Origin of the sequence: Pseudomonas sp. SWRI18, from assembly GCF_014268345.1 — a bacterium.
GTDB classification, from domain to species: domain Bacteria; phylum Pseudomonadota; class Gammaproteobacteria; order Pseudomonadales; family Pseudomonadaceae; genus Aquipseudomonas; species Aquipseudomonas cedrina.
On record NZ_JACCQQ010000002.1, the window covers coordinates 1 to 57671 of the forward strand.

Genomic DNA, 57671 nt, shown 5'->3' on the forward strand with positions numbered 1-57671 from the left:
ACCTGATCCCATCCCGAACTCAGCAGTGAAACGATGCATCGCCGATGGTAGTGTGGGGTTTCCCCATGTGAGAGTAGGTCATCGTCAAGATCAAATTCCAGAACCCCTGTCTGCTAACGCAGACAGGGGTTTTGTCGTTTAGATCGGCGAAATCGCCGGTAATGCGCCTCTCGGTTAGGACCTTACTGTTAACCCGTTAGCGCAATGCTCCACAAGGCATTTGCCCCTTGCAAAGCGGGTGCTTGTACGACAACCACCGGTCGGTTTCCTACGTAAAAGCACCATATGTCCTACAAATCTCTAAGTTTCGCCAACCTTTGGCCGAAAGCCTGAAGAGCCATGCGTGCACCGAAATAGAGCGGCCAAAGAAGCTGCCTATAACCCTTACATGGAATGTTCCTCTCGGCACGCTCACCCCTTTGGCAAAAAGAAGTCGATGATATGAATCTCAAGTTCAGCCATAAAATCCTGTTGGCCGCGTCAGGCGTCGTGGTGTTGGCCTTCGCGTTATTTACCCTTTACAACGATTACCTGCAGCGCAGCACCATCAAGCAGAACCTGGAGTCGTCCATCCAGCAATCCGGTGAACTCACCGCCAGCAGTGTCCAGAACTGGCTCAGTGGTCGGATACTGGTGCTCGAAAGCCTTACCCAAAACATTGCTCACCAAGGCAGTGATGCTGATCTCCCAGGGCTGGTTGACCAATCCGCGTTCACCTCGAACTTTCAGTTCACCTATGTGGGCCAGACCAACGGTGTGTTCACGCAACGGCCGGACGCAAAGATGCCCGACGGCTATGACCCCCGTCAGCGCCCCTGGTACAAGCAAGCGGTAGCTGCAGACAAGCCCATGCTTACGCCACCTTATATGGCCGCAGTGGGTGGGCAGATCGTGACCATCGCGATGCCGGTGAAAAAGAACGGTGAGCTGCTCGGCGTAGTTGGCGGTGACCTGAGCCTGCAGACCTTGGTGAAGATCATCAATTCGGTGGACTTCGGCGGCATCGGCCATGCGTTCCTGGTCAGCGGCGACGGCCAGGTCATCGTCAGTCCTGATGAAGACCAGGTGATGAAAAACCTCAAGGACATCTACCCCGGCACCCAGTTAAAAATCGAAAGGGTCAATCAGGACGTCGTTCTCAATGGTCAGGACCGCATCCTGTCATTCACGCCTATCAGCGGCTTGCCTGGCGCAGATTGGTATATCGGTCTTTCAATTGATAAAGACAAAGCCTACGCACCGCTGGGCAAGTTTCGCACTTCCGCATTGATCGCCATGTTAATCGCCGTGGTCGCGATTGCCGTACTCCTAAGCCTGCTGATCCAAGTCTTGCTGCGCCCCCTGACCACCATGGGCGTGGCCATGCAGGATATCGCCCAGGGCGAGGGCGACCTGACCCGCCGTCTGGCTGTCACCAGCAAGGACGAGTTCGGTGAAGTTGGCAGCGCGTTCAATCAATTCGTTGAGCGCATCCACGCTTCGATTTCCGAGGTGTCCTCGGCTACACGCCAAGTGCATGATTTGTCCCAGCGTGTGATGGCCTCGTCCAATGCTTCTATCATTGGTTCGGACGAGCAGAGCGCGCGCACCAACAGCGTGGCTGCAGCGATCAACGAACTGGGCGCCGCTACTCAGGAGATCGCTCGTAACGCTGCCGATGCTTCACAGCACGCCAGTGGTGCCAGCGAGCAGGCCGACGATGGACGCAAAGTGGTGGAGCAGACCATCCTCGCAATGTCGGCGCTGTCGCAGAAAATCAGCCTGTCCTGCACCCAGATCGAGACCCTGAACGCCAGTACTGACAATATTGGTCACATCCTTGATGTGATCAAAGGTATCTCCCAGCAAACCAACCTGCTGGCGCTCAACGCAGCCATCGAAGCTGCACGCGCGGGTGAGGCCGGTCGCGGTTTTGCGGTGGTTGCCGACGAGGTGCGCAACCTGGCTCACCGTACCCAGGAGTCTGCCGAAGAGATCCACAAAATGATCACGTCGCTGCAAGTGGGCTCGCGTGAAGCGGTCACTACCATGAATGCCAGCCAGGCCTCCAGCGAAGAAAGCGTAGAGGTCGCAAACCAGGCCGGTGAGCGCCTGGTCAGCGTGACGCAGCGGATCGTGGAGATCGATGGCATGAACCAGTCCGTCGCAGCAGCGACCGAAGAACAGACCGCCGTGGTGGAAACCCTCAACGTGGATATCAACCAGATAAACCTGCTGAACCAGCAGGGCGTGGCCAATCTCAACGAAACCCTGAAAGATTGCGATGCGCTGTCTCAACAGGCCAATCGGTTGAAGCAACTGGTCGATAGTTTCAAGATCTGACCCGCTGACTGATCAGGCAGGAGCGATTCACGTTGTTCCTGCCCGCTCAGCCAAGCATCCGGCGAACGTTGTACAACGCGCTATCGACGAAGCCTTGCACAAACTGTCTAAACCCTGTGTTCGCCTCATCTGTAGGTTCCGCGATAATCGTCCATGTCACCCGGGAACACTGCGCTCCAAGCGATTGCACCTGGATTGCCGCCCATAACCTGGCCACGCCCAGCGTGTTATAGATAGTGGTCCAGGTCATGTGCATGGCTTGCTCGTCCCGGCTATTGAGCTGCTCCACCACGCGGTTGCCATCGCGGAAAAACTTTGTACGCAAGGCGCCCACACCTGTGCCCGTCATCTCGATGTGCGTCAGGTCAGGAATGAACACATCGAAGCTTGCAAATTGCCCCACGATGTTCCACAGCCGCGTCGCATGACAGCCGACCACGACAGACGCCACTATTGGCAGACCGTTCGGGTTGCGAATTAACGTATCGGGTTGCAGCGGTTTCATGAAGTTGTCCTGAGGCATTCAAAAAAAGCCAATGGTCTTGAGGTAGTCGCAGCCTTTGCTCAACAGCGCCGGATCTTTTTCAGGATAACGTGCGCCCATCTGCCGGACCCCCTGTCGCGCGTTTTCGTGGCGAATCTTCGACGTGTCACCAATATCTTCATCCAGGCGGCCGAGATAAAAGCCCAACACGCCAAACAGGGCGTTGTCCTGGCCGACCGTTCGTAGCGCCTGTTGCCACCGCGCGATACTTACCCGCTTGAAGCGGTGGCCGGCTCGGCTGAAAGCATCCAGATAGCGGGCCCAGCTCAAAGGTTGTGGGTTGTGCAGGTTGAATACACTGTTGTCGGCTTGAAAGCGGGCGCAGTGGAACGCAATGAACCGAGCCAGAAAGTCCACCGGCATCAGGTCGAAGTTTAGTGCCAGTCGTGGCAGCTGACCCAGTTGCAATGATCCCTTGAGCATCAGCATCAAGCGATTTCTTTGCGGTTGGCACACACCCGTAACGCTGTTGAAGCTGACATTGCCTGGGCGAAAGATGTTCACCCAGGCCCCGCGCTCCACCGCACGGCCCAATTGCCGTTCGGCGACCCACTTGGACAGGTTGTAGCCATTCTTGATGTACAGCGGCAGCGTGGCGGCGGCGGGTGCTTCGAGGACATAGCCCTGTTTGTCGATACTGCTTGCAGCGGACAGCGTCGAGATAAAGTTGAAGACCTTTTTGCAGTGAGTCTCGCACAGGCGCAGGCACTCAAGCATGGGGTCGACGTTGTCCCTGGCCAGTGACGCGTAGTCCATCACGTGATTGACCTGAGCGGCGTTGTGTATCAGCACGCCGAAGTCTTTGGCGAGCGTGTCATAAGCGTCGCAGGCCAAACCCAATCGATGCAGGCTGATATCGGCGCTGAATACCTGCACCCGGCTCAGGTCCAGATGCTCCAGGCGATACTCGCGCAGCGCCTGTGTAAAGCGTGCCGTCGCCGAATATCCTGGTTCCGCGCGTACCAGGCAGGCCACCTGGGTTGCGCCACCGGCGAGCAACGCCTCGACGATATGGACACCGACAAAACTATTGGCCCCCGTCACGATCACCCGGTGCGGATCGCCCGCGCGGTCATCCGCCAGCGTGTTGTACACCCACTCTCTTTGAGCATCGCGAGCGGCCTGGCTGAAGCGCGCATCGGGTCGTTCGCCGTCCTCCACCAAGGTTGCCAGGGTACGAATCGTCGGCACCTCAATGAAGTGGCTAAGCGCGAAGCTACGGCCGAATTGCTCGCGAACGCGCAGCAAAAGGCTGGACAGCAAAATCGAATGGCCGCCGAGATCGAAGAAGCTTTCGTCGATAGATATTTTTGCCGCAGGCAATGCCAGCAGTTCGCTCCACAAGCGGGTCAGCCGCAAGTGAAGCGGGGTTTGTGCCGCGCAGCAGTCAGCCTGCGCAGTAGGCGAGAGCGGCAGTGCCAGCAACGCCCCGCGATCGACTTTGCCGTTGCCGGAACACGGCATGCAGGGCAGTAAATTCCAGAATCCGGGTCTCATGTAGTCCGGCAGCCACTGCCGCGCGTGTTGCTGCAGGGCCGCCACAGTGGCCCCCGGTTCAGGTTGGGCGACATAGCCTCGGATCCTGAATTCTCGGTCGATTACCACCGCCACCTGGCGATACAGCCGACTGTTACGCAAACACTGTTCAATCTCTTGCGGCTCAACCCGAAACCCTCGGATCTTCACTTGATCATCTCGCCGCCCCCCCAGTACGATCCCGTCGGCGGTCCACTTTGCCAAATCGCCGCTGCGGTAAGCCCGCAAACCCCGGCCGCCTGGCACGGCCAGCTCCACGAACGCAGGGGCGGACTGTTGCGCAACGTTTACATACCCCAGGCTCACCCCCGGCCCGACGATATAAACCTCACCCATCACTTCTTCATCCACCGGCTGCAGGTCGTCGTCCAGAATCAGCACTTGGCTGTTGGCGATGGGGTAGCCGAGGTTGCGGTTGCTATCTGCGGGGTTCAACGTCCGATGGGTAACCAGCACAGTCGCCTCCGTGGGCCCATAGAGGTTATGAAACCGACACTGCTTCGCCAGGCGTTCGATCACATGGGGTTCGCACACATCACCGCCGGTCATCAGATGCTTCAGGCCCAGTGGTTGTCCTGGTGGCAGAATGCTCAGCAGGGCTGGCGGTAGAAAGGCATGGGTGACGCGCTGCCGGTGGAGCAGACCCAGTAGCTGCCGAGGGTTTTGTCGTTGCTCCGCATCAGGAACGATCAATTCGGCGCCTACTATCAGCGCGGGGAAAATGTCGATCAGCGACGAGTCAAAGCTCAACGGCGAAAATTGCAGGACACGGCTCTGCTCATCCAGCTCCATACAGGACCTGAACCACGCCGCAAAATGTGCAAGGTTAGCCTGGCTGAGCAACACACCCTTGGGTTGACCTGTGGTCCCCGAGGTGTAGAACGTCATGCAGGGAGCATCAGCCGCGGGATGGTGACGCATCAGGGGTCGCGTCAAGTCGGCGCCGCGCAGTTCGACACTGCTGACATCCAAGGCAATGAACCGCCCCCGCAAGGGATGCTGGCCGGCGTCAAGCAACACCCTTGCATCCGCGCTTTCAAGCATGGCCTGATGGCGCTGAGGCGGATGATCCGGCCCTAGCGGCAGATACACCGCTGCGCAGCCCAGTACCGCAAGAATACTGGCGTACAACTCGGTGGATTTTTCCAGGCATACGCCGACCACTGCTGACGTCTGCGCAGTCTCCAGCAATGGTTGCAGCCGCTGCTGGATCGCCATGGCGTGAAGCTGCAATTGACGATAAAGCACTTGGTTGCCGGCGATGTTCAGCGCCGGCCGGTCAGCGAAGGTTTGAAGGCTGGCCTGCAACCGTTCGATTACAGGCACCTGGGCTTCCTGCATGGCAGCAGGGTCTTCAGTGCGGTTGAAGCGATGCACAAAAGCCAGCGCGTCAAGCTCGCCCAAACCCTGCTCGGGCCATTCATTGGCGGTGGCGCTCATGCAGAAATATTCAGGATCCCGCGAAAACCCACTGACGTGCAGCGCGACCCACTCCACCAACGCATGCGTGACCTGCAGGCGCAGGCGCTGGCCATTGCCGTTGCGCTCGTCCGCGACGTCCAGTACCGCTGACAGCTGCCGTCCAGGCCCATATGCGCGTAGTTGCAGCGCGGGCAGCCCGCAGTCGGCTACCGGGCCGACACCCAGGCGCAGGCTTAGTCGTGGAATTGGGCCGGTGTGATCCAGCGCTCCGTGGCTGCCGTCATCGAGACAAAGGTCGATGCCCTCGTCAGCCGAGGCATGACCATACTGTTCCAGTTCATGCCTGATGGCGCCCAAGGCGCTGCTGGCGCCAGCAAAGCCGATGGTCAGTCGCCGCATGTCGCCCTCCGGGACACTGGCAGGTAAGCGTCCAGCGCTTGCACCACGCTCGGCGTTTGCAGCAAACCGCTGTGTTGCAGGAAGCTGAGGATATTGCCCATCAACGGATGCTGCCGGGTGATGGGAAAGGCCAGCGCCGCGGCTTCATCGCGTAATGCACCGCGCAGGCTGGCGCTGATGTCGAGGTGTTCGATCAAGTGCAGGTCGAAGCTTTTTTGCAGATCGTTCGTCAGGTAATGGGCGAGGAAAATGGGCAGCACCTGGGCGATGCTATCGCGGTCTTCGTTGCTCGCAGCTTGCCAATACAAACGTACCAGCCGTGTCCAGAACCGGGCGTGGCGGCCTTCATCAAACAGGTGGTCGGCCATCAAGCCACGGATGGAGGCCTTGACGCTGGCGTCCTTGGAAAATGCCGCTACATCGTGGGTCACGGTGTTTTCGGCGATGGCCACGCCAATCAGTGCTATTGCATCATGCAAGCGGGCTGGCGCCTGTGCCTGCGCCGCCGGCAGCGCGCGGCTCAATTCGATTTCCCGCGGCGGCTCCAACGGTTGTATGCCGGTCATGGCGACGGTTTGCTGCAGGAAATCCAGCGCAACCAGTGCGTGGTAGTCCTCGTCCACGACGACGGTCATCGCGTCAATGCGACAGGCAAGCGGGAAGGGTACCGAGAACTGATTCTTGGCAATGCTGCGCGCGGTCTTGTCGACGATCTCGGTCTCGAATATTACGACGTCATTGATGAATTTGTAGAAGCTTTGCACCAGCACGAAATCGCGCCATTGCGGGCAGTGTTCCAGGAATGTCCCACAGAGCACCAAGGGTTGGCGGCACAACGGATAGATCAGCTTGTCATCGTCCTCCAGTAAGCGACGAGGACGTGTGCGGATGGTTGCGCGGCGCTCCCAGTCATCGGCGATGGCTTTGTAGTCGGCGGCGTTCATGGGTGCACCGCTTGCAACGAGGCCCGAACCTCGTCCCAGAAAGCGATACGCCCCTCCACAGCCGCCAGGGCGGCGTCGTTGGCCTGTTGCGGGTACGCCGGGTCCGCACTGGCGAGGCGCTGCAGCAACTGTTCGGCTGCCGGCCCATGGTCCTGGGCGTCCAATTCGATGTGCCGCTTGAGGTAGGCACACAAGGTAGGTGCCTGGCGACGGACCCCTTCATCAGCGTTCAGGAGGCGCGTGAACATCGTCGGGATGACATGCTCGCGACTGTGCAGAAAGGCTGCCGCCACGCAATGGGGCGGCGCGTTCAGCGCAAGGTGCAAGGTGCCGCTGACGAAGCAGGCTACGCCGGGAAGCACCTCGATCTCCTGTAAGGCGGCAGTTGCTTCCACGCCCTGGCGTTGTAGCGCGACAAAGCGGTTGATAGGCAAGGTGCTGGCGCCCACTTCAGTCATGGCCTCCAAGTAAAGTTCGAAGTGGCTGCAATAGCCTTCCCCCGGATGCAGGTCTGACTCCTCAGCCAGCACGATCTCGTTGATCAGGCGTGCGGCTTGCGGGTCGGCAGGTGGCAGCCAGGGCAGGCGAGTGCAGGTCAAGTCCTGCTGCAGGCGTTTGGCGAGGGTCATGAAGTCCCAGACGGCAAATATGTGGCTCTCCATAAAAAGTTGTAACTTGCGCAGGGAAGTTATTTCTGAAAATAACGGATGATTGCATAACTGCAGTTTTGCTGTTTCAAGTAACGGTTGATGCATGGTTGGTGCCTTAATTGTTGCGTCTGCTGTGAACACAGCGATAAGTGTTTTGTTGGCAAGAAGTGAGTGAGTATCAACCAGCCGCCGGCGCGCAGGGTCGCTCCATGAAAGGGCTGCAACGTCTAGTGAAGTGTCTGGTTCAGGAGTAAAAGATGATAAGCGGGTTAAACAAGTTGGCGAGCATACAAATGTGTTAGAAGTTTTTCTAAATAATATGTGCTGTAAGTTACTTTCTTGGTTGTCGGTGGGAAGTTTCCACGGGGCGGCGCGCTAATAGTTAGCCAGGCAGCCCCGCAACAGTGAAGTTCGAAATAGCAGCGGTGTGTTTATTGCGTGCGTTTAATGTTGTCGACATCCAAGCCGTTGAGGTACGCCGTGATCACCTCCATGCCTCGCATCAAATGATTGCGCAGCGTCAGGATGCTTTGCGCGGTTTTCTTTTGCGCCACCAGGCTCAGCAGTTCACGGTGATCTTCCTGGGAAGTCTCACCCAGGCCCATGGCTTCGAGGTTGTAACGCAGGAAACGTTCTTCCTCGTTCAAACCGTGTTCCACCAATTTGAGCAGCCGCTGGTTCGGCGCCTTGCCATACAGCGTCATGTGGAACAGCCGGTTGAGGCGACCGATCTCGCGGTAGTCTTTTTCCTGCTCCAGAGCGTCGATGATGGCGTTCGCCTCGACGATATCTGCCTCGGTTAGCAAAGGAATCGACAGGCGCAGCGCCTCAGATTCCAGCAGCATCCGCAGTTCATAGGTTTCGGCCGAGTTATCCTCGATCAACGGTGCAACGACGGCACCCTTGTGGGTCACCACATGCAACAGTGACTGGGCTTCCAGCTGGCGTAAGGCTTCACGCACCGGCATCCGACTGACCCCGAACAAGCTGGCCAATTCCTGTTGGCGCATGGCGGTACCGCAGGGCAACCGACCATCCAGGATGGCGTTGCGCAAGGTTTCTTCAATCACGGAGCGAGCGAGATGCGCGGGAATAGGTCCGCTGATCTTGATGCTGTTCAAAGGGGTCGGCTTATGCGTCACGGTTACGCTACGCTCCTTATTATAATGGGGTGGTTAATTGGATCCAAAGGCACACTAGGGGCTGCCCATAAGCTTGTCAAACCCGCACGGTTTCGGCTTGTAAGCGGCTCAACATAGCGCTCCGAGCACCCACAGCCAGGTTTTATCGAGTCTTACGCAGCCACGTTCAACTTGCCTGCCTTCGAGCCGGCGATGGCGATGACACCCGGATATCAGGCCAGCGCAGTATGACCCTGGGCGCCCAGCCGCGGGGGATCGCGCCAGAACACTTTCTGTCTATCGTTATTCTCTAACGGTATTTAAATTGATGTTCTTATATCTATAAAGTCAACATCCTGTCTGACCGGGAGTGACCTTATGTCCGCCATCTCTACTGTTCCAACAGCGACCGCCACCACCCAAACCTTTGATATCCGTCCGTTGCCCGGCAGTGTCGGCGCCGAGATCATTGGTCTGAATTTGTCGCAACCGGTCAACGAGCAGGATTTCGCACGCATCCATCGCGCGCATCTGGAGCATCACGTCGTGGTGTTCCGAGACCAACGTATCACCCCTGAGCAACAGATCGCCTTCAGCCGCCGCTTCGGCGTGCTGCAGATCCACGTGCTCAAACAGTTCTTGCTGGCCCACCACCCGGAAATCCTGATCGTTTCTAACATCATTGAAAATGGCCAATCCATTGGGCTGGGTGACGCGGGCAAGTTCTGGCATTCGGACCTGTCCTATAAGGAGCTGCCAAGCCTGGGCTCGATGCTGCACGCGCAGGAGCTGCCCAGCGAAGGCGGCGACACCTTGTTCGCCGATATGCACAAAGCCTGGGACCAACTACCCGAGCACCTGCGCAAAGCTGTTGAGGGGCGCAGCGCCGCGCATTCCTACACTGCGCGTTACAGCGAAACCAAATTCGAAGGCAACTGGCGACCCACGTTGACGCCCGAGCAGCTTGCCCAGGTCGCTGAAGTGGTGCACCCCATTGTGCGCACCCACCCGGAAAGCGGCCGCAAGGCGCTGTTCGTCAGTGAGGGCTTCACCACCCGCATCGTCGGCCTGCCGGAGGACGAAAGCCGCGATCTATTGGCCCAGCTCTACGCCCACAGCGTGTTGCCACACAACATCTACCGACACCACTGGCAGCCCCGCGACCTGGTGTTCTGGGACAACCGCTCGCTGATCCACCTGGCTGCCGGTTGCCCGAGCCATCTGCGCCGCAAGCTGTACCGCACCACCATCCAGGGCGACGGACCTTTCTGATTCGGAGCATGACCATGTCCAGGAAAATTCCATTTGCACGCCTGGCCGCGACCGTCGGCCTGGGTCTGAGCCTGCTGGCCGGCAGCCTTGTTGCGCCAGCGGCCGCGCAGGCAGAAGGCGAGATTCGCATCGCCGAACAGTTCGGCATCGTCTACCTGCTCCTCAATGTCGTGCGCGACCAGCACCTGATCGAAAAGTACGGCAAGCAGGCGGGCATCGACATCAAGGTCGACTGGACCCAGCTGTCTGGCGGTGCCGCGGTCAATGATGCACTGCTTTCAGGCTCCATCGACATCGCCGGTGCCGGCGTCGGCCCGCTGTTGACCATCTGGGACCGCACTTATGGCAAGCAGAACGTCAAGGCCGTGGCATCACTGGGCAACTTCCCGTACTACCTGGTGAGCAACAATCCCAAGGTCAAGACTATCGCCGATTTCACCGAGAACGATCGCATCGCGGTACCGGCGGTGGGCGTGTCTGTGCAGTCGCGCTTCCTGCAATATGCCGCGGCCAAGCAGTGGGGCGACAACGCATTCAATCGCCTCGACAAATACACCATTGCCGTCCCGCATCCGGATGCCACCGCCGCCCTGATTGCCGGCGGCACCGAGCTGACCGGGCACTTTTCCAACCCGCCGTTCCAGGATCAGGCCCTGGAGAATCCCAACGTGCATGTGGTGCTCAACACCTACGACCTGCTCGGTCCGAACTCACCCACGGTGCTGTTCGCCACCGAAAAATTCCGCAATGACAACCCGAAAACCTACAAGGCGTTCGTTGACGCATTGACCGAAGCGGCGCAGTTCGCCCAGAACGATAAAGGCGCCGCGGCCGACACTTACCTGCGCGTGACCAAGGCCAGGATCGACCGCGCCGCACTGTTGAAAATCATCGATAACCCGCAGTTCGAATTCAGCGTCACGCCCAAGAACACCTACCCGCTGGCGCAATTCCTCTACCGCGTCGGCGCCATCAAGCACAAGCCTGAATCCTGGAAGGACTACTTCTTCCAGGACGCCAAGCCCCTGCAAGGAAGTTGAGATGAACGCACCCTTGCAAGGCCACACGGCCAGCAACCTGCACACCGCCGCGCCGTTGCTGGCGATGGATAACGTCAGCCTGGAATACCGCACCCCCGAGCGCGTGGTGCGGGCCACGCACCAGGTGAGTTTCGAGATCGACCCGGCCGACCGCTACGTACTGCTCGGCCCGTCGGGCTGCGGCAAGTCCACGTTGCTCAAATCCATCGCCGGGTTTATCAAACCCTGCGAAGGCGAGATCCGCTTGCTGGGGCAGAAGGTCGAACAACCGGGGGCGGACCGCATCGTGGTGTTCCAGGAATTCGACCAATTGCCGCCGTGGAAAACCGTCAAACAGAACGTGATGTTCCCGCTGCTGGCCTCGAAGACCTTAAAGCGTGTCGACGCCGAAGAACGCGCGCTGCATTACCTCGACAAAGTCGGCCTCAGCGCTTTCGCCGACGCCTACCCGCACACGCTTTCCGGCGGCATGAAAGCCCGCGTGGCGATTGCGCGGGCGCTGGCCATGCAGCCGAAAATCCTGTTGATGGACGAACCCTTCGCCGCCCTCGACGCGCTGACCCGGCGCAAGATGCAGGAAGAACTGCTGCTGCTCTGGGAAGAGGTGCGTTTTACCCTGTTGTTCGTCACCCACTCCATCGAAGAGGCGCTGGTGGTCGGCAATCGTATCCTGCTGTTGTCGCCCCATCCCGGACGGGTGCGCGCGGAAATCCACAGCCATCAATATGACCTGCACAGCCTCGGTGGCGTGGCGTTCCAGGCGTCGGCGCGGCGGATTCATCGCCTGCTGTTCGATGAAGCACCCCAGGCCGAACGTGAGTTGGGTTTTGCCGACATCCGCATCGCTTATTGAAAGGGTGACTCTATGCGCCAGGAATACGAAATCACCCTCGAGCCGCTGCTCAGCGTCCCTGTGGAACGCGAGCTGCCCCTGCGCCAGCGCCTGTGGCAACAAGGCTGGCTGCGCAAGGGCCTGATCCTGATCGTGCTCGCGATCCTCTGGGAAGCCGTCGCGCGCTACCAGAACAATGACTTGTTGCTGCCCAGTTTTCTCCAGACCGCTCACGCCCTTTACGACGGCTTGCTCAGCGGCGAGCTGTTGAGCAAGGTGAGTATCTCGCTGGTCGTGCTGATCAAGGGCTACCTGATCGGCATCGTGCTGGCGTTTGCCCTGACCACCTTGGCGGTCTCGACCCAGCTGGGCCGCGACCTGCTGAGCACCCTGACGTCCATGTTCAACCCGCTGCCGGCCATCGCGCTGTTGCCGCTGGCGCTGTTGTGGTTTGGTCTGGGGCAGAACAGCCTGATCTTCGTGCTGGTGCATTCTGTGCTCTGGGCACTGGCACTCAACACCTACTCGGGGTTTCTGGGGGTGTCCGAAACCCTGCGCATGGCTGGCCGCAACTATGGCCTCAAGGGCATGCGTTTCGTGCTGTTCATCCTGATTCCGGCGGCGCTGCCGTCGATCCTTGCCGGCCTCAAGATCGGCTGGGCATTTGCCTGGCGCACGCTGATCGCCGCCGAGCTGGTGTTCGGCGCCACCAGCGGCAAGGGTGGCCTGGGGTGGTACATCTTCCAGAACCGCAACGAGCTGTATACCGACAAAGTGTTCGCCGGGCTGGCCGTGGTGATCCTGATCGGCCTGCTGGTGGAGAACCTGGTCTTTGACACGTTCGAGCGGCTCACAGTGAAACGCTGGGGCATGCAGCGCTGAATACGCTACGATTGCGCCGAGTTCACTCCCCACCGAACACGAGTGCCTGGCATGCAACTACCGGACATGAACCTGCTGGTCGCCCTCGACGCCTTGCTGGATGAGGGCAGCGTAGTCGGCGCGGCGCGCCGCATGAACCTCAGCCCGGCGGCCATGAGCCGCACCCTCACGCGCATCCGCGAAGCCGTAGGCGATCCGATCCTGGTGCGCGCCGGTCGCGGCCTGGTGCCGACGCCCAAGGCGCTGCAGTTGCAGGGCCAGGTGCGCAACGTGGTTGAGCAGGCAGCGTTGCTGTTTCGCTCGGCGGATCAGGTGGACCTGAGCACGTTGCGCCGCCGCTTCAGCGTGCGCGCCAATGACTTTTTCATTGGCGTGTATGGCGGTCGCCTGTTCGACACCATGGAGCGCATGGCGCCGCTGTGCGAGCTGTGCTTCGTGCCCGAAGGCGACACCGACGACGAAGCCCTGCGCGAAGGGCGGCTGGATTTGCGGGTGAGCAACACCCTGCCGGCAAGCCCTGAGGTGAAGGTGCAGAACCTGTTTTCCACTACCTTCGTCGGCCTGGCGCGGGAAGACCATCCGTTGTTCGACGAAGAAATCACCGCCGCCCGTTTTGCCAGCTATTCCCATATCAGCATCTCGCGGCGCGGCATTGCCCGTGGGCCGATCGACACCGCGCTGAACGCCCAGGGCCTGGAGCGCCGCGTGGCGATGATCGCCCCGGGCTTTCACGGCGCCATGTTCATGCTGCCCGATTCCGACCTGCTCCTGCCGGTGCCCAAGGAAGCGCTCCTGAGCGCCAACCGCCTCAAACTGCCGCTGCGCGCGTTTGCCTTGCCGATCTCCCTGCCGACGCTGGTATTGGCCCAGTTCTGGCACCCGCGTTTCGACAAAGACCCCGCCCATAAATGGCTGCGTGAAACCATGCGCGAGAGCTGTCATGCCACATGGCTGGAAGCACAACCGGCTTGAAGTGGATGCGGTCTATGTGGGAGCTGGCTTGCCTGCGATAGCGGTGGGCCAAATAACCAATCTGTATCAGACAGTCCGCCATCGCAGGCAAGCCAGCTCCCACAGGCATCAACACTGGATTTTAGAATTGCGTCTGACGCACTTATAACCTGCCAACAAGTAACTTTTTGTCATGGATTTACCTGATTAAACTGCTCGGGTATTGACCATTCCGAGTTACCTGTTCATGACTTCCCTCGCTGCACCCGCCCTTGAGGCCGCAGCCAAACCCACCGCCATCACTCCTCCCGTCTTCGGCCCGCGCATTATCATCGGCCTGGTCGGCGTGTTGCTGGCGGTGCTGATTTCTGGCCTCAACGAGATGGTCACCAAGGTCGCGCTCGCGGATATTCGCGGTGCGCTGTCCATCGGTTTTGACGAAGGCACCTGGCTGGTTGCGGCCTACACCGCCACTTCGGTGTCCGCCATGGCCTTCGCACCCTGGTGCTCGGTGACGTTCTCTCTGCGCCGCTTCACCCTGTGCGCCATCGGCCTGTTCACGCTGCTTGGCATCCTGTGCCCGTTCGCGCCGAACTACGAAAGCCTGCTGGTGCTGCGCACCGTGCAAGGCCTGGCCGGTGGCGCGTTGCCGCCGATGCTGATGACTGTCGCGCTGCGCTTCCTGCCGGCCAGCGTCAAGCTCTACGGCCTGGCCGGCTATGCACTTACCGCCACGTTTGGCCCGAGCCTGGGCACGCCGCTGGCGGCGCTGTGGACCGAGTACGTCGGTTGGCAGTGGGCGTTCTGGCAAATCGTCGCGCCATGCCTGCTGGCGATGGCCGCCGTGGCCTACGGACTGCCCCAGGATCCGCTGCGCCTGGAGCGCTTCAAGCAGTTCAACTGGCGTGGCCTGCTGCTGGGCTTTCCGGCGATCTGCATGCTGGTGATCGGCATCTTGCAAGGCAATCGCCTGGACTGGTTCGAATCGGGGCTGATCACCTTTCTGCTGTGGGGCGGCAGCGCGTTGCTGGTGCTGTTCATGCTCAATGAGTGGTCGCACCCCATGCCGTTTTTCAAGCTGCAGATGCTCGGCCTGCGCAACCTCTCGTTTGCCTTGATTGTGCTGGCGGGCGTGCTGATGGTGCTGACTTCGGTGATCATCATCCCGTCCAGTTTCCTCGCCCAGGTCCAGGGTTATCGGCCGCTGCAAACCGCGCCAGTGATGTTGCTGATGGCGCTGCCGCAATTGATCGCGTTGCCGCTGGTGGCGGCGCTGTGCAACCTGCGCTGGGTCGATTGCCGCTGGGTGCTGGGGATCGGGCTGGGCATGCTGGTGCTGTGCTGCGTGGGCAGTTCGCAGCTGACCTCGGCGTGGATTCGCGACGACTTCTACGGGCTGTACCTGCTGCAGATTCTGGGGCAACCGATGGCCGTGCTGCCGCTGCTGATGCTGTCCACCGGCAGCATCCAGCCAACGGACGGCCCGTTCGCTTCGGCCTGGTTCAACACCATTAAGGGCTTGGCCGCCGTGATCGCCACGGGCGTGCTCGATACCTTGACCACCCAGCGCCTGCACTTTCATTCGACCCGGTTGGTGGACCGCCTGGGCAACTCGCCCCTGGTCGAGGGCGAAGCGCCGGGCTTGGCGCACCGTCTGCACGAGCAGGCCGTGGTACTGACCTCTTCGGATCTCTACTGGGTCATGGCCGCGGTCGCGGCCGCGTTGATCCTGCTGATTTTCTGGATGCCCACGCGGATCTTCCCGCCTCGCGCACCGACTTGATTGAAGGACTGTTCATGAAACGCAAAGATAAAATTGCCGTCTCCGTTATCGCCATATTGGCGGTTGGCGTAATCGTGTACCTGGCCGCGCCGGGTCTGCTGGGCAGCAAGCGCCAGACCACCAACGACGCGTTCGTCGCCGCAGACTTCACCCTGGTGGCGCCGCGTGTGGCGGGCTTCATCAAGGAAGTACTGGTGGAGGACAACCAGCGTGTCAAGGCCGGCCAGTTGCTGGCGCTGATCGACGACCGCGATTTCCGTGCCGCCGCTCAGGCAGCCGACGCCGATACCTTGGTTGCCCGGGCCCAGCTGAAAAACGCTGCCGCGACCCTTGAACGCCAGAGCTCGGTGATCGCCCAGGCGCAGGCCACTGTGGCGGCGGATCGTGCCGAAGTGGCCTTCGCCGAACACGAATTGAACCGCTACAACCACCTCGCCGGAGTGGGCGCGGGCACCGTGCAGAACGCCCAGCAAGCCAAGACCCGCATCGACCAGGCCACTGCGCGCCTGGCCAACGCCACGGCGGTGCTGGCGGCCGAACGCAAGCAAGTGGAGATCCTCACCGCCCAGCGCGATGCCGCCGAAGGTGGGCTCAAGCGCGCCCAGGCCGCGCTGGAGCTGGCCAGTTATCAGCTGTCGTACACGCGCATCGTCGCCCCGGTGGACGGCATGGTCGGCGAGCGTGCGGTGCGGGTTGGCGCTTATGTGACGCCAGGCAGCAAGATCCTCGCCGTAGTGCCATTGGAACAGGCCTACGTGGTGGCCAACTTCCAGGAAACCCAGCTCTCCCATATGCATGCCGGCCAGGCTGTGCAGGTGCGCGTCGATAGCCTGGACGGTGAGCTGCTCAACGGGCATCTGGAAAGCCTGGCGCCCGCCACCGGGGTGACCTTCGCTTCGATCAAGCCGGATAACGCCACCGGCAACTTCACCAAGGTCGTGCAGCGCATTCCGGTGAAAATCGTCCTCGAACCCAACCAGGCGCTGACCGAACGCCTGCGGGTCGGCATGTCGGTGGAAGCCACCGTCGACACCCAGCCGACCGCGCAGCAGCATGAGGTGGCCCAGCAATGAAACAGATTGCCTGGCTTACCTTGAGCCTCATCAGCCTGAGCGCCTGCACCGTTGGCCCGGATTTCCACAAACCCGACAGCCCACAACTGACGCAATGGAGCCAACCCCAGGGGCGCCAGGCGGCCAGCCGTGCCGTCAGCGACCCGTTGCAGGAGCGCTGGTGGGACGTGTTCCACGACCAGCAGCTCTCGGCGCTCACGCGTCGTGCGCTCACCGGCAACCTCGACTTGAAACTGGCCAGCAGCCGCTTGGAACAGAGCCGCGCCGTACGCCAGGTAACCACCGCCGAGCGCTACCCCGATGTCGACGCCACGGGGGCCTACCAGCGCAAGCGCAACAGCGGCAAAGGCTTGAATGATCCGTCCGGTGAAAACGGCCGTTCGGCGTTCAACCAGTGGGACATGGGCTTCTCCGCATCCTGGGAGCTGGACTTCTGGGGTCGCGTCAAGCGCGAAACCGAAGCCGCCGACGCCACCCTGCACGTCGCCGAAAACGACCGCCGCGCGGTGCTGCTGTCAGTCCTGGCCGAGACCGCCCAGGACTACATCCAACTGCGCGGCGTACAGAACACTCGCGCCGTCACCGAGCAAAACCTCGACGTTGCCCGCCATAGCCTCAAACTTTCGCAATTGCGTTTGGCCGACGGCGTGGCGACGGATCTGGATGTCGCTGAAGCAGCAGCGCAAGTCGCCGCCATCGAAGCACGCCTGCCGGATCTTCAGCAGCGCCAGGACCAACTGATCAACGCCCTCAGCCTGTTGATGGGCGAGCCGCCCCAGGCCTTGAATGCGCAGTTGTCCAAGGACGCCGCCGTGCCGCAAACCCAGCGCCAGGTTGCCATCGGCCTGCCGTCGGAACTGGCCGAGCGTCGCCCGGATATCCGCCAGGCCGAAGCCCGGCTGCATGCTGCCACTGCGAACATTGGCGTGGCCAAAGGTGACTTCTACCCACGCATTACCCTGTCGGGCAATCTTGGCTCCCAGGCCATGCAACTGTCGGATTTCGGTTCCTGGGGCTCGCGCGCCTTTGCCTTCGGCCCGCAGTTCAGCGTGCCGCTGTTCAACGGCGGACGACTGCAGGGCATGTTGAATCTGCGTGAAGCCCAGCAACAGGAAGCGGCGCTGGCGTACCAGCAAACGGTGCTGCGGGCCTGGCATGAAATCGACGACCAACTGACCCGCTACAACGCCAGCCAACTGCGCCGCGACAGCCTCGCCGAAGCCGTGCGCCAGAACCGGATCGCCCTGCGCACCGCGCAGCAGCAGTACGTGGAAGGCGTGGTGGATTTCGTCAACGTACTCACCGTGCAAAGCGCGCTGCTGGCCACGCAGGAGCAGTGGGTGGAAAGCTCGACGGGTGTGTCCCTGGCGATGGTTGGGTTATACAAAGCGCTGGGCGGAGGGTGGGAATCGGTGTATCCGCTGCAAACCGCCAGTGATCTGGGTGCCATTACGGCGAAGGACGCACGGTAGTGTCGAGCCAGACCTACGACTGGTAGGCACTCGGTTGTAGGACACGTCCTGATTGAGTCGTGGGTGAACCCTAAACGTCTCGCGAGCGTTAGCTTTCCATTGGCTAACCTCGCGAGAACTGCCTATGTCCATCGCCGAAAATCCTTACGCCACGCCGCAGTCCCGTCTGAGCTGGATGCCGGTTCGCCAACCCATGTTTTTGGTCGTGGCTCCGCGCAAATTTCTCTCCATGGTGTTGCTGACGCTGGGTGGCTACTTTGCCTATTGGCTCTACCGGCAATGGACGCTTTATCAGCAAGCTACCGGCAAGCGGCTGTGGCCCTGGGTTCGGGTGCTGTTCCCGGCGTGCTATTTTTGCTCGCTCATTCTTCGCGTGATGCAGGAACTGGAACAGGGTGAATCCGCCTATCACTGGTGGCCGCGTTGCCTGGCGGTGATGATCTTTGTGTGTGGGTGTTTGCCCCTCACGGTGTTGTGGCTGCTCTCACCGTTTGCGGCACTTGCTGTAGCGGCCTGCATTGCCGTGTTGCAAGTGGCGCTCGCGTTGCAGCTGCAGTGTGCGATCAATCACTTGGAACGCGATCCGGAGGGAGAGGGAAACGCATGCCTGACGCGTGCCAATTGGCTTGGAATAGCGGCTGGGCTATTGGGGTGGGGGCTGCTTGTTACAGCAGGTGTCTGGGGCGCCGGATGAGGGGCCCGCGTTTCAAGGGTTTTGTAAAAACACCACATACCCTCGAAACCACTCACTCCCTTGCAGATACTTCGGTTCCTCCCACGCCCCGCCCTGAATCAAGCCGACCTTGAACGCCAGCCCCAGGCGATTCATGCGTGGCAGGTACGCCGCGTAATCCGGGATGCTGTGGCGGCCCTGATAGGTCTGCACCACCACTTCATCCACCACGCCCTTGAGCTGGGCGATGGCGGCGGGGTCGGCGTTGCTGCTCCAGTCCATCAGGCCGGTGATGCTCAGGCGCAGGTCGCTGGGCAGGCGCTGGCGCAGGTCGCGCAGGAAGTGGGCGTATTCGTGCAGGTACTGGGTGCGGGCGTCGAAATCGATCTGAATGCCGACCACCGGGTTGCCTGCGTCGCGCCAGCGTTGCACCTGGCCGAACAATTGGCGGTAGACCTGCTCGGGCCAGTGCAGGGTGTGGGCGCGGTAGACGATCCAGATGTCGCCCTGGGTCAGGCGCGGCACGCTGATGCCTTGGGCGATCATCTGCACCCCACGCTGCGGGGCGCGGCGGGTGGAGTTGATCTGGCCCTGGAGGATATACAGCGTTTTGGCCTGCTTGAGCACCGGTTGTGGCGTGACGCCGCTCCACAGCCAGAAGGCATCATAGTCGCGGGCGTCGACGGCGCCGAAAGCCGGGCTTGCCAGCAACAGCAAGCCTAGCCACAGGTGCTTCACCAGTAGTACTGCAGCGATTTGCCCCACTGGGTGTCGGCGTGGTTGCTTTTGAGCTGACGGAACCAGGCTTTGCGCACTGCCGGCGTGACATCCTGGCCGCCACAGCTGTTGTAGCCCGACGGCGCATAGCAGTTGATGGCGCGGAACAGCGCGTAGGCCCTGTCATTCTTCGGCGCCTTGGCGTTACCGATCACCTGTTTGTAGCCGTCCAGGCGCGAGAACGTTTCACCCTTGAAGTCCGACGCGCTGCTGCCCAGGCTGCCAGCGGCGCGTGCCTGTTCCAACGGCATGCCGTCCAGGCCGTTGCGCAGGATGAACTCACCCATGCAATTGAGGCCTTGTGGGTTTTTGGCATCGCCCTGCAAGGTTGCGGCGATTTGCGCGATGCTTGGGCAGGCATAACCGGACTCGGCCTTGTCGCCGTTCCACTGGAACAGCTTCAAGGTCTGGCTGGCGCCGTAGACGTAGCCCAGGCTGGTGCCCAGTTTGTCTTCCGGAGCAGCGGCCGGCAGTTGCTTGAGGTCGTCGGCGAAGGTGGCGTACTGGCCGCGCAGCAGGTCTTTGTAGAGCAGCACGAACTGCGCCGTCTGGCGCTCCACCGGATCGCTCGCCTGGGCGATCTGCTGGCGCAGCAGCTCGGGGCCCGCCACGTTGCGCAACAGGATATAGCGCACTTGCCTGGCGCTGATCGGTGAGTCGGCGGCGAAGACCTTGGCCAGTTGACCACTGCGCTCATAATTCATGGCCAGGGCCAGCTCCAACTGGTCGCGTTGCAACGGCAGTTTCGCCAGGGGCAGCAGTTGCAGCCAGAGCGCTTCGGCGCCTTTCCAGTCTTGCTTGGCTTCCAGGGCCAGAGCGCGCAGGGTCTGCTGGCTGAAGGCGAAGTAATCCAGGCTCGTCGGCACGCTCTGCGGCAAGTGTTTCAACGCGGCGTCCGGCTGATGTTCGGTGTACAACGCATGCGTCGCCAGCAGGTAGTCGTACAGTTGCGGCGCGCCGGCGAACGCGGCTTTTTGCTTCTCCAGGTCGGCGCGGGAAAGGGCGGGTTGGTTGCCACCGCGCATCACCATCAGGTCGCTGACGAGTTGGATCATTGGCGTAGTGACGGTCTGGCTATTGACCATCAACAGCTTGAGATCAGCTTCTTCCACCAGTTCATCCACGGACACATTGCGCTGCGCGTTCGTTGCCTCGGTCATCGCCCAGGCGTAGGCCTCGGCGAGCTTGGCGTTGTCCCCGGCCAGCCAATACACGCGGCGCAACAGGCCACGGGCAGAGGCCACGTAGTCGCCTTGTGGATATTGTTTCAGGTAATTGAGAAAGCCCTGTTCGGCATCGCTCAGCGCCGACTTGTCCACCTGCTCCAGGCGCGGCATGCCGTACTCGTCGAAGGCTTCAGCCTGGGCCTGGTTCAAGGAAGTGCGCGCGGTCATGTACAGCGCAGTCTGCTGCAGCCAAGGCAGATTGCTCGTGCTGGCGGCGGCAAAACCGCGTTCGGCGTAACCAAAGCGACCGCTGTAGAAGTCGGCGGCGGCTTGCAGGTAAGTGCGCAACCGTTGGCCTTCGCTGGACTGGAACTGTTGGGCGTCGGCCACCTGGCCGTCCCAGGAACAGGCGGTAAGCAGCTTCAGGCGTGCCTTTACCAGCAACTCGCGTTCGGTCGCCGGTATATCGGCCTTGATCACCTGGCTGATAAACGCAGTGGCGCTGTCATCGTCGTTGCTGCGGCAGCGGCTGCCTTCGCCGTTAAGGAACGCTTCGCCTGCGGTTTTGTAGTCGTCGCGCTTGATGCCCAACGGTTGGAGCAACGTGTCGAGTTCAGCGGTGCGCGAATCATCCGGCGCGCTGTCGGGTTCGTCGTTCGTTGCGGGCACGGGCGCCAGGCGATAGACCGGGAAGGGCACCGGGCCAAAGCCCTGGGCCAGGTCATCTTCGCTCAAGGCGTTGGGCGTCAGGGGCGCAGCATTTTTGTCCGCCAGCAACAGGCGCAGGTTGACGCGGCTGTCGTTGCCCGGGCTGAGGAAGGGTTGGTTGCTGCACGAGTCGAGACTGTCACGCGCGACCCGCCAATCGGGGTAGCACGAGTCATCGGAACTGGCCTGGGCCTGTTGGGAAATTCCGGCGAGCAGTGCCAGTGCCAGGGGTGACAGGAAACCGATGCGCATGACGTGTCCTTGAGCCTGAGTCCGTGGAGGAGCGCAATAGTAGCGTGTTCCTACCACCGCTTCGGAGAAGCCCTGCACAAATTGTCGAATTGTCGGTCTATGAAGGCGAATCAAGGGCTTTTGCCCTAGAGTGGCGGTGTTTGCATTCAGGCAATCAAGGGTTGGGGAATCAAGGTGCGTCGGTCTGTGGTAGAGCGAAACGAAAAGGTCGGGGCATTACCCGCACTCAACCGCCTCACTTGGGAAGGTGCCGGCTGGATCAGCCGACTCTGGTGGGTGCCGATCCTGGCACTGGCTATCGCCCTGCGTTTTTACAACCTGACGGCAGCGGCCATTTGGGGCGATGAAGGCTCCAGCCTGTTGCTCAGCGAATACGCGTTGGCCGATTTGTGGTTCCACGCGGCGCACGACGTGCACCCTCCGCTGTACTTTGTCCTGTTGCGCAGCTGGATCGAGCTGTTCGGCGACAGTATCTGGTCGATTCGCGGCATGAGCGCCATTCCCGGTGTGATTGCCGTAGGGCTGGGCGTCTGGCTGACACGGCAATTGTCCACTCGGCGTGCGGCGGTGCTGGCGGGGATCCTGCTGGCGCTGCTGCCGACGGCGGTGCGCTACAGCCAGGAAGTGCGCATGTATTCGCTGCTGGCCGTGTGGTTGCTGGGCGCCACGCTGGCGCTGGTGTACTGGGTGCGGCAACCCGAGCGCACACGCTATCTGGCGGCGTATGTCGTATTGATGAGCGCTGGTTTCTATACCCATTACTTCACCGCCCTGTGCGTGCTGGTGCATTGGAGCTACCTAAGCGTGCTGGGTGTCACAACGGCGCGTGAACAGCGCCTGATCACGCGCCCGGCATGGTGGGTGGCCAACGCCACGATTGTGCTGTTGTTCCTGCCGTGGCTACCGAACCTGCTGGATCTGGTGCAGCACGTCGAACAACTCAAGGTGGGTGGCGACATCGGCTGGGAAGAGCCGGTCAACCTGCTCTCGCTGCCGTCGATGATCTGGCAGTTCATGCTGCAGGATGAAGGCATTGGGTTCTGGGCACCGTTGTTCTGGCTGTTTCCATTGCTGCTGGTGACGGTCGTCATGATCACCGCTTGGCGTGACCGCGAACGCTACCGTCCGGCCAGCCTGTTGGCGCTGTTTTTCCTGTTGCCGCTGTTGTTGGTGTACGGGGCGTCTTTTATTTCCCCGGTATTTATCGAGCGTTACCTGACGGTGTATGCCTTGGGCTTGCCGATCCTTTTCGCGATCGCAATCGACCGCTTGCCTTCACGCTTTTCTCTGCTGGGGGCGGCACTGTTTGTGCTGTTCGTAGGCGTGGAACTGGTCGGGTTGAAAAATAATTTTGCGGTGGATGAGCATGACCAATTCAACGTGCCGGTGGAGTTCGTCAACCGCAATTACCAGGAAGGCGACCGCATCGTCCTCAGCGACATGATGTGGTACTTGAGCTACGTGTATTACGACCAGACCGACGCTCAATTGCAGCTGTATACCCCGCCCAAACCCGACGGCACGCCAACCCGGCCCAACGCTTACGGTTTCGGCACCCTGGTGGACCAGGACGGCGGCCGCATCTACCTCGACCACCTGTCGGCGCTGCCCGCTGACACCCGCCGCGTGTGGCTGATCAGCAGCGTTGAGGCGCCAGATGAATTCGCCCCATTGCCCCCTGGCTGGCGCGAACTCAGTCGCCAGGAGGGCGGCGGCGCCAGGGCGCGATTGTTTGTGTTGTGCAATGTTGCGTCGGCGCAACCCGAAGGCTGCCGCTAGACTGAAATAATTCTTTGCGCTCAGGAGTCCCATTATGGAATCAAGCATGCATAGCCTGCCGTCACTGTTCAAACAGCTTGGGCTACCGGATGACCCGGTGAGCATCGAGAAATTCGTGACGGTTCACTCGCCGCTCAAGCCTGAGCTGAAACTGGCGGATGCGTTCTTCTGGACAGACAGCCAGAGAGCGTTTTTGCGCGAGGAGATTCTGGACGATGCGGATTGGGCGGTGGTGGTGGATGAGTTGAATTTGATGTTGCGGGGCGGGCGAGGGGTTTGAAGATGAATGGCGCCCATGGTGGACCGGTTGCCGTGCTCAGTCACAATCGTGTGATGAGCTATAGGGTTCCTGCCCACGTATTTGAAGCGATGATGGAGCGTCTGGATGACTTGGAATTGGCGGAACTTGTCCGCTCTCGCAGCCATGAGACGCCTGTACCGGTAAGTCTGGATGACCTTTGAAGCACTGCTGAGCTAAATGTGGGAGAGCCCTCCGAATCTCTGATTTGGCGCTGTCGCGCAGCAAACTGAGGTCTCTGTGGCGAGCGGGCTTGCCCCGCGTTGGGCTGCGCAGCAGCCCCAGTCAGCAGAATGCGGTGTATTAGATATTCCGCAGAGTCTGATTTTAGGGCTGCTGCGCAGCCCAACGCGGGGCAAGCCCGCTCCCACACTGGATTCTGTGGTGTTGCGGCTATCGCTGAAAATGCAACACCCGCACTCAAATGCGCTTTACTTATCACACCTTCCACCACCCATCCGCTAAATTGTTTCAAAACTTGACGCGTTTTGATCATTCCACCATATTGATAGTTAGCAAACTAACTGTATGCGAACGATCCAGTGCCTCAATCCCTCGAACAACTCCAGATGAACCTCAGCAGCAGCATGGTGGTGGGCGCCCGTAACTGGCGCAAAATCTGCCAGAGCACGCTGGTGAGCTATGGCATCTCCGAAGCCTGCGCCGTGCCGTTGTTGATGATCGGCCGCTTGGGCGACGGTGTGCACCAGGTAAAAGTCGCCCAGGCCTCGGGGATGGAAAGCCCGTCGCTGGTGCGCCTGCTCGACCGGCTGTGTACCGACGGCTACGTGTGCCGCACCGAAGACATCCATGATCGTCGCGCCAAGTCATTGAGCCTTACCGAGCGTGGCCGCGAACTGGTACACGCGGTGGAAGCGCAACTGGTGCGCCTGCGCAAGGACGTCCTGGCGAATATCGCGCCCGACGATCTGGAGGCCGCGCTGCGTGTGTTGCGCGCCTTCGAGGCGGCGACGCCGTGAATGGTTTTTTCACCGGCATGCCGCCTGCCAAAGACTGGTTCTACGGGGTTCGTACCTTTGCCGCGTCGATGATTGCCTTGTACATCGCCATGCTCATGCAAATGCCGCGTCCGTACTGGGCGATGGCCACGGTGTATATCGTGTCGAGCCCGTTTGTCGGCCCTACCAGTTCCAAGGCGCTGTACCGCGCCATCGGCACCTTCATGGGCGCGGCGGCGGCGGTGGTTTTCGTGCCGATGTTTGTGCAGTCGCCGTACCTGTTGGTGGTGGTGATTGCGCTGTGGACGGGCACGCTGTTGTTTCTGTCGATGCACCTGCGTACCGCCAACAATTACGCCCTGATGCTCGCCGGCTACACCTTGCCGCTGATCGCCCTGCCGGTGGTGGATAACCCGCTGGCGGTGTGGGACGTGGCCGAGGCGCGCACCGAAGAGATCTTCCTCGGCATCGCCGTGGCGGCGGTGGTGGGCGCGATGTTCTGGCCGCGCCGGCTGATGCCGGTGTTCGATGGCTCGGTGGCCAAGTGGTTTGCCGACGCGCAGGTCTACAGCCAGCGCTTCCTCACGCGCACGGTTGAGCCTGAAGAAATCAGCACCCTGCGCGGCGGTATGGTCGCCACCTTCAACACCCTCGAATTGATGATCGGCCAGTTGCCCCACGAAGGCGCCCGGCCGCAGACGGTGCGTAATACCAAGGAGCTGCGCGGGCGGATGATCCACCTGCTGCCGGTGATCGACGCCCTGGACGACGCGATCTATGCCATCGAACACCGTGCACCGGAGTTTCTCGATCAGTTCACGCCGCTGCTGGAAGCCGCCAGTGCCTGGCTGGAAAGCACAACAGAAAATGCCCCCTTGGAACGTTGGCGCGTGCTGCGCGACAAGATCGACGCCGCCCAACCCCAGGGCGAAGCGCTGGACGACCGCCACACGCTGCTCTTCTCCAACGCCCTTTACCGTCTGGCCGAATGGATCGACCTGTGGCAGGACTGCCGCAGCCTGCAAGCCGCCATCCAGTGCGAAAGCCAGGACACCTGGCGCGCCGTCTATCGCCACTGGCGGCTGGGCCGGCTCACGCCGTTCCTCGACCGTGGGCTGATGTTCTACTCGGCATTTTCCACCGTCACCGCGATCATCGTCGCCTCGGTGCTGTGGATTTTGCTGGGCTGGACCGACGGCGGCAGCGCAGTGATCCTGGCCGCCGTCGCCTGCAGTTTCTTCGCCTCGATGGACGACCCGGCGCCGCAGATCTACCGGTTCTTTTTCTGGACGGCCATGTCGGTGCTGTTCGCCAGCCTCTATCTGTTCCTGGTGCTGCCCAACCTGCATGATTTCCCGATGCTGGTGCTGGCGTTTGCCGTGCCGTTTATCTGCATCGGCACGCTCACCGTGCAGCCGCGTTTTTACCTGGGCATGTTGCTGACGCTGGTGAACACCTCGTCATTCATCAGCATCCAGGGCGCCTATGACGCCGACTTCCTCAACTTCGCCAACGTCAACCTGGCCGGTCCCGTGGGCCTGCTGTTCGCCTTTGTGTGGACGCTGATCGCGCGGCCCTTCGGTGCCGAGCTGGCGGCCAAGCGCCTGACCCGTTTCAGCTGGCGCGACATCGTCAGCCTCACGGAGCCGGCGACCCTCGCCGAACACCGGCACATGGCCGCGCAAATGCTCGACCGCCTGATGCAGCACCTGCCGCGCCTGGCGCTGATCAACCAGGACACCGGCACCGCCCTGCGCGATTTGCGCGTGGCGCTGAACCTGCTCGACCTGTTGGCCTATTCGCCGCGCGTGCTCGGTGTGCCACGGGTGCTGCTCAACCAGGTGGTGGAAGGCGTGGGCGGCTATTTCAAGGCCTGCCTCAAGGCCGGTGAACGCCTGCCGGCGCCCAGCGGTCTGCTGATGACGCTGGACCGCACGCGTCGCGCCCTCAACGGGCAAGGCCTGCAAGACGAAGACGACACCCGCCTGCACTTGCTGCATGCGCTGGCCGGTTTGCGCCTGGCGCTGTTGCCGGGCGTGGAGTTCATTGGCGGCGCCGAGCTGCAAGCGCCGCTGCCTGATGGAGCGCCTTTATGATCGGTGATCTGGATATCAGTGGGGTGTTCCTGCCCACGCTGCTGGTGCTGATGGGCATTACGTACGTGTTGTTCCTGGTGGTGCACGGGCTGTTGACCCGCGTCCACTTCTATCGCCTGGTCTGGCACCGGGCATTGTTCAATGTGGGGCTATACGCGCTGTTGCTGGGCGCGGTGGACTCACTCAGTCGATACCTGATGACATGAAAAAACCTTTTTTGACCATCGGCCGTGTGGTCCTCACGCTGTTGATCGTGACGTTTGCGGTCGTCGTTGTGTGGCGCATGGTCATGTACTACATGTTCGCGCCCTGGACCCGTGACGGCCACATCCGCGCCGACATCGTGCAGATCGCCCCGGACGTGTCCGGGCTGATCCAGCGCGTCGACGTGCGCGACAACCAGTTGGTGACCAAAGGCCAGGTGCTGTTCGCCGTCGACCAGGACCGTTTCAAGCTGGCCCTGCGCCAGGCCCAGGCCGCCGTCGCCGACCGCCAGGAAACCCTGGCCCAGGCCCAGCGCGAGTACAAGCGTAACCGTGGCCTGGGCAACCTGGTGCCCAGCGAGCAGTTGGAAGAAAGCCAGTCGCGCGTCGCCCGTGCCCAATCGGCCCTGGCCGAGGCCCAGGTAACGGTGGATTCGGCCCAGCTCAACCTCGACCGCTCGGTAATCCGCAGCCCCGTCGACGGCTACGTCAACGACCGGGCGCCGCGCACCCAGGAGTTCGTCACCGCCGGGCGCCCGGTGTTGTCGGTGGTCGACAGCAACTCGTTCCATATCGACGGCTATTTCGAAGAAACCAAGCTCGACGGCATCCATGTCGGCATGGACGTGGACATCCGCGTGATCGGCGACAACGCCCGCCTGCGCGGCCATGTGCAGAGCATCGTCGCCGGTATCGAAGACCGCGACCGCAGCAGCGGCTCCAACCTGTTGCCCAACGTCAACCCGGCGTTCAGCTGGGTGCGCCTGGCCCAGCGGATTCCGGTGCGCATCGCATTTGACGAGGTGCCGCCGGACTTCCGCATGATCGCCGGGCGAACCGCGACCGTCTCGATCATCGGCGATAAGGTTAAAGACGGAGGCACGCCATGAAGCAGCTGTGGGCAAGCGCCGCGCTGGGTTTGCTGCTGTCGGCCTGCCAGGCGGTGGGCCCGGACTACCAATTGCCGGACAAGGCCGCCATCAACCGGAGTGACCTGCAAGGCGAGTTGGCAGGCAAGGGCGGCAATGTGGTGTCGGCGCCGGTGCCGGCGGACTGGTGGAAGCTGTACAAAGACCCGCGCCTGGATGAGCTGGTGCGCCAGGCCATGGCGTCCAACACCGACCTGCGCGTGGCCGCCGCCAACCTGCAGCGGGCGCGCTTTCAAACCCAGCAAGCGCAATCGGCGGGTGGTTGGAGTGCTGGCGCCAAGGCAGAAGCCCAGCGCCTGCAGGAATCCGGCGAAGCGTTTTTGCTGGCTGACAAAGTCCCGGTGGATAACATCGGCAGCGTTGGTATCACCACGTCGTATCAATTCGACCTGTTTGGCACCTTGCAACGTGGCATCGAAAGCGCCCAGGCCAGCGCCGATGCCGCGCAAGCCGCCGCCGATATCGCGCGTATCACGCTAGTGGCGGACGTTGTGCGGTCCTACACCCAAGTGTGCGCGGCGAACGAAGAGCTGGCGATCGCTAACGAATCCCTTGAGCTGCAAGCCCAGAGCACGAAACTGACCCAGCGCCTGCGGGACGCCGGGCGGGGTGATGAAACCCAGGTGACGCGCTCGCAAACCCAATACAAATCCCTGCGCGCCGATATGCCGCGCTACCAGGCGTTGCGCCAGGCCGGGCTGTTCCGCCTGTCGATGCTGCTGGCCAAGCCGGTGGACCAATTGCCAGCGGGCACCAACACCTGCGCCGAACTGCCCCACATCGCCCAGCTGCTGCCGGTAGGTGACGGCGCGACCCTGCTCAAGCGCCGCCCGGATGTGCGCCAGGCCGAACGCCAACTCGCCGCGGCCACCGCGCGCATCGGCGTGGCCACCGGCGCGCTTTACCCGGATATCAGCATCGGCGCCACGGTGGGCACCGTGGGTCTGCTCGACAACCTTGGCCAACCGGCGACCAACCGCTGGGGTTTTGGCCCGATGATCAGCTGGACGGTGCCGACCAATGGCGCCCGCGCGCGCATCCACGAAGCCGAGGCCGCGACCCAGGGCGCCCTGGCGCACTTTGACGGCGTGGTGCTCAACGCCATCCGTGAAACCCAGACGGGCCTTGCGCAATACACCGCGCAACTGCAACGTCGCGACGCCCTCAGCGACGCTGGCGAGTCGGCCAAGGAAGCGGCGGCCCAGACCCATCGCTTCTTCCAGGCCGGCCGCGCATCGTTCCTGGCCGACCTGCAAGCCACCCGCACCTACACCGATGTGCGCGCGCAACTGGCAGCGGCCAACACCCAGGTTGCCATGAGCCAGATCGATCTGTTCCTGGCCCTGGGCGGCGGTTGGGAAAGCGGACGAACGCAAGCCTCACAGCCCGGCAAACCCTGAGCAGGTAGCTATGCTTTGTCAGGTGGAGCGTCCCCTTGTTTTCAGGGCGCTTCGCCTGATATCGCTTGCGTTGCTCATGGGGATCGCGAAATGAAAAACCCTTATGCTCCCGCGTTCTGGTGCGTGCTGTTCGCACTGGTGTTGTTATCGGCCGCTTATTTTTACGGCGTCATGCTCGCCCATCAACTCGACAAGGCCATGGTGTTTCTCGACAGCGCCTGCCTGGTCATCGGCACCCTGTCCATCGGCGTAGTGGCCTGGGCCTCCTACCAGAACCAGCGGGTCAAGAAAAAACTTCTCGAACAAGGCAAGACCCGGGTGGTGATCTGGGACACCAAGGTCGCGCTGCGCCGGGTCGAAACCGTGTTCGACCGCTATTTCTGGGGCAGCTATTGGCAGCCGGGGCGGACCTTCCAGGAAGTCATGGGTGACCTCACCGGCACGCCGCTGGAAAAAAGCCTCGAAGTCCTGAAAAAACAGTGCGTGGCCCTCGACCGGCAAGTCGCCGAAGGTAGGCACTGGCTGAATAACGCGCGGGAATTGTCCGACGTTGCAACGCAAATGGCCCGCGAGCGCTACCAGCTGGACTTCTGCGACCCCAAGTCCGACACCCCCGCAAACGCCGTGATACACCGCGAGTTTGAGGTGCTGGTATACACCTGGACGGCGCGCCTGAAGAGCTTCGACCACCAGCTCGATGAAATTGAGCTGGAGTACTCCTGAACTCCTGCTGAACCGATCCCTCTGAAAAGCTGGGCCGTTCGCGGCCGCCAGTGCTAATCTTCCCCCGTTTTCGGCGGGCTTGAGCCAACCCCCTCAGGGTTCAAGGAAGACAGCCCACTTCTCACAGGATTTGATCAGGTCACTTCATGAATAAGCCAGCCGTTGTTCTTTTGGGTTTCGTTGTCGCCGTGGGCGTCGTCAGTGCAGGCGGTGCCTGGTATACCGGCAAGCAGTTGGAGCCGGTGCTGCAAACGGCCGTGCAGGACGCCAACAAGGAACTGCAACGTTCCATGGCCGGCGTCGACGGCACCGTTGCCCTGGAGCTGGTGTCCCTGGACCGTGGCCTGTTCAGCAGCACCGCCCACTATCGCCTCACGGGCCAGGGCTCGTTTTTCGGCGAGCAGAACCCGAACCCCGAGCTGCTGATCGTCGACCATATCGAACACGGCCCGCTGCCATTCTCGCGCCTGGTCTCGCTCAAATGGCTGCCGGTCATGGCCACCAGTCACTATGAACTGGAAAAGAACGCCACCACCGAGAAATGGTTCGCCGCCGCCAAAGACAAATCGCCGCTCAAAGGCGTGGCCAATATCGGCTACAGCCGTTCGGTGAGCGGTAACCTCGAATTGCTGCCCCTGGACTTCAAGGACCCGACGTCCTCGGTGAGCTTCTCCGGCCTGAACCTGGATTTCGACAGCACCGCCGAAGGCAAGAAGGTCAAGGTTGATGGCTACATCAATAGCCTCAAGCTGGCGGTGGTTGACGCCAATGGCGCGCCGTTCGATGCCGAGTTCGCCGGCCTGACCGTGGCCAGCAACCTGGAGAAATCCACCTTTGGTTTCTACACCGGCCAGAACACCATCGAACTGACCGATACCAAGCTCACCTTCGGCCCGCAAAAAGCCGTACTGACCCTCAAGGGCTTCGAGCAGAAAGACAGCAGCGAAGTCAACGACAACATCATGGCCGGCCGCGTCGACTACAAGATCGACGAGATCGGTTATCAGGGCAAACCCGTCGGCTCCGCCGCCATGGCCCTGAGCCTGAAGAACATCGATGTGCCATCGAGCCTGCTGCTGACCAAGCTGTATCAGGACAAGATGCAGCCGGTGCAAGCCGCCGCCGCCGCGGGCCAGCCAGTGCCGGAGTTGCAACTGACCGAGGCCGAGCAAGCCCTGGCCGAAGCCAACGTCAACCAATTGCTGGCCGCCAAGCCGCACCTGGCGCTGGAAAACCTGTCGCTGAAAACCACCCACGGGGAGAGCAAATTCAACCTGGTGCTGGACCTGGCCAAGCCGGCCTCCATGGAACTGCCGCCGGTTGAACTGGGCAAGCAGATCGTTGCGCTGCTGGACGCCAACCTGACCCTGTCCAAGCCGATGATCGCCGACGTTGCCGCCTTGCAGGCGCAGGTGGGCGGTGTGACCGACCCTAAAGCCATCGAGCAGCAATCCCAGATGGCCAGCGAAATGGTCAGCGGCATGGCCGTTGGCACGCAACTGGCGACCCTGGTGGGCAGCGACGTGGTGTCCAAGCTGCATTACGCCAACAATGAAGTGACCTTCAACGGCCAGAAGATGACCGTCGAGCAGTTCATTGGCTTCGTGATGTCCAAGGTCGGCTCGGTGAGCGGCGCTCAGTAAGACTTCATAAATCGGGCCGCCCAAAGCGGTTCGATTGAAATGCAGTAAACAATGTGGGAGCGGGCTTGCTCGCGAAAGCGGTGTACCAGTCACCTGAGAGGTTGGCTGACACACCGCTTTCGCGAGCAAGCCCGCTCCCACATTTGGTTTGTGGCACTGGCCAGCAATTCTGAACAATTGTTCTGAATCTCCCTCCCCCTTTCTCCGCTAAGGGATAGTTCCCCCAGGAAAGCTAGGTCGGGTCCCGAGACGCCGACACCCTGATGCGCACCGCTCAGGCTCACCCATCGTTACAGCTTTCCTTGTAAGGAAGCCGACGATATGTTGCCAAACCCACCACTCAGTGCATCAGGCCGGTTGCGACTGCTCATCGGAGCAGCCTTGTGCAGCCAGTTGCTGATGCCCACCTTTGCGATGGCCGACCCGGCCTATGACGCCCTGATCATCCAGGCGCGCAATGGCAACTTCACGCCCGCCCTTACTCAACTGCGCCAACTGCCCGCCGAGCGCCAGACGCCAGGCCAGATCAGCGACCACCTGGTGATCGCCGGCTGGGCCGGCCAGGATGCCGAAGTGCTGAAGGTGTACGAAGCGCAAGGCCAGAATCGCAATTTGAACGCCCAGGCGCTGGCCACCGTCGCGCGTGCCTACCGCGACCAAAAAAAGTGGGCGCAGGCCGAAACGGTCTACCGCAAGGCGCTGCTGCGTGAACCGAACAATCTCGACCTGCAATTGGGCCTGGCCCTTACCCAGGCCGATTCAGGCAAAGCCACTGAAGCCGTGCAGCGCACCCGCGCGCTGGTCGCCGCCAAGCCCGATGACCCGAACCGGCGCATGGCCCTGGGCTACGCCCTGACCCGCGCGGGTTCGAACTACGACGCCCTGTTTGAATTCGACCAGGCCTTTATCCGCGCCGGCGACAAGCCCGAAGTCGCCCGCGAATACCTCGTGGCCCTGCAAAAGGCCCGCCTGCCGGAAGCCGCCTTGCGCCTGTCGGCCCAGCGCCCGGGGCTGATCGATGCCGTCACCCAGCGTCGCCTCGAAGGCGACCTGGCCGCCGAGCGCGTGCGCATGGCCGAGTTCGCCACGCGTACCGAGAAAGAACGCTTTGTGATCGCCGATCGCGCGCTTGCGGACTACGACCGACTGCTCGCCCGCTGGACCCCGGACGCCAGCGCCCAGGGCGACGTGATGATCTGGCGCATCGACCGCCTCGGCGCGCTCAAGGCGCGGGCGCGCACCGCCGAGGTGATTCGCGAGTACGAAGCCCTCAAGGCTCAAGGCGTGCAATTGCCGACCTACGCCGTCCGCTGGGTCGCTGCCGCCTACCTCGACCAGCGCCTGCCGGAAAAAGCCGCCCCGCTGTATCGCCAGGCGGTGACCGCTGCGGATGCCGACCCGGGCGATCATGTCAAAGACAGCTCCGCCCTGTTCTACGCCTTGCTGGAAAACGACCAGGTGGCAGAGGCGCGCGCGGTCGCCGATAACCTGGCCCGCACCGAGAAGCCCCGGGTTGAGCTCAAGGGCCTGCCCATCGGCAACCCCAACGATGAGTGGATGGACGCCCAGCAGTTGGCGGCCCAGGCCGGAACCTATGGCGATGACCTGGAGACCAGCGAAGAAAGCCTGGAAACCCTGGGCAACAAAGCCCCAGGCAGCATCGGCGTGCGTTTGGCGCAGGCCGAGATGTACCGTGCCCGCGAATGGCCAAGACGCGCCGAAGCGTCACTCAAGGAAACCGAAAACCAGAGCCCGCGCGACATCGGCGTGGAAATGTCCCAGGGCTTCACCGCTTTGGACCTGCAGGAGTGGCGTCAACTCGACCTGCTCGCCGATGACGTGGTCGCCCGCGCCCCTGAAAACCGCCAGGTCCAGCGCCTCGATCGCCTGCGCAAAGTGCACGACATGGCTGAAGTCCGCGTCGAGGCCTACACCGGCAAAAGCTTCGGCGGCAGCAATAACGAGGAGAGCGGCGCAATAACCGGCAGCCGTGACTGGGGCATTGAAAGCGTGATCTACACGCCGCCCATCGACGAAGACTGGCGGCTGTTCGCCGGCGCGGGCTACGGCACCGCCGAGTTTGCCGAAGGCACCGGCCATCACCGTTGGCAGCGCGTGGGCGTGGAACGGCGAACCCGTGACATGACCCTTGAAGCCGAGGTCTCCAACCATTCCTACGGCTTTGGCGCCAAGCAAGGCGCGCGCGTGTCGATTGCCCGCGACATCAACGACCACTGGCAATACGGCGGCAGCCTCGACTACCTCGCGGCGACCACCCCGTTGCGCGCGCTGAATGCTGACGTCACGGCCAACGGCGGCAGCGGTTTTATCCGCTGGCGCGCCAATGAAAGCCGTGAGTGGAGACTGGCCGTGAGCCCGTCCCATTTCAGCGACGGCAACGACCGCGTCGAAGCCTTGCTCACCGGCCGCGAGGGCATCTACAGCTCGCCCAAGGTGCAAGTGGAACTGGGCCTGGAGGTCAGCGCCAGCCGCAACAGCAAAGAAGACACGGCTTATTTCAACCCGAAGTCGGACTTCGGCGTGATGCCCACCGTCAACGTCAATCATGTGCTTTATCACCGCTACGAGACCCAGTGGAGTCAGCAGTTCCAGGTCGGCGCGGGCACTTATCGCCAGCAGGATTACTCCAGCGGCGGTGTCGGCTTGATCGGCTACGGCCAGCGTATTCGCTGGAACGACGTACTGGAAGCCGGCGCCAACCTGAGCCTGGTCAGCCGCACGTATGACGGCGATCGCGAACGCGATCTGCGCCTGCTCGTCGACCTCACTTACCGTTTTTAAAAGAGCCTGATCATGACCCTTCTCAGCCGTTGTCTGCTGGTCCTGGGCGTATTGCTGGCCAGCGCTTGCGCCCAGCAACCCGCGCCATTCACGCCACCCGCCGAGCGCCCGATACAGGCCAACGAAGCGCCGTGGCCGAAAAATCATTTTCTGGGCATTGCCTACCACGATGTCAGCGATAACGACCCCGACCAGGCGGTGGTGGCGGTACGCACCGAGCGTTTGATCGAACAGTTGGCCTGGCTGCGAGAGAACGGCTACCAGGCGGTCAGCGTGGACCAGATCCTCGCCGCGCGCCGGGGTGGGCCGACACTGCCGCCCAAGGCTGTGATGCTCAGCTTCGACGACGGTTACTCAAGTTTTTACACCCGCGTGATGCCGATTCTGCGCGCCTATAACTGGCCGGCGGTGCTCGCGCCGGTCGGTTCCTGGATCGACACGCCGCTGAACCAGCCGGTGGACTTCGCCGGCATGCCGCGGCCACGGGGCGAGTTCCTCACCTGGCAGCAGATCCGTGAAGTGTCGCGCTCCGGCCTGGTGGAAATTGCCGCCCACACCGACGCCAATCACAAGGGCATCCTGGCCAACCCCCAGGGCAACCTGGAGCCGGCCGCCACCACGCGCCGCTTCGATCCGGCGACCAATAGCTATGAAACCGAGGCGCAGTTCCAGGCGCGGATGCGCGCTGACGTGGTCGCGATCTCAAACAAGATCCGCGCCGTCACCGGCAAGGCGCCCCGCGTGTGGGTATGGCCGTATGGCGCGGCCGACGGCACTTCCCTGGCCGTGGTGGGTGAACAGGGCTATGAAATGGCGCTGACCCTGGACGACGGCCTCGACGACTCGAACAAGTTGATGAACAGCCCGCGCTTCCTGGTGGACTCCGACCCGGACGGCGAGCACTTCGCCAGCAGCATCGTCTCGGTGCAGGCCAAGGCGCCGATGCGCGTCATCCATGTGGACCTGGACCACGTCTACGACCCCGACCCGGCGCAACAGGCGCGCAACCTCGACGTGCTGGTGCAGCGTGTGGTGGACATGGGCTCGCCGACGGTGTTCCTGCAAGCCTACGCCGACCCCACGGGTGATGGCCTGGTGCGTTCGCTGTACTTCCCCAACCGTCACCTGCCGATGCGCGCCGACCTGTTCAACCGAGTCGCCTGGCAATTGCATACCCGGGCCCGCGCCAGCGTATTTGCGTGGATGCCGGTACTGAGTTTCGACCTTGATTCCAAGTTGCCGCGCGTGACACGTTGGGACCCGAAAACCGGCAAGGTGGGCACCGATCCGGATGATTACAAGCGCCTGTCGCCGTTCGACCCGAAAGTGCGGCAGATGATTGGCGAGATCTACCAGGACCTGGCGAGCTCCGGTAACAGTGGTGTCGACGGCGTGCTGTACCACGACGATGCCAAGCTGAGCGACTTTGAAGACGCCAGCCCCGCTGCGCTCAAGGCCTACGCCGCCCAGGGCCTGCCGGACAACATCGCCGCCCTGCGTGCCGACCCCGCCGTGATGCAGCGCTGGACCCGCTTCAAGAGCCGCTACCTGATCGACTTCACCAACGAGTTGACCGCCAAGTTCCGCGCCATCCGTGGGCCGCAGATACTGACGGCACGCAATCTCTTCGCCGAGCCGATGCTCAACCCCGGCAGCGAGGCCTGGTTCGCGCAGAACCTTGACGATTTCCTCCAGACCTACGACTGGACCGCGCCAATGGCCATGCCGTTGATGGAGGGTCAGGCATTGGCCAACTCCGACGCCTGGCTGGAAAAACTCGTGGCCACGGTCAAACAGCGCCCCGGCGCGCTGGAACGCACGGTGTTCGAACTGCAAGCCAAAGACTGGCGCACCAAGGCCGCGCCCGATATCAGCGGTGCGCAGTTGGCGCAATGGATGAACGTGCTCAAGCGCCAGGGGGTTACGAGTTTTGGTTATTACCCGGACAACTTCCTGGAAAACTCCCCGGACTTGAAGACTGTGCGTCCGGCCCTTTCCAACCAATGGAACCCTTGACCATGTTCGACAGAATCCTGGCTATATGCGTGCTGGCACTGGTATTGGGCGTGCCCCTGGGCCTGATCTTCCTGGTCACCGGGCAGTTCCTGATGGACTTCGTCTTCTTCTACCCGCTGTTCATGTCGGGGTTGTGGATCGCAGGCGGCTTGTACTTCTGGCTGCACTGGGAGCGCCACTGGCCCTGGGAAGAAGACACGCCGGCGCCGACCCTGGCCGGCAACCCGCTGATCTCGATCATCATCCCTTGCTACAACGAAGGGGATAACGTCGCCGACACCATGGAGGCCGCGCTGGCCCAGGTGTACCCGAACATCGAAGTGATCGCTGTCAACGACGGCTCCTCCGATAACACGGCGGCCGTCCTCGATGCCCTGGCCTTGCAGCACCCGCGCCTGCGCGTGCTGCACCTGGCGCAGAACCAGGGCAAGGCAGTGGCCTTGCGCATGGGCGCCGTGGCCGCGCGCAGCGAATACCTGGTGTGCATCGACGGTGATGCGCTGCTGGATAAAAACGCCGCAGCCTATATGGTCGCGCCGATGCTCGACAACCCGCGCCTGGGCGCCGTCACCGGCAACCCACGCATTCGCACGCGCTCGACCCTGATCGGTCGGGTGCAGGTCGGCGAGTTCTCGTCGATCATCGGCCTGATCAAGCGCACTCAGCGGGTTGTCGGTCGGATCTTCACGGTGTCCGGTGTGGTGGTGGCGTTCCGTAAAAAGGCGCTGGACCGCATCGACTACTGGAGCACCGACATGATCACCGAAGACATCGATGTCAGTTGGAAGCTGCAGCTCGATCACTGGAGCATCTTCTACGAGCCGCGCGCGCTGTGCTGGATCCTCATGCCCGAAACCGTCGCAGGCTTGTGGCGCCAGCGTTTGCGCTGGGCCCAGGGCGGCGCCGAAGTGCTGTTCAAGAACATCCGCGGGATCTGGCAATGGCGTCATCGCTACCTGTGGCCGCTCTTGTTCGAATACTGCCTGTCCACCGGCTGGGCCTTCACCTTCATGCTGTCGGTGATCTTCTGGGGCGTGGGCAAATTCGTCCCGCTGCCACAAGCGATTGCCGTCGACTCGTTGATGCCGCCGGCGTTTACCGGGCTGGTATTGGCGATGGTCTGCCTGTTGCAGTTTGCGGTGAGCATCCTGATCGACCGCCGTTACGAGAAAGACCTGTGGAAAACCCTGTTCTGGACGGTGTGGTACCCCATGGTGTTCTGGCTGGTCAGCCTGTTTACCACCCTGGTCAGCTTTCCCAAGGTGTTGTTCAACCAACACCAGAAGCGCGCGCGCTGGGTCAGCCCGGATCGCGGAATCAAACCGCTCAGTGAGGAGGCGTGATCATGAAACTGGTCAGAACCCGCCAACGTTCCGTGATGTGGGTCATCGATGTGCTGTTGACCCTGATGGCCTGGGCCGGCTTGATCTGGTTGCTGGCGCGCGGGATCAACTCGATATTGCAGACCCACGGTGGCCCTCGATTCGAGGCGCCTATTTTCGCCGCGCTCAACACCCTGCAGATCTACCTGTGGATCGCGGTGTTCAACGCCATCATCCTGATCAGTTGGGCGCGCTACCAGCAACGTCGTGGCCGCAAGTTTGCCCAGCGCCGCGCCGAGGCCAAGGCGCTCAGCGACCAGCACCTGAGCGAGAGCTTCAGCCTCGCTGAAGGCGACCTTGAGCAGTTGCGCCGGCCGGGTGTGCTGGTGATCCATAACGACGATGAGGGCGGTGTGGCGCAAGTGACGTCCCATGTCTCGCGCGATGTGGAAAAACCGGGGCTCACCCTGGTGCCGGGCAACGTCCAGAACAAAGACGCCAGCTAAGGAACAGCACTGGAAGATCATTCCCATGCAATGTGGGAATGATCGTGTTCAATCCGGTAAATGCGACCCAAATCACAAAACCCTCGCGAACTTTTCTGCTTTTTTCGGTACTAACTTATCTCAGCAAGAACTTGATGGCCAAATAATGGCAAATTATAAGTTCTATGATGAATACCGATCAACAGTGCTGCCGCTTGTCGGAAGAATACTTCCAGTGACAGGCCGAGTATCTTCTTGGTTGTTTTTATTCATTATTAATCAATGGGTTACACGAGTATTTAGTGCGAGCACCCAACTAACTCCGTTTTTTGAGTTATCGGAAGTTCGATGCTAGTTTGCCGGCCCCTGATCTTCGATGGATCGAATATGTCTTTTTTATTGCCACGGACCCGGTATCTGCTGTGCACTTTCATGCTCGCTTATATGAGCCTGAACAGCGCCACGGCCGCCCCTACGCCAGGGGATCAGGACCTGATTCGCGACCGCCAGAACCGCCTCCTGGAAGAGCAGCGGCGGCGCCTGGACGAACTCCAAGACTTGCCCGGCAAAGGCGATCAGTCCCAGGCCCCGGCCACACCCGCCGACACCCGTTGCTTCCCGATCAAAGACATCGAACTCAAGGGCGCCGACAGTCTGTCAGCCGGCGACCGCACCCTTCTGCTCAAGCCCTATATCGGCCAGTGCCTGGGCGTTCCACAGCTCAATGAGCTGCTCAAGGTCATCACCGACTATTACATCGCCAAGGGCCATGTCACCAGTCGTGCCTATTTGCCGCAGCAAGACCTTTCCAGCGGCCACCTGCAGGTGCTGGTGGTGGAAGGCAAGCTCGAAGGCTTGAAGGGCGCGCAGGGCAGCAACCTGACCGACCGCGAGCTGGCCATGGCGTTTCCCGGCGACATCGGCGGAGCGCTTAACCTGCGGGAAATCGAGCAACTGGTCGACCAGCTCAGCCGTTTGCCCTCCAAACAGGCGCAGATGGAACTGACCCCTGGCAGCCAGATCGGCGGCAGTGAAGTATTGGTCAAGAACGTGCCGCAAAAGCCCTGGCGCGCCAGCCTGTCGCGCAACAACGACGGCCAGAAGAGCACCGGCGAACAACAATGGGGCGCGGGCCTGGAGTGGGACAGCCCGCTGGGCCTGGCCGATCAGCTGATTTTGCGCGGTGGCCACGACGCCATCAGCGACCATCAGAAAACCTCCAACAGCAGCATGTTCTATTACAACCTGCCGTGGGGCTGGTGGAACTTCAGTTACACCTACAGCGAGAGCGAATACCGCACCTTCCTCATGCTGGACGACCTGAAGGTCAAGCAGAATGGTGACAGCCAGAACCATCAACTGCGGGCCGAGCGGGTGATCCATCGCGACGAGGTGAGCAAGACGTCGGTCAACGTCGGCCTGACTCACCTGCGCACCAACAACTACCTGCTCGACTCGCGCCTGGCGACCAGCAGCAACCGGCTCAGTGAATTTCAGGTCGGCATCACCCACGGGCGACGCATCGGCAATGCCTTCGTCAACCTGGACGTGGGCATGCAAAACGGCATTGGCGCCTTTGACGCGCAAAGCGACCAGCAGGTGCGGGATGCCAACGGCAACCTTACGGCGACCCCGCGCTATCGCAAATACACCGCCACGATGAGCTACCTGCAGCCCTTCACGTTGTGGGGCGAGTCGCTGAGTTTTTCCAGCCTCGCCACCGGACAGCGCAGTGAAGACGTGCTGTACCCCGCGCAACGCATGAGCCTGGGAGGCTCTTACTCGGTGCGCGGCTTCAAGGACCAGCAACTGAACGGCGACAGCGGTGGTTACTGGCGCAACGAAGTGCGCTGGGCGCGCCCGGTAACCCTCGACTGGATGCGCCCGGCCTTCGCCGAATACGGCGCCAGCGTCGGTTACGACCAGGGCGTGATCAGCAACGATCGCTACAACGATGACGAGCATGGTCGCGTGTCGAGTAACTCCCTGGAGTTGTTCGCGCGCGGTAAAAACGTCAGCACCAGCGTGACCTTTGCCCATTCCCTGGAGCGACCTGGCGTGGTGACCGAGCGCGAAGCGCCGATCTATTTCCGCCTGGATTTCTTCCTGTAATCAACACCGCTGCCTTGAGATTTTGAATATGGACGCTCGCCCTGCAACCGCCCTGAAAAGCCTGACCCAACGCGGCCTCGCCCTGATCCTGGCCAACGCGCTGTTCTGGCAGCCGCTGCTGGCCCAGGCCGACGGCATTGCGGTCAGCGGCCCGGGCACCACGCTCGGCCAGGCAGGCAACGGCGTGCCGGTGGTGAACATCGCCACGCCCAATGGCAGCGGCCTGTCCCATAACCAGTTCAAGGACTACAACGTCGGCCCCAATGGCGTGATCCTCAACAACGCCACGGGCGCGGTGCAGAGCACCCAACTGGGTGGGATCATCGTCGGCAACCCGAACCTCAAGGGCGGCGCGGCGAACGTCATCCTCAACGAAGTCAACGGCGGCAGCCCCAGCCAGTTGCGCGGCTACACCGAAGTGGCGGGGCAGTCGGCCAAAGTCATCGTGGCCAACCCCTACGGCATCAGTTGCAACGGCTGCGGGTTCATCAACACGCCTAACGTCACCCTGACCACCGGTAAACCGGTGATCGACAAAGTCGGTCGCCTCGACCATTACCAAGTGGATGGCGGCGCGGTGACCATCGACGGCCAGGGCTTGAACGCCAGCAACGTCGACCGTTTCGAAATCATCACGCGCACCGCCAAGATCAACGCCAAGATCAACGCGCGTCAGCTCACCGTGATTGCCGGGCGCAATGACGTCGATGCCCAAAGCCTGAAGACCACCGTGCGCACCGACGACGGCAGCGCCAAGCCGGAACTGGCGATCGACTCCTCGGCCCTGGGCGGCATGTACGCCGGCGCGATCAAACTGGTGGGCACCGAGGCCGGCGTGGGCGTGAAGCTCGACGGTACGTTGGCGGCCAGTGGCGGCGATATCCAGCTCGACGCCAACGGCCACTTGAGCATGGCCCAGGCCGCCGCCAGCGGCGCGGTGGATATCAAGGCCGCGAGCTTGGAAACCAAGGGCGCGATCTACGCCGGCACCCGCCTCAAGGCGCAGACGACCAAGGGCACGCTGAAAAACAGCAAGACCCTCGCCGCGCGCGACAGCATCACCCTGGCCAGCAACGGCCAACTGACCAACACCGGCATCATCGAAGCCGGGGTCAACGCCGACAACACCCGCAACGCCGTGGGCGACGTCACGCTCGACAGCCAGAACATCAACAACACCGGCACCGTGATCGCCAATCGCACCCTCACCGCCACCGCCACCCAAGTGGATAACCAGGGCGGCACACTGAGCGCCAGGCAGGCGCTGAACATCACCGCCGACAACGTCGACAACCGCAACAAAGGCCAACTGCTCAGCGACGGTGCGCAAACCCTCACGGTCAGCGGCCTGCTGGACAACAGCCAGGGCGGCATCATCGACAGCACCGGCGCGTTTACCCTGCACGGCAACCGCCTCGACAACAGCGCCGGCAACCTCACCGGCGGCGGTTCGATCACCCTGGACCTGCTCGGCGACCTGATCAACCGCAACGGCAAGCTGGCGAGTGTCGGGCCGCTGCTGGTGCAACGCGCCGCCCACATCGACAACCAGGGCGGCAAGCTCGCCAGCCAGGGCCTGCTGACACTGTTCGCCAACAGCATCGATAACCAGAACAAAGGCACCCTGGCCGCCAACGGTGGGCTGGCAATCACCACGACGGGCCTGCTGCAAAACGGCGCCGACGGCTTGATCCACAGCGAGCAGGGCGGCCTGAACATCAGCGCCGGTACCCTCGATAACAACGGTGGGCGCATCGCCGCCAAAGCCGGTAATGCAGTGGTTGACGCGATCAACTTCAATAACGGCAACGGCACCCTGTTCGCCGGCAGCGGTGTGAGCCTTACCGGGGTCAATGTCGACAACGGCGGCGAGATCGCCGGCAACCGGATCGACGTCAACCTGCGCGGCACCCTGACCAACCGTGGCCTGATCGAAAGCGCCTCGACCCTCGATGTCGAGAGCGCCGGCCTGACCAACAGCGGCCAGATGCGCGCCCTGGGCACCACAGGCAAAACCCGCTACGCCATCGGCGGCCTGCTGAACAACAGCGGCAGCCTGGACACCGCCAACGACCAGCTGAGCCTCGCCGCAGACACCTTCCAGAACACCGGCGGCAAGGTCTTGCACGTGGGCACCGGTGTGCTCGACCTGAGCGGTATCAGCCTGGATGACGTGGGCGGCAGCCTGGTCACCAACGGCGACCTGACCCTCGACAAAACCAACTGGACCAACAGCACCGCGATCCAGGCCGGGCGCCTGACTGTCAACGTCGACAACCTGAAACAGACCGCCACCGGCCAATTGCTCGGCACCCGGGCGCTGGTCGGCAAAGGCCTGGACTGGAGCGTTGGCGGTGCTGTCGCCAGCCAGGGCAGCCTCGACCTGACCGTGGACAACCTGCTCAACGACCACGGCCTGATCTTCAGCGGCGGCGACATGAACCTGCGCGTCGACCGCCTGAAAAACCTCGGCGCCACGCTCTACGCCATGGGCAACCTGCGCGTCGACCGCGACGGGCAGGGCACGGCGGCCACCAGCATCATCAACAGCTCGGGCACGATCGAAAGCGAGCGCAACCTGATCCTGGCCGCCAGCACGATCCAGAATATCCGTACTGTGCTCAACACCGAGTCCGGGATCTACAGCGCGTCCATCACCCCCACGGCCTGTATCAAGTACGTGACCGGTGGCGACTGCGACGGCGGCAAGCAGAACCATCCGTTCCAGATCACCGTGCGTGATCACTTTATCGTCAGCGACGCCACGCCCGCTTCCAGCATCACCTCGGGCGGCAACATGCTGCTGAGCGGCGGTGATCTGCTCAACAGCAGCAGTAGCATTGCCGCCGGCGGCGCCATGACCGTGCGCGTCAACCAACTGAGCAACGTCGGCCTGGTGACCCACGACACCCAGTACGACCGTATCTTTACCTCGGCGCGTGAGCGCAAGCCGGGCGGCTGGTACCGCGAGGCGGCGGCGTTCACCCAGCGCTATGCGGCGGGCCAGAACATGGACGGTGTCGAAGCCGGCCTGGCTTCGTTCATCGGCAAGATGGAAAGCGAAAAGACTGACCTGAGCAAAACCACTCAACTGATGGTGCCGGACCAGAGCTACGCCGCCGTGATTCAGGCCGGCGGCGCCGTGGACGTACACGCCCAGAACGGCATCGATAACAGCGTCGTGAACCGTGGCTACACCTACGTCGGCAGTGGCGCCAACACCACCAAGCCGGGCTTCTCGACCGAGGTCAAACTCAACTCGCAATTGCCACCCGACCTCACCCAGCAACAGGTCAACCCACTGAGCCTGCCTGGCTTCGACCTGCCTACCGGGCCAAACGGCCTGTTCCACCTCAACGACGGCAAGGGTGCCACTGGCCTGCCCACCAGCCAGTTCGCGGCCAGCCCGCACAAGTACCTGATCGAAACCAACCCGCTGTTCACCGACATGCGCCAGTTCCTCGGCTCGGACTACATGCTGACCCGGCTCGGCTACGACCCCGAGACCGCACAACGTCGCCTCGGCGATGGTTTCTACGAACAGCGCTTGATCCAGCAAGCCGTGCTCGCCCGCACCGGCCAGCGCTTCATCGATGGCCAGACCAGCGACGCCGACCTGTTCAAACACCTGATGGACAACGCCATCAGCAGCAAAACCGCGCTCAACTTGTCGGTGGGCGTCAGCCTCACCGCCGAACAGGTCGCGGCCCTGACCCACGACATCGTGTGGCTGGAAAACGCCACCGTCGCCGGGCAGGAGGTGCTGGTACCGGTGCTGTACCTGGCCCAGGCGAACAACCGTCTGGCACCCAACGGTGCACTGATTACCGGCAGTGACGTCAACCTGATCACCGGCAGCAACCTCAATAACGCCGGCACCTTGCGCGCCACCGGCAGCCTGTTGGCTAACGTCGGCGGCAACCTGGCCAACAGCGGTTTGATGCAAGCCGGCGGCCGCCTCGATGTGCTGGCCGGCGACAACCTCAGCAACCGCGCGGGCGGTGTCATCAGCGCGGGCAATGTAAACCTCGCCGCCGGCGCCGACCTGCTCAACGAACGCAGCGTCACCACCCACGAAAGCGCCAGCAGCTACCGCACCGAGCGCAGCGACTTCGTCGACAGCGCCGCGCGCATCGAATCGGCCAACGACCTGGCGCTGAAAGCCGGCGGCAACCTCAACAACGTCGGCGGCGTGCTCAAGAGCGGCGCCGACATGGCCGTCCAAGCCAAAGGCGACGTCAACATCACCGCCTCAAAAAGCCTCGACAGCGGCGCCATCGGCAACCGTTCCAACTTCAGCACCATCGCCCAGCAGGGCTCCGTGGTCGAGGCCGGCCGCGACCTGCACGTGGTTGGCGGGCGCGACATCAGCGCCGTGGCCAGCCAGGTCAATGCCAAGCGCAACGTCAACCTGATTGCCACCCGCGACCTCAACGCCATCGCGGCAGCCAACGAGCAGCATTCGACGTCCAACTCGAAAAAGATCAAAAGCATCGAAGACCACGTGCAGCAAGTCTCCAGCGTGATCAAGGCCGGCGGCGACGCCACCCTGAGCGCCGGGCAGAACCTGCAACTGGTGGCCAGCCAGGTCAACGCTGGCAACGAGGCGTACCTGGTCTCCGGCAAAAACCTCGAGCTTAAGGCCGCTGCAAACCAGGACTACAGCTTCTACAGCAAGACCAAGAAAACCTCCCAAGGCAAGAAATTCCGCCTCGACGAAACCAGCGCCGTGAACAACGTCGGCAGCCTCGTCAGCGCCGGCACAAACAGCACCGTCGTGGCCGGTGAAAACCTGCTGCTGGCCGGCAGCGCCGTCACCGCCGAAAAAGGCGCCACGCAACTGGCGGCCGGCCAGGACGTGAGCATCCTCGCCGTCACTAACTCAGACAGCGCCCGCCACGAACGCAAGGAAAGCAAAAGCAGCTGGGGCGGCCTCAAGTCGAGCAAAGTCCAGGACAAGGTCGACGAAAAACGCACCACCGCCCTGGGCAGCATGGTCTCCGGCGAAACCGTCACCGTCGCCGCCAAGCGCGACGCCACGGTCACCGGTTCCAACCTGGTCAGCACCGGCGACCTCGCCGTACAAGCCGGCCGCGACCTGACCATCGACGCGGCGCAAAACACCTTCGCCCGCACCGACATGCACAAGGAGAAGAACCGCGACCTCACCGGCGTGTTGACCGGCAACAAGCTCGGTCTGGACGACATGACCGGCAACCAGAAGCTCTACATCAACAGCTCCAAACACAACGGCACGGCCAATGAAATGACCTTGACCGGCAGCACGATTGGCTCAAGCGCGGGCAACGTGTCGCTGACGGCAGGGCGTGAGTTGAAGGTGGTGGCCAGTGATCTGGTGAGCACCAAGAACATGGAGTTGAGCGGGGCTGATGTCACCGTTACTTCGGGGATGGAGACGGCCAGTCAGACGAGTAAGGACAGTTCAAAAAGCTTGGCGGTTGGGCGCGTGATTGCAGGCTCTGTGGTAGACACCGCCACCAGCATGCGCGATGCCGTCAAAGCGGCCCGTAGTGCTGATGACCCACGCCTCAAGGCAGTCAAAATCGCCCAGGCAGCCCTCGCCGCCTACAACCTCAACGGCCAGGCGTCGGACGCCAATGCACAAAGCTCCGGCTTCAAAAACAAAACCGGCGGCACGCCCGGCAACGGTTCGCTGATCAAGATCGGCACTGAACTGGCCAATAACCGCAGCAAGAACAGCAGCGAATACAACAGCGCCACCGCCAAGCAGAGCACGCTCAACGCCGGGCAAGACTTGTCGATCATCGCCACGGGTGCGGCGGCGGGATCTCAGGGTGATATCCAGATCACCGGCAGCCGCTTGAAAGCCGCCAACACCCTGTTGTTGGCCAAAAACGATGTGCTGATGCAAAGCGCACAAAACACCACCGACCGTAAAAACGAAGGGTCGAAAACCAAAACCGCCATCGGCGCCAGCTTCAATATTGGCGAGCAAAACGGCTTCACCCTCGACCTCGGTGCGCAGGGTGCCAAGAACAACGGTAACGGCAATTCGGTCACCCAAGTCAACAGCACTCTGGATACCGGTTCGCTGCTATTGCAAAGCGGTGGTGATGCAACGCTCAAAGGCGCCCAGGTTCGCGCGGACAGGATCAAGGCCGATATCGGCGGCAACCTCAATATCATCTCCCTCCAGGACACCGAGTCGTCGCGCAGCAAACAAAACAGCGCAGGCTTCGGCGCGAGCATCTGCGTGCCGCCGTTCTGCTTCGGCTCCACCGTCGCGGCCTCGGCGAACCTTGCCGCTTCCAAGATGAACAGCGACTACAAGGGCGTGACCGACCAGAGTGGCTTGTATGCGGGCACGGGCGGCTACGACATCAATGTCGGCAAGACCACCACCCTGCAAGGCGCCGTGATTGCCAGCGAAGCCAGCGCTGACAAGAACCGCCTCAGCACGGATCGCCTGATCGTCAGCGATATCAAGAATGTCAGCGAGATCAAGAGCCAGTCGGCGAGCATCTCGGTCTCCACCAGCAGCGGTGGCGGCACCTCGCCGGGCGGCGCCATTCCGATAGCCCTCAAGGATAAAGACCACAGTTACACCCGCAGCGCAGTCAGCGAAGGCACGATTGTGGTTCGCAATGCCGAAGGCGCCAACGATTTGGTGGGGCTGAACCGCGACACTGCCAATGCCAATCAGAAGCTCGACCGGCCTGATGAAAAGGCCATGCAGGAACGTATCGACCTGATCCAGAGCTCGGCGCAGTTGGCCAGTGGGGTGATCAGTGCGGTGGGCAAGGCGAAGGCGGACGAAGCGAAAGCACTGGCCGATAAAGCCAAAAACCAGACCGAAACCGGTTCGCCGGACGCCGCTGGAACGGTACTCGCAGCAAATGCCGCTTATGCGGAAGCCAAGCGCTGGCAGGTCGGTGGCGACAAAAAGTTAATGGCTGACATTGCTACCGGTTTGATAGCGGCAGGGCTGGGTGGTGCACCTGTCGGAACGACGGTTGGCATCGTTGCCAACACGGCCTCCAGCGATATCTTCAACAAAATTGGTGATTACGCCCACTCACGTGCGACTGATCCGAAGGCAGATGCGGCCACTCGGGCAGCTTGGGCTGAAGGCGGTGCGGCGCGTGTGATGTTGCATGCGCTGGCAGGCGCGGCTATGGGGTTGTCCAGTGGCAGTGTGCAGAGCGGCGCATTGGGCGCGGGGGCTTCTGCGGCCTTGACGCCTATCGTCACGGATGCGCTGAAAAACACCATTGTTGAGCGACAAAACCGAGACGCCATCTCCGTGCTGATCGCTACAGGCATCGGCGCTGGTGCTGGCTCGGGTGCTGGCCTGTCCGGGGCTGCAGTCGGAGGGAACAGTGCGGCGAAAGTCGAGATGTTCAACCGCCAGATGCACCCTGCGGAAGTTATGGCGCTGAAGACACAAGTCAATGCGTTGGCGGCTGAGGCCCGGATCACTACGGCCGAGGCTGAGCAGCGCTTGGCCAGAGGGCTTGTGTACTACGTTGATGCGACTTGGAACAAAGTCGTTGGCGCTCATCAGGATCAGCCGGATCCACTCACACTCAAATATCTGGGGATCGCGCTAGCGCCCTTAGGGGATAGCTACAGCAAGCGTGTTGATATGGGTGACGTACCGGTTATTGCCGGTGCGAAAAAGACTTACACGCCTGATGAAACTGTTCGTTTACTTCAGGACTATCGCGTCAATAATTCCGGCAGTTACAACAAATCGGAGATCAATGAAGAGTACCTAGTCGGCAAGTTGGATCCCGTCGTGAACCAGCAGCACGACTTTTATCAGAAAAACCTTGGTTATAACTCGTCGCTTGGCGCTCTGCTGGAGGGCGCAGGAACGGGAATTCCCCAGGGATTGGGTGAGGGGGCAGCGAATACGGCTCGTGGGCTCTGGACGCTTGTTACTAACTTCCCCGATGTCAGCTCTCGTATGGCCAATGGGTTAGTTGCTTTTGTATCTGGGCGTGGACCAGAGGCTGATATCCACGACGAAGCGCAGGGTTTCCTGTATCTGCTCCAAGGCGATGAAGTCGCCAGGGCCAGGTTGGCGGCCAAGAGTTCTGCTGAGTTTGCGTTGGCGATGATTCCTGCGGGGAGAGCAGCTGCGGTAGGCAAAGTAGGAGGGCTAGCCAAGGGGGCTGAGGGTGCAGTAGAAGTGGGAGCCGCTACAAAAGCTTCGACTGGTACGCCTCCGTTTACCAGCTTAAAAGGTCCGTATAGTGAAGGGCCTTTTGGAGACTATCCTGCTGGATCGGTTACTTTTAACGGGCAGGCTGTAGATGGCGTTAGTGACTTCAGTAGCGGGCTAGGTGCAAAAGGTGTAAGCGCGGCAGTTAGTGATTTGGCCGCTAATCCAGCAACCTCATTAAGACAAAGCAATGGGGTTGCGCTCAATCCAAATCTACCTGACCCTGTCGCAGGATTGGATTACATACCAAAAACACTCAACTCATCCAATCCCAATATCGCAAACTCTCAGGTAAATGGTTATGTGGGCGAATTGAATTTGGCAAACGACATTGCCAATCTTCCCAATCAAACGGTGGTTAGATACGGTGATGCTATAGGTACGCACGGCGCGGATGTGGTGTCAGTTAATTTAGCTACTGGTAGAGTTACTTTGTGGGATAACAAATATCGTAGCAGCGCTCAAAATGTGCCATCGTCTCCAACGTTTACGCCAGGTTCGAATGCGCTGGATGGAGCAGTTTCCGACGCGCAGACAGCAATCAGAAATTCAAATTTGCCGGATTCAGTAAAGCAGCAAGCAATTCAAAATTTGAGAGATGGTAATTTCAATGCTAATACAGTGGGCTCTGGTGCTGCGAAAAATTCTACACCTGTTAGATTTTGTGGAAATAATCCATGTTGAGGATAAACGATGCTCTTTGATCCGGTCAAAACCCGATTTAATGGTTTCAGTGAGGCAATGCTTAAATGGCAATTGGAGGCGCAGTATGATCCAAAGCGGCCAATGGGGAATGTTGCCAGGTCTGATTTGTCCGATGTGATTTCAGCATGGCTTGTAGGGCTCCACGGCGAGATTGCCCCCGTACTTCCCCGCTCTCTGCAATGGATAGATAAGGCCATAGAAATCGACGAGGAATTCGGGCCAGACATCAATGCTCACAGGACAACATTGCACTGGGCTAAAGCTTTGGGGGAATGGATGGACACGGGCTGGAATTCTGAAGGCGAGTGGGGCCTGGCGCGTGTGTATGAGGAAGCTCGTTGGCGTTACGAAAAACGCCCTTGGTCAATGCACGAAATTGTCAAAAATGGCCTCGATGACTACATGGCTTTTGCCTACCAAGGCGGCGAACATAATGACGGCTTTGAGGCTGGCATTGAGATGTATCAACGTTGGACTGGCAAAACAGAAGTCGCGCTGTCCAAAACTTTGAAACCCCGAGACTTTGGCTACGCCTTGTGCCTTCATAGAACAGCCCGCCGACAGTTTGATGAAGACGACCTGCTTAAGGCAGGCCGAAAAATGCTAAAAAACAATTTGCAAGAAGTTTGGTTAGGAGGAGGACAATATATCCGCGCAGCTACATGGCTTAAGATTGTTTACTGGCACAACGATGAAACCCTGACACCTTTGCAGACAGTGTTGAAGGCCTACGACAATATGCCAAAAGTACCATGTCCGGATTTTGTTTCAGGAGAAAAATAGAATGGGCGTTAATGAAGGAATTTACAACCGCCTATACGCCAGTCACTGAAATATTTCATCTATGACTGCGAAGGAGCTCAATAATTTTTATGAGCGTTTTATACTTGATAAGCCATATTGTTTGGACGAGTTGATTCAAGCTGTCTGGCAGACGCGAGGGTATGAGAACTGGAGCGCGGATTTTTCCCCAGAATCTATAGATATGTTGGCTGAGTGGTTCGCCTCGCGGATTCATAAAGCAAGAATATCGTCAAAAGTTAGCGAAATAAAAAGCGATTCAATTGCCGGTCCGGCCGATTCTAGCGCGCTAGGTCTGTCCGAAGAAGAGATGTCTTTGGCTGTTTTAGTCGGCATGTACTATGGTGAAGTGGCAGTTCGAAATAACCCTGAGCTGAACTGGAGTCAATTAAAAGGTAATAAAAAACAGGCCGACTACGGGCGGCCAGTTATATCTGCATCTGGCACGTTGCCTACCAATCCAGTAAGAGTCGCTCACGCATTCGCATGCGCAATTGTTGATGGATCAAAGACATCAGGCCGGCTTCGAGAAACATATGACTATTGGATGCAATTGATAAAGCCTAAATAAGATGGGGGCTCGGGGCAGACAACGTTTTTTTAATGAATTTGAGACAAGCCTAGAACATTGCGCTCTTTAAGAATTAGCTTTTTTATTTTCATCTGTTTGACGTTTTTTAAGCAAGGCGGTTATAGAAATAACCGCCCATTTTTTATTTATAAGCTTTGTGAACTCAACTTCCGCCCAATCACATCGAGCAAATCACACCCATCCCGTAGCGGAATGGCCAGCAACAGTGCAAAGTCATGAAGCACAATCGCATCACTGCTGATCTCTTCTCGAAACGCAAGGTTCTCTAAAAACTGAGTCACCGCACGAATGCGGTACGCGGCGGCGTCATAGAGAACATCGAGGGGCGCTTGCGTGTCGATCACCAGCGCGGGGATGGTTGAATCGTGGCCTGTCAGGAGCATGTATCTATTCATTTTTGGACTCTCTACTTAAGTGATGAATGCCATCACTCAAACGTCGCCAAACGAATGGGTGACAGCTGTACGCAGGTTGGCGAACCGGCAGTAGAGAAAACCGGCAGACCCGAAGATCTCCCGCGCACAGCCGTCATAAAACGACTTTGCAGGCGCGCAAGTGGCTGCAAAAAAGCTCCCAGCTTGCGCATTCTCTACCGTCAGGTCGCCAAACCTGAATCACCATGTGGGCGACCGGCGGACTATAAGTCCTCAGCGTAAAAACGCGCAAGGCATCAAAAAGCCAACACGTCATCCTGCAAGCTGGCGTCCGTGGTGAAAGCCGGCCGCGACCTGACCATCGACGCGGCGCAAAACACCTTCGCCCGCACCGACATGCACAAGGAGAAGAACCGCGACCTCACCGGTGTGTTGACCGGCAACAAGCTCGGTCTGGACGACATGACCGGCAACCAGAAACTCTACATCAACAGCTCCAAACACAACGGCACGGCCAATGAAATGACCTTGACCGGGAATCGGGGTCAGACCACGTTTTCAGCGAAATCCATACAAGTGTTTAACTTTTTTGTGATGTTTCATTAACGTATATAACGGTTTACGCTATTTATAACGATTCGTGCTCTTTAAAAATTTGATTTATTTTTTGAAATCATTATCTTCCTTTATTTTTGTTGCGGACGTCTAAGCTGATCTCTTTCAGAAATCAGGGGGTTGTTATGGCTCGTCGTCCTCGGTTGTTGGTACCAGGTCTTCCGCTGCACATCATTCAGCGCGGAAATAATCGTTCGGTTTGTTTCTATTCAGAAGATGATTATATTTTCTATATCCACCTCTTAAAGCTCTTGTCGGAAACGCATGGCTGCAAAATTCACGCGTGGTGTCTCATGACGAATCACGTGCATTTATTACTTACTCCAACTACCCCTCTAAGTGCTTGTTCGTTAATGAAAGGGCTTGGTCAGCGTTATGTCCAAAATATAAACCGTACTTATCAACGAACAGGAACTCTGTGGGAAGGTCGTTATCGTTCTTGTTTGGTGCAGCACGAAAGCTATTTGATGGCCTGTTATCGTTACATAGAAATGAATCCCGTCAGAGCGGGAATGGTGGATCATCCCGCTGAGTATCGTTGGACGAGCTACCGAGCAAATGCACAGCTGGAATCTTCAGCACTTATAACGCCTCATGATTGTTATAAAGAATTGGGTAGTGATGTCGATCAGAGGGCTGAGGCGTATCGTCGTCTTTTCAAGGATGAGCTTCAGCAAGAAGTAATCGACCAAATCAGAGATGCTACAAATGGAAATTACGTATTCGGAACGGGAAAGTTTGCGTCGCAGATAGCACAAGCTTTGGGTAAGCGAACCGTTAGAGGATTCGCTGGCCGCCCAAAGAGATGATTTTCAAACGTCAATTGTGGTCTGACCCCTATTTTCCGCTCGCAGCAAATGCCGCTTATACGGAAGCCCAGCGCTGGCAGGTCGGTGGTGATAAACGCTTGATGGCAGACATTGCGACCGGGTTGATTGCCGCAGGGCTGGGTGGTGCACCTGTGGGAACGACGGTGGGTATTGTCGCCAACACAGCCTCCAGCGATATCTTGAGCAAGATTGGTGATTACGCTCAATCTCGTGCGACTGATCCGAAGTCAAGTGCGGCTACTCGGGCGGCTTGGGCTGAAGGCGGTGCGGCGCGTGTGATGTTGCATGCGCTGGCAGGCGCGGCTATGGGGTTGTCCAGTGGCAGTGTGCAGAGCGGCGCATTGGGCGCGGGGGCTTCTGCGGCCTTGATGCCGAGTATTGCGGATGCGCTGGGTAAAAATGGTATCAGGGGCTCGGAACAGGAAGCGTTGGCTGCGTTGGTCGCCGTCGGTGTAGGCGCTTCTGTAGGCGGTCGTGGCACCACCGCAGGTGCGATAGTTGCTGGGAATACGGCGGCAGCCGTCGAGCAATACAACCGTCAAGCGCACCCTACGGAAGCGCGCCTCATACAAAAAGAGGCCGATAAGTTAGCGGCGGAGGCAGGAATTTCTCCTGACGAAGCAGAAAGACGCATGGCCGCAGCGCTCGCGTCCTATACCGATAAAACCTGGCAAGCAACGGTCGAAAAAGCCGGTGAGAGTCAGTTTGACCCCCTCACCCTAAAACACCTGGGTGAGGCGCTGGCGCCGTTGGGGGCCATTTATGAAAACAGCGCGCTCTATCCCGAAGGGACTCGCCGCTCTTATAACGGCGAAGAAACGCTCAGCTTGCTCAAAAACTATAACGTCACTCATGCCGGAGACTTCAAAGACGGCAGCGTCAATCTGGATTATTTGAACGATCCAAATCTGGGGCTGGTGGACTTCTATAAAAGCAACCTCGATTACCGAGGCAAAGTTTCTGGAGGAGATGAAGGGAAGGGGGCTGCTGTCGGGGTGGGCCTGAGTCTTCTGGGAACGCTCCAGAGTATGGGCTCTTTGTTCAAGATTGCGGTTGGCAGCAACTCGTTGGAAGAGGCCAACAAACTAATTGATCCTTTCATAGAGCCGTCTTCCGGTTTGGTCGACAACTGGATGACGAATGATGCGCAGAGCTTAGTGTTTGGCCTGCAAAACAATACCTACGAGCAGTATTTGAAGAATGCCCAGCTTAGCGCAGACATTGTGCAGATGGGCTTACCCGGCGGACAAATGGGTAGGATTCGTCAGATAGGGAAAGGGGCAGAGACAGCCAAAGCTGCAGAAGCGGGCAAGCTTGCTTTTGCAGACGGCAAGCTTCTGGAGGAACTTGCGGATGTACCCGTGACGAGTAAAGGCGCGCTTAATGGGCCGGCTTTGGCGGGTGATAAAGGTTCTATTGTTGTCTCAACAGCAGCAGGCGAGGTGAAATTACCTGAGTGGTACCGCGTCGATGGAGCCGCAGGCGCTGATTTTGTCTCGTTTGATAATGCGCTGGCTGACGGCGCGAAGCGTATTATCAATACGCGCACGGGTAACTTTGAAGTCTTGGGCGCAGATCGCCAGGTGTACTTCAATGGTCCCAATGGACTAGTGCCCAAGGAGGGGGGTACTCTTGCGATACTGGCTGAGGCTGAAAGGAGAATTGCTGAGGCGAAAGATGCAGTGCCTCAAATCAAAGCCGGCGCTGCCGGTGGTGAAACAGCAGGTAAGGCCTTCCCACAAGCTGTAAAGGATGCTGCCAAGGCAGAGAATCCACGTTCTACATGCGTGTACTGTCGTATTGATGGAACTGGAACTCAAGTTGATCATGCGATTCCAAAGGCTAGAGGGGGAGATGCTACACTGGAAAACGCTCAAATGGCGTGCCCGCACTGTAACGCTTCAAAGGGCGCACGAGATTTTCCTGTCAATCCTCCGCCAGGGTATCGTGGTGAATGGCCTCCTTCACACTGGTAAAAAAATGAGTAGAGAATATATATGAAGTATCAGCCCGGAGAATATGAAGCTGTACATCAAGCGCCTGTTTGGCGTGATCGTGCCAATTTCATATTTGTCGCTCACCTTGGGACTAAGGATGGACATAACGAGTGGGAGCAGTTATGGGGTCAAAAAACAGCCGCCCACAGATTCATCCTCTGCTGTATTCCATTTTTTGCTCAAGACATCGCTTTAGGCGACGAGGTGGAAACGGATGTTGACTTTGTAGTCCAGCGAGTTATTCAACATGCCGGGCAAACGACTTTCAGAGTATGGTTTGGTGCCCAAGATAAGACTACACGCGAAGAATTGATACTAGAGATTGAGACCATGGACCCATTAATGGAATGGTCTTCAGAGAGTCTGCTTGCACTTAGCCTTTCTGATGGAATCGAAGCGCAACGCATGGCCGATTATTTGCAGGCTCGTGAGGAGCAAGGTTTACTTAAATACGAAACTGGACGGCGCTGACATTTGGAAGCGGCCGGGTAATCGGGGCCAGACAGGTTTTTTTTGAGTGTGGGTGGGCTGATCCTGAAATGTTACGTTCTTTCAGAATTAGGTTTTTATTTATTTGTTTGAAATGGTTTGAATAACGATAAAAGGAGGCAGACTTATTTGAGTTTGGTGCTGGTCGGTAAACTATTAAATAAATATTTGCCTTTTAATTTCTTGGAGGCGCCCACGCAGATGGCTGGGGTGTCCTAGCCTATTTTGGGTGCTGCCAATAGAGCGGGCGTTGCCATCAGAAATACCAAGGGGGATATTTATTAATGGTCACGCCTGTTTTTTACAGTAAACTTTGGTTTCGCGCCAAGAAATGCGCGATAGAGCTAATGAATGAATCCACGGCACGGGCCAAGCATCAGGCAGGTAAGTCATATACCGCTCTAATTGGGTCTGAATCAACTCCCTCTTGTTTTGTTGAAATGCTGATAGATAAAGGTATGGTTGGGGTTGGTTTTCTTGACGATGAAGGCCATGAGTATCTGACCTATCAATTTCACTACTTAGATGAAAGCCAACTTTTTCTCTCGATGGCAACCCACCGTGAATTCGAGGGGGACAAGGTCAGCCTTGGAACAACTTATATCTTTGGACGGCAGGGTGATCTTGTAATTAGGCGTGAGAGGATGAGTCTCTATAAGGTTGAAGAGGCTCAATCGACCTTTGAACCGGCAGGGAACTACCAAGTTGCACCGAAATTTGGTGATTATTCAGGTGTAATAATATTAATTGGCGAGGGGTTTGGTTGGTTCAGAAAATAAGCGTGACGGATTTATTTAATGTGACGCTGAACGGTAAGCTATTAAATAAGTTTGTCACCCATTAATGGGTGCCTCCGCGTTATCAGCATTTCCAATAGTGAGACTGATTTCTAGCTGAAAAAAGAGACAGCAATGAAAAAAAATGAACCTCGGTGGGTCGCTATTTATCTTCCTTGTGCCTGCGCGTTCGGTCTTTTGTTTATGTGTGTGTTCTTTCAGATTGCCGGGTATTGGCTGAGTGGTGGCGAGGACTTTATTGCGCTTATAAAAGAAAATGTGCCGCTTTATTTAAAAATGGCTGGGGCCGGAATTGTTCTAGGTTTCGTTCTATGGTTTTTTAATATCCGTTGATTTTTCATTTAATAAAAGTAGTTGAGCTTTTGTATAGGGACGGATTTTATTTAAATGTGACGCTGATCAGTAGGTAATTAGATAGATCTGCCCCGAATGGCACTTACTTAACAGGTAACCCACTGATCCTGCTTAAAAAATTGAAAAAGGCTGGCCTTGGTCTACGGTGATAGTTGCGAACACACACCAATAGAACAAGGACACAGCCCGCGTGAATCGTAGACGTCAAATCGTCAATCATCAACAGCAGCGCATTCATCAGCACGCCAAAAACAGCAGTGCTCCAGCATTCTTCAAGTTGCTCGTCGACCCAGAGCTGCTGCAGCGTGTCGAGCCTGTGATGCCCAAGCATCGTCAACGGTTGTTCACACCAACCGAGACCCTGTCGATGTTTCTGGCCCAGGCCATGAGTGCCGACCGTTCTTGCCAGAATGTCGTGAATGACTTCTCGATCAAACGTTGCTGCGATGGGTTGAAGCCCAACAGCGTGCACACCGGCGCTTATTGCAAAGCACGGGCACGGTTGCCGGTAGAAATGGTTTCAACGTTGTTGCGCTCAACGGGATTATCAATGAGCCACAACGCGCCACCATCATGGCGCTGGATGGGGCGCCCAGTGCGTCTAGTGGACGGCACCACGGTGACCATGCCGGACACCACGGCCAACCAAAATGCCTATCCGCAGTCTCGTGGCCAGAAAGTCGGGTTGGGTTTCCCCATCTGCCGTTTGGTGGGGATCATTTGCCTGGCCAGCGGTGCCGTTTTAGATGCCTCGCTGGGGCGCTTTCGAGGCAAGGGTGGCGATGAGCAGACACTGCTCAGAACGATGCTCGACACGCTTAATCGAGGCGACGTTGTGTTGGGCGATGCCTACTACGCGACGTACTTTCTGCTGTGCGAACTGCAACGTCGTGGAATCGACGGTGTGTTCGAACAATACGGTGCCAGGCGGCGCAGTTCGGACTTTCAACTGGGGCAATCACTGGGATCGGAAGATCATTTGGTTGCGCTGAAAAAGCCCAGGCAAAGGCCTTCCTGGATGAGCCAAACTTATTACGACGATGTGCCTGAAACGCTGACAGTACGTGAACTGAAAACCGGCGGAAAAATCCTGGTAACCACCTTGAAGTGCCCACAACAAGCGTCCAAGGCAGCGCTCAAATCACTGTACAAAGACCGATGGCATGTTGAGCTGGACTTGCGCAATCTCAAGACAACGTTGGGGCTTGAAACGCTGAGCTGCAAGACGCCTGACATGGCCGTCAAAGAGTCATGGGTGTATCTGCTGGCGCACAATTTGATTCGGATGGTAATGGCCCAATCAGCACTATTAGCAGATTGTT

At 59.8% G+C, this 57671-nt stretch carries 42 protein-coding genes, 1 rRNA gene and 1 pseudogene (1 of these 44 running past the window's edge); 36 read left to right on the top strand and 8 right to left on the bottom strand.

What is annotated here, in order from left to right:
* Together rrf and H0Z09_RS02685 are read left to right on the top strand one after the other, a co-directional pair.
* Positions 1-90 (top strand): 5S ribosomal RNA (gene rrf, locus H0Z09_RS02680); the annotation flags it as partial.
* 351 nt (positions 91-441) lie between these two features.
* On the top strand, positions 442-2322 hold the full coding sequence (locus tag H0Z09_RS02685; protein WP_186687024.1) for a methyl-accepting chemotaxis protein: 1881 nt from the start codon (positions 442-444) through the stop codon (positions 2320-2322).
* 46 nt (positions 2323-2368) lie between these two features.
* On the opposite strand, the gene H0Z09_RS02690 is transcribed toward H0Z09_RS02685, so the two are convergent.
* The 5 genes from H0Z09_RS02690 to H0Z09_RS02710 form a co-directional block, all read right to left on the bottom strand.
* The gene (locus H0Z09_RS02690) at positions 2369-2827 is read right to left on the bottom strand and encodes an SRPBCC family protein (protein WP_186687027.1); all 459 of its coding nucleotides are present in this window, start codon (positions 2825-2827) and stop codon (positions 2369-2371) included.
* 18 nt (positions 2828-2845) lie between these two features.
* Positions 2846-6223: an amino acid adenylation domain-containing protein gene (locus H0Z09_RS02695; RefSeq protein WP_186687030.1), complete on the bottom strand. Its 3378-nt coding sequence runs from the start codon at positions 6221-6223 to the stop codon at positions 2846-2848.
* Positions 6211-7167, bottom strand: a complete 957-nt coding sequence (locus H0Z09_RS02700) for a diiron oxygenase (RefSeq protein ID WP_186687033.1) — start codon at positions 7165-7167, stop codon at positions 6211-6213. The genes H0Z09_RS02695 and H0Z09_RS02700 overlap by 13 nt, the downstream gene beginning before the upstream one ends.
* Positions 7164-7922: a DUF3050 domain-containing protein gene (locus H0Z09_RS02705; protein ID WP_186687036.1), complete on the bottom strand. Its 759-nt coding sequence runs from the start codon at positions 7920-7922 to the stop codon at positions 7164-7166. Before H0Z09_RS02705 ends, H0Z09_RS02700 begins: the two co-directional genes overlap by 4 nt.
* Positions 7923-8248: 326 nt before the next feature.
* Positions 8249-8959: a GntR family transcriptional regulator gene (locus tag H0Z09_RS02710; protein WP_076951476.1), complete on the bottom strand. Its 711-nt coding sequence runs from the start codon at positions 8957-8959 to the stop codon at positions 8249-8251.
* Between the two features lie 357 nt (positions 8960-9316).
* Between H0Z09_RS02710 and H0Z09_RS02715 the strand changes: the two genes are divergently transcribed.
* The 9 genes from H0Z09_RS02715 to H0Z09_RS02755 all read left to right on the top strand — a co-directional run bounded on the left by H0Z09_RS02715 (position 9317) and on the right by H0Z09_RS02755 (position 18937).
* The gene (locus H0Z09_RS02715; RefSeq protein ID WP_186687039.1) at positions 9317-10210 is read left to right on the top strand and encodes a TauD/TfdA family dioxygenase; all 894 of its coding nucleotides are present in this window, start codon (positions 9317-9319) and stop codon (positions 10208-10210) included.
* Positions 10211-10224: 14 nt separating this feature from the next.
* On the top strand, positions 10225-11250 hold the full coding sequence (locus tag H0Z09_RS02720) for an ABC transporter substrate-binding protein (protein ID WP_186687041.1): 1026 nt from the start codon (positions 10225-10227) through the stop codon (positions 11248-11250).
* A 1-nt stretch (position 11251) separates the two neighbouring features.
* Positions 11252-12103, top strand: a complete 852-nt coding sequence (locus H0Z09_RS02725; RefSeq protein ID WP_186687044.1) for an ABC transporter ATP-binding protein — start codon at positions 11252-11254, stop codon at positions 12101-12103.
* A 12-nt stretch (positions 12104-12115) separates the two neighbouring features.
* Positions 12116-12964 (top strand): ABC transporter permease, encoded by an 849-nt coding sequence (locus tag H0Z09_RS02730; protein ID WP_106805510.1) that lies wholly within the window; start codon positions 12116-12118, stop codon positions 12962-12964.
* 51 nt (positions 12965-13015) lie between these two features.
* On the top strand, positions 13016-13936 hold the full coding sequence (locus H0Z09_RS02735; RefSeq protein WP_186687046.1) for a LysR family transcriptional regulator: 921 nt from the start codon (positions 13016-13018) through the stop codon (positions 13934-13936).
* Positions 13937-14162: 226 nt separating this feature from the next.
* Positions 14163-15698, top strand: a complete 1536-nt coding sequence (locus tag H0Z09_RS02740) for an MFS transporter (RefSeq protein ID WP_186687048.1) — start codon at positions 14163-14165, stop codon at positions 15696-15698.
* 14 nt (positions 15699-15712) lie between these two features.
* Complete coding sequence (locus H0Z09_RS02745) at positions 15713-16771, top strand: HlyD family secretion protein (protein ID WP_186687050.1); 1059 nt, start codon at positions 15713-15715, stop codon at positions 16769-16771.
* Positions 16768-18243, top strand: a complete 1476-nt coding sequence (locus H0Z09_RS02750; protein ID WP_186687052.1) for an efflux transporter outer membrane subunit — start codon at positions 16768-16770, stop codon at positions 18241-18243. The genes H0Z09_RS02745 and H0Z09_RS02750 overlap by 4 nt, the downstream gene beginning before the upstream one ends.
* 124 nt (positions 18244-18367) lie before the next feature.
* A complete protein-coding gene (locus H0Z09_RS02755) occupies positions 18368-18937 on the top strand; it encodes a hypothetical protein (protein WP_186687054.1) in 570 nt (189 codons plus the stop codon).
* Positions 18938-18949: 12 nt separating this feature from the next.
* On the opposite strand, the gene H0Z09_RS02760 is transcribed toward H0Z09_RS02755, so the two are convergent.
* A complete protein-coding gene (locus H0Z09_RS02760; protein ID WP_186687056.1) occupies positions 18950-19654 on the bottom strand; it encodes a DUF3142 domain-containing protein in 705 nt (234 codons plus the stop codon).
* Complete coding sequence (locus H0Z09_RS02765; RefSeq protein WP_186687058.1) at positions 19651-21819, bottom strand: outer membrane assembly lipoprotein YfiO; 2169 nt, start codon at positions 21817-21819, stop codon at positions 19651-19653. The genes H0Z09_RS02760 and H0Z09_RS02765 overlap by 4 nt, the downstream gene beginning before the upstream one ends.
* Before the next feature lie 174 nt (positions 21820-21993).
* On the opposite strand from H0Z09_RS02765, the gene H0Z09_RS02770 reads away from it, so the two are divergent.
* From H0Z09_RS02770 to H0Z09_RS02850, 18 genes and pseudogenes are all read left to right on the top strand, one after another.
* Entirely contained in the window at positions 21994-23598 is a 1605-nt protein-coding gene (locus H0Z09_RS02770; protein WP_186687061.1) for a glycosyltransferase family 39 protein, read from the top strand.
* A 34-nt stretch (positions 23599-23632) separates the two neighbouring features.
* Positions 23633-23878: a DUF2789 domain-containing protein gene (locus H0Z09_RS02775; protein ID WP_076951488.1), complete on the top strand. Its 246-nt coding sequence runs from the start codon at positions 23633-23635 to the stop codon at positions 23876-23878.
* Between the two features lie 8 nt (positions 23879-23886).
* Positions 23887-24060, top strand: a pseudogene (locus H0Z09_RS27250) (antitoxin); the annotation flags it as partial.
* Between the two features lie 405 nt (positions 24061-24465).
* Positions 24466-24876: a MarR family transcriptional regulator gene (locus H0Z09_RS02780; protein ID WP_186687064.1), complete on the top strand. Its 411-nt coding sequence runs from the start codon at positions 24466-24468 to the stop codon at positions 24874-24876.
* Complete coding sequence (locus H0Z09_RS02785) at positions 24873-26951, top strand: FUSC family protein (RefSeq protein WP_186687067.1); 2079 nt, start codon at positions 24873-24875, stop codon at positions 26949-26951. The genes H0Z09_RS02780 and H0Z09_RS02785 overlap by 4 nt, the downstream gene beginning before the upstream one ends.
* Complete coding sequence (locus tag H0Z09_RS02790; protein WP_012721577.1) at positions 26948-27157, top strand: DUF1656 domain-containing protein; 210 nt, start codon at positions 26948-26950, stop codon at positions 27155-27157. The genes H0Z09_RS02785 and H0Z09_RS02790 overlap by 4 nt, the downstream gene beginning before the upstream one ends.
* Positions 27154-28044 (top strand): HlyD family secretion protein, encoded by an 891-nt coding sequence (locus tag H0Z09_RS02795; RefSeq protein WP_186687070.1) that lies wholly within the window; start codon positions 27154-27156, stop codon positions 28042-28044. Before H0Z09_RS02790 ends, H0Z09_RS02795 begins: the two co-directional genes overlap by 4 nt.
* Entirely contained in the window at positions 28041-29483 is a 1443-nt protein-coding gene (locus tag H0Z09_RS02800) for an efflux transporter outer membrane subunit (RefSeq protein WP_186687073.1), read from the top strand. Before H0Z09_RS02795 ends, H0Z09_RS02800 begins: the two co-directional genes overlap by 4 nt.
* A gap of 90 nt (positions 29484-29573) precedes the next feature.
* Positions 29574-30206 carry an NADH:ubiquinone oxidoreductase subunit N gene (locus tag H0Z09_RS02805; protein WP_076951497.1) on the top strand — a complete coding sequence of 211 codons (633 nt, stop codon included), beginning with the start codon at positions 29574-29576 and terminating at the stop codon, positions 30204-30206.
* 146 nt (positions 30207-30352) lie between these two features.
* The gene (locus tag H0Z09_RS02810; RefSeq protein WP_186687076.1) at positions 30353-31849 is read left to right on the top strand and encodes a YdgA family protein; all 1497 of its coding nucleotides are present in this window, start codon (positions 30353-30355) and stop codon (positions 31847-31849) included.
* Positions 31850-32170: 321 nt separating this feature from the next.
* On the top strand, positions 32171-34651 hold the full coding sequence (pgaA, locus tag H0Z09_RS02815) for a poly-beta-1,6 N-acetyl-D-glucosamine export porin PgaA (protein WP_186687085.1): 2481 nt from the start codon (positions 32171-32173) through the stop codon (positions 34649-34651).
* Positions 34652-34663: 12 nt separating this feature from the next.
* Entirely contained in the window at positions 34664-36667 is a 2004-nt protein-coding gene (gene pgaB / locus H0Z09_RS02820; protein ID WP_186687088.1) for a poly-beta-1,6-N-acetyl-D-glucosamine N-deacetylase PgaB, read from the top strand.
* A 2-nt stretch (positions 36668-36669) separates the two neighbouring features.
* A complete protein-coding gene (pgaC, locus tag H0Z09_RS02825) occupies positions 36670-38010 on the top strand; it encodes a poly-beta-1,6-N-acetyl-D-glucosamine synthase (protein WP_186687090.1) in 1341 nt (446 codons plus the stop codon).
* 2 nt (positions 38011-38012) lie between these two features.
* A complete protein-coding gene (gene pgaD / locus H0Z09_RS02830; protein ID WP_186687094.1) occupies positions 38013-38495 on the top strand; it encodes a poly-beta-1,6-N-acetyl-D-glucosamine biosynthesis protein PgaD in 483 nt (160 codons plus the stop codon).
* A 366-nt stretch (positions 38496-38861) separates the two neighbouring features.
* The gene (locus tag H0Z09_RS02835) at positions 38862-40586 is read left to right on the top strand and encodes a ShlB/FhaC/HecB family hemolysin secretion/activation protein (protein WP_273016546.1); all 1725 of its coding nucleotides are present in this window, start codon (positions 38862-38864) and stop codon (positions 40584-40586) included.
* Between the two features lie 28 nt (positions 40587-40614).
* Positions 40615-49479, top strand: a complete 8865-nt coding sequence (locus tag H0Z09_RS02840) for a hemagglutinin repeat-containing protein (RefSeq protein WP_238340190.1) — start codon at positions 40615-40617, stop codon at positions 49477-49479.
* Between the two features lie 9 nt (positions 49480-49488).
* Positions 49489-50283 (top strand): hypothetical protein, encoded by a 795-nt coding sequence (locus H0Z09_RS02845; RefSeq protein ID WP_186687097.1) that lies wholly within the window; start codon positions 49489-49491, stop codon positions 50281-50283.
* Positions 50284-50344: 61 nt separating this feature from the next.
* Complete coding sequence (locus H0Z09_RS02850) at positions 50345-50872, top strand: hypothetical protein (protein WP_186687100.1); 528 nt, start codon at positions 50345-50347, stop codon at positions 50870-50872.
* Between the two features lie 146 nt (positions 50873-51018).
* Here H0Z09_RS02850 and H0Z09_RS02855 read toward each other — a convergent pair whose 3' ends face one another.
* Positions 51019-51288 (bottom strand): hypothetical protein, encoded by a 270-nt coding sequence (locus H0Z09_RS02855; protein WP_186687103.1) that lies wholly within the window; start codon positions 51286-51288, stop codon positions 51019-51021.
* 315 nt (positions 51289-51603) lie between these two features.
* Here H0Z09_RS02855 and H0Z09_RS02860 point away from each other — a divergent pair, with 315 nt between their 5' ends.
* From H0Z09_RS02860 to H0Z09_RS02890, 7 genes are all read left to right on the top strand, one after another.
* Positions 51604-51873 (top strand): hypothetical protein, encoded by a 270-nt coding sequence (locus H0Z09_RS02860; RefSeq protein ID WP_186687105.1) that lies wholly within the window; start codon positions 51604-51606, stop codon positions 51871-51873.
* A 134-nt stretch (positions 51874-52007) separates the two neighbouring features.
* Positions 52008-52691, top strand: coding sequence for a transposase (locus H0Z09_RS02865; protein ID WP_186687108.1), 684 nt, complete (start codon positions 52008-52010; stop codon positions 52689-52691).
* Positions 52688-54688 carry an HNH endonuclease signature motif containing protein gene (locus tag H0Z09_RS02870; protein ID WP_186687111.1) on the top strand — a complete coding sequence of 667 codons (2001 nt, stop codon included), beginning with the start codon at positions 52688-52690 and terminating at the stop codon, positions 54686-54688. Before H0Z09_RS02865 ends, H0Z09_RS02870 begins: the two co-directional genes overlap by 4 nt.
* A 21-nt stretch (positions 54689-54709) precedes the next feature.
* On the top strand, positions 54710-55180 hold the full coding sequence (locus tag H0Z09_RS02875; RefSeq protein ID WP_186687114.1) for a DUF4265 domain-containing protein: 471 nt from the start codon (positions 54710-54712) through the stop codon (positions 55178-55180).
* A gap of 302 nt (positions 55181-55482) precedes the next feature.
* Entirely contained in the window at positions 55483-55977 is a 495-nt protein-coding gene (locus H0Z09_RS02880) for a lytic transglycosylase (RefSeq protein WP_186687117.1), read from the top strand.
* Positions 55978-56109: 132 nt separating this feature from the next.
* The gene (locus tag H0Z09_RS02885) at positions 56110-56328 is read left to right on the top strand and encodes a hypothetical protein (RefSeq protein WP_186687120.1); all 219 of its coding nucleotides are present in this window, start codon (positions 56110-56112) and stop codon (positions 56326-56328) included.
* A 211-nt stretch (positions 56329-56539) separates the two neighbouring features.
* Positions 56540-57671, top strand: partial view of an IS4 family transposase gene (locus tag H0Z09_RS02890; protein WP_186687122.1) — the 5' portion only. Its footprint extends 254 nt past the window's final position; only the first 1132 of its 1386 coding nucleotides appear in the window; its start codon is at positions 56540-56542; its stop codon lies beyond the right edge, outside the window.

Excerpts from the sequence above, each read along its gene's own strand:
- H0Z09_RS02685 (WP_186687024.1), top strand. The coding sequence starts at position 442 with ATGAATCTCAAGTTCAGCCATAAAATCCTGTTGGCCGCGTCAGGCGTC.
- H0Z09_RS02690 (WP_186687027.1), bottom strand. The coding sequence starts at position 2,827 with ATGAAACCGCTGCAACCCGATACGTTAATTCGCAACCCGAACGGTCTG.
- H0Z09_RS02695 (WP_186687030.1), bottom strand. The coding sequence starts at position 6,223 with ATGCGGCGACTGACCATCGGCTTTGCTGGCGCCAGCAGCGCCTTGGGC.
- H0Z09_RS02700 (WP_186687033.1), bottom strand. The coding sequence starts at position 7,167 with ATGAACGCCGCCGACTACAAAGCCATCGCCGATGACTGGGAGCGCCGC.
- H0Z09_RS02705 (WP_186687036.1), bottom strand. The coding sequence starts at position 7,922 with ATGCATCAACCGTTACTTGAAACAGCAAAACTGCAGTTATGCAATCAT.
- H0Z09_RS02715 (WP_186687039.1), top strand. The coding sequence starts at position 9,317 with ATGTCCGCCATCTCTACTGTTCCAACAGCGACCGCCACCACCCAAACC.
- H0Z09_RS02720 (WP_186687041.1), top strand. The coding sequence starts at position 10,225 with ATGTCCAGGAAAATTCCATTTGCACGCCTGGCCGCGACCGTCGGCCTG.
- H0Z09_RS02725 (WP_186687044.1), top strand. The coding sequence starts at position 11,252 with ATGAACGCACCCTTGCAAGGCCACACGGCCAGCAACCTGCACACCGCC.
- H0Z09_RS02730 (WP_106805510.1), top strand. The coding sequence starts at position 12,116 with ATGCGCCAGGAATACGAAATCACCCTCGAGCCGCTGCTCAGCGTCCCT.
- H0Z09_RS02735 (WP_186687046.1), top strand. The coding sequence starts at position 13,016 with ATGCAACTACCGGACATGAACCTGCTGGTCGCCCTCGACGCCTTGCTG.
- H0Z09_RS02740 (WP_186687048.1), top strand. The coding sequence starts at position 14,163 with ATGACTTCCCTCGCTGCACCCGCCCTTGAGGCCGCAGCCAAACCCACC.
- H0Z09_RS02745 (WP_186687050.1), top strand. The coding sequence starts at position 15,713 with ATGAAACGCAAAGATAAAATTGCCGTCTCCGTTATCGCCATATTGGCG.
- H0Z09_RS02750 (WP_186687052.1), top strand. The coding sequence starts at position 16,768 with ATGAAACAGATTGCCTGGCTTACCTTGAGCCTCATCAGCCTGAGCGCC.
- H0Z09_RS02755 (WP_186687054.1), top strand. The coding sequence starts at position 18,368 with ATGTCCATCGCCGAAAATCCTTACGCCACGCCGCAGTCCCGTCTGAGC.
- H0Z09_RS02765 (WP_186687058.1), bottom strand. The coding sequence starts at position 21,819 with ATGCGCATCGGTTTCCTGTCACCCCTGGCACTGGCACTGCTCGCCGGA.
- H0Z09_RS02775 (WP_076951488.1), top strand. The coding sequence starts at position 23,633 with ATGGAATCAAGCATGCATAGCCTGCCGTCACTGTTCAAACAGCTTGGG.
- H0Z09_RS02780 (WP_186687064.1), top strand. The coding sequence starts at position 24,466 with ATGAACCTCAGCAGCAGCATGGTGGTGGGCGCCCGTAACTGGCGCAAA.
- H0Z09_RS02790 (WP_012721577.1), top strand. The coding sequence starts at position 26,948 with ATGATCGGTGATCTGGATATCAGTGGGGTGTTCCTGCCCACGCTGCTG.
- H0Z09_RS02795 (WP_186687070.1), top strand. The coding sequence starts at position 27,154 with ATGAAAAAACCTTTTTTGACCATCGGCCGTGTGGTCCTCACGCTGTTG.
- H0Z09_RS02800 (WP_186687073.1), top strand. The coding sequence starts at position 28,041 with ATGAAGCAGCTGTGGGCAAGCGCCGCGCTGGGTTTGCTGCTGTCGGCC.
- H0Z09_RS02805 (WP_076951497.1), top strand. The coding sequence starts at position 29,574 with ATGAAAAACCCTTATGCTCCCGCGTTCTGGTGCGTGCTGTTCGCACTG.
- H0Z09_RS02810 (WP_186687076.1), top strand. The coding sequence starts at position 30,353 with ATGAATAAGCCAGCCGTTGTTCTTTTGGGTTTCGTTGTCGCCGTGGGC.
- pgaA (WP_186687085.1), top strand. The coding sequence starts at position 32,171 with ATGTTGCCAAACCCACCACTCAGTGCATCAGGCCGGTTGCGACTGCTC.
- pgaB (WP_186687088.1), top strand. The coding sequence starts at position 34,664 with ATGACCCTTCTCAGCCGTTGTCTGCTGGTCCTGGGCGTATTGCTGGCC.
- pgaC (WP_186687090.1), top strand. The coding sequence starts at position 36,670 with ATGTTCGACAGAATCCTGGCTATATGCGTGCTGGCACTGGTATTGGGC.
- pgaD (WP_186687094.1), top strand. The coding sequence starts at position 38,013 with ATGAAACTGGTCAGAACCCGCCAACGTTCCGTGATGTGGGTCATCGAT.
- H0Z09_RS02835 (WP_273016546.1), top strand. The coding sequence starts at position 38,862 with ATGTCTTTTTTATTGCCACGGACCCGGTATCTGCTGTGCACTTTCATG.
- H0Z09_RS02840 (WP_238340190.1), top strand. The coding sequence starts at position 40,615 with ATGGACGCTCGCCCTGCAACCGCCCTGAAAAGCCTGACCCAACGCGGC.
- H0Z09_RS02845 (WP_186687097.1), top strand. The coding sequence starts at position 49,489 with ATGCTCTTTGATCCGGTCAAAACCCGATTTAATGGTTTCAGTGAGGCA.
- H0Z09_RS02850 (WP_186687100.1), top strand. The coding sequence starts at position 50,345 with ATGACTGCGAAGGAGCTCAATAATTTTTATGAGCGTTTTATACTTGAT.
- H0Z09_RS02855 (WP_186687103.1), bottom strand. The coding sequence starts at position 51,288 with ATGAATAGATACATGCTCCTGACAGGCCACGATTCAACCATCCCCGCG.
- H0Z09_RS02865 (WP_186687108.1), top strand. The coding sequence starts at position 52,008 with ATGGCTCGTCGTCCTCGGTTGTTGGTACCAGGTCTTCCGCTGCACATC.
- H0Z09_RS02870 (WP_186687111.1), top strand. The coding sequence starts at position 52,688 with ATGATTTTCAAACGTCAATTGTGGTCTGACCCCTATTTTCCGCTCGCA.
- H0Z09_RS02875 (WP_186687114.1), top strand. The coding sequence starts at position 54,710 with ATGAAGTATCAGCCCGGAGAATATGAAGCTGTACATCAAGCGCCTGTT.
- H0Z09_RS02880 (WP_186687117.1), top strand. The coding sequence starts at position 55,483 with ATGGTCACGCCTGTTTTTTACAGTAAACTTTGGTTTCGCGCCAAGAAA.
- H0Z09_RS02885 (WP_186687120.1), top strand. The coding sequence starts at position 56,110 with ATGAAAAAAAATGAACCTCGGTGGGTCGCTATTTATCTTCCTTGTGCC.